General features: G+C 66.0%; 51 protein-coding genes, 3 tRNA genes and 1 pseudogene (1 of these 55 only partly in view). 29 read left to right on the top strand and 26 right to left on the bottom strand.

The features are described from left to right. Window positions 1-1,628 carry the 3' portion of a fibronectin type III domain-containing protein gene (locus tag BMX17_RS05210; protein WP_092658358.1) on the top strand. The gene continues 610 nt to the left of window position 1, outside the view, so 1,628 of the gene's 2,238 nt are visible here — the last part of the coding sequence; its start codon lies beyond the left edge, outside the window; the stop codon is at window positions 1,626-1,628. 44 nt (window positions 1,629-1,672) lie between these two features. Here the strand turns inward: BMX17_RS05210 and BMX17_RS05215 are convergent, their stop codons facing one another. After that, a complete protein-coding gene (locus BMX17_RS05215; RefSeq protein WP_092658360.1) occupies window positions 1,673-3,034 on the bottom strand; it encodes an ATP-binding protein in 1,362 nt (453 codons plus the stop codon). 273 nt (window positions 3,035-3,307) lie between these two features. Between BMX17_RS05215 and BMX17_RS05220 the strand changes: the two genes are divergently transcribed. Continuing rightward, entirely contained in the window at window positions 3,308-4,462 is a 1,155-nt protein-coding gene (locus tag BMX17_RS05220; protein WP_092658362.1) for a thiolase family protein, read from the top strand. A gap of 148 nt (window positions 4,463-4,610) precedes the next feature. Next, entirely contained in the window at window positions 4,611-5,309 is a 699-nt protein-coding gene (locus BMX17_RS05225) for a DUF47 family protein (protein WP_092658364.1), read from the top strand. Window positions 5,310-5,321: 12 nt separating this feature from the next. On the opposite strand, the gene BMX17_RS05230 is transcribed toward BMX17_RS05225, so the two are convergent. Next, entirely contained in the window at window positions 5,322-7,304 is a 1,983-nt protein-coding gene (locus BMX17_RS05230) for an AMP-dependent synthetase/ligase (protein WP_092658366.1), read from the bottom strand. A gap of 496 nt (window positions 7,305-7,800) precedes the next feature. Beyond that, window positions 7,801-9,771, bottom strand: coding sequence for an aconitate hydratase (locus BMX17_RS05235; RefSeq protein WP_092658368.1), 1,971 nt, complete (start codon window positions 9,769-9,771; stop codon window positions 7,801-7,803). 204 nt (window positions 9,772-9,975) lie between these two features. On the opposite strand from BMX17_RS05235, the gene BMX17_RS05240 reads away from it, so the two are divergent. Beyond that, window positions 9,976-10,440, top strand: a complete 465-nt coding sequence (locus BMX17_RS05240) for a deoxyuridine 5'-triphosphate nucleotidohydrolase (protein ID WP_092658370.1) — start codon at window positions 9,976-9,978, stop codon at window positions 10,438-10,440. 3 nt (window positions 10,441-10,443) lie between these two features. On the opposite strand, the gene BMX17_RS05245 is transcribed toward BMX17_RS05240, so the two are convergent. Further along, on the bottom strand, window positions 10,444-11,097 hold the full coding sequence (locus tag BMX17_RS05245; RefSeq protein ID WP_092658372.1) for a PH domain-containing protein: 654 nt from the start codon (window positions 11,095-11,097) through the stop codon (window positions 10,444-10,446). Continuing rightward, window positions 11,081-11,689, bottom strand: a complete 609-nt coding sequence (locus BMX17_RS05250) for a PH domain-containing protein (RefSeq protein ID WP_092658374.1) — start codon at window positions 11,687-11,689, stop codon at window positions 11,081-11,083. Before BMX17_RS05250 ends, BMX17_RS05245 begins: the two co-directional genes overlap by 17 nt. Window positions 11,690-11,851: 162 nt before the next feature. On the opposite strand from BMX17_RS05250, the gene BMX17_RS05255 reads away from it, so the two are divergent. Next, complete coding sequence (locus BMX17_RS05255) at window positions 11,852-13,255, top strand: DUF7282 domain-containing protein (protein WP_092658376.1); 1,404 nt, start codon at window positions 11,852-11,854, stop codon at window positions 13,253-13,255. On the opposite strand, the gene msrA is transcribed toward BMX17_RS05255, so the two are convergent. Together msrA and BMX17_RS05265 are read right to left on the bottom strand one after the other, a co-directional pair. Further along, window positions 13,252-13,788: a peptide-methionine (S)-S-oxide reductase MsrA gene (gene msrA / locus BMX17_RS05260; RefSeq protein WP_092658378.1), complete on the bottom strand. Its 537-nt coding sequence runs from the start codon at window positions 13,786-13,788 to the stop codon at window positions 13,252-13,254. The genes BMX17_RS05255 and msrA overlap by 4 nt on opposite strands. 66 nt (window positions 13,789-13,854) lie before the next feature. Next, entirely contained in the window at window positions 13,855-14,145 is a 291-nt protein-coding gene (locus tag BMX17_RS05265; protein ID WP_092658380.1) for a hypothetical protein, read from the bottom strand. A 291-nt stretch (window positions 14,146-14,436) separates the two neighbouring features. On the opposite strand from BMX17_RS05265, the gene BMX17_RS05270 reads away from it, so the two are divergent. Beyond that, window positions 14,437-14,739, top strand: a complete 303-nt coding sequence (locus BMX17_RS05270) for an amphi-Trp domain-containing protein (RefSeq protein ID WP_092658382.1) — start codon at window positions 14,437-14,439, stop codon at window positions 14,737-14,739. Window positions 14,740-14,771: 32 nt separating this feature from the next. Here BMX17_RS05270 and BMX17_RS05275 read toward each other — a convergent pair whose 3' ends face one another. The 3 genes from BMX17_RS05275 to BMX17_RS05285 all read right to left on the bottom strand — a co-directional run bounded on the left by BMX17_RS05275 (window position 14,772) and on the right by BMX17_RS05285 (window position 17,048). Next, window positions 14,772-15,197, bottom strand: coding sequence for a disulfide bond formation protein B (locus tag BMX17_RS05275; protein ID WP_092658384.1), 426 nt, complete (start codon window positions 15,195-15,197; stop codon window positions 14,772-14,774). Further along, the gene (locus tag BMX17_RS05280; protein WP_092658386.1) at window positions 15,190-16,164 is read right to left on the bottom strand and encodes a DsbA family protein; all 975 of its coding nucleotides are present in this window, start codon (window positions 16,162-16,164) and stop codon (window positions 15,190-15,192) included. Before BMX17_RS05280 ends, BMX17_RS05275 begins: the two co-directional genes overlap by 8 nt. A gap of 134 nt (window positions 16,165-16,298) precedes the next feature. Continuing rightward, entirely contained in the window at window positions 16,299-17,048 is a 750-nt protein-coding gene (locus tag BMX17_RS05285; protein ID WP_092658388.1) for a hypothetical protein, read from the bottom strand. Window positions 17,049-17,164: 116 nt separating this feature from the next. On the opposite strand from BMX17_RS05285, the gene BMX17_RS05290 reads away from it, so the two are divergent. Next, window positions 17,165-17,641, top strand: coding sequence for an Lrp/AsnC family transcriptional regulator (locus BMX17_RS05290; protein WP_092658390.1), 477 nt, complete (start codon window positions 17,165-17,167; stop codon window positions 17,639-17,641). Here BMX17_RS05290 and BMX17_RS05295 read toward each other — a convergent pair. Beyond that, window positions 17,636-18,652 (bottom strand): amidohydrolase family protein, encoded by a 1,017-nt coding sequence (locus BMX17_RS05295; protein WP_092658392.1) that lies wholly within the window; start codon window positions 18,650-18,652, stop codon window positions 17,636-17,638. The genes BMX17_RS05290 and BMX17_RS05295 overlap by 6 nt on opposite strands. Window positions 18,653-19,082: 430 nt before the next feature. Between BMX17_RS05295 and BMX17_RS05300 the strand changes: the two genes are divergently transcribed. From BMX17_RS05300 to BMX17_RS05340, 9 genes are all read left to right on the top strand, one after another. Then, the gene (locus BMX17_RS05300; RefSeq protein WP_092658474.1) at window positions 19,083-20,567 is read left to right on the top strand and encodes a proton-conducting transporter transmembrane domain-containing protein; all 1,485 of its coding nucleotides are present in this window, start codon (window positions 19,083-19,085) and stop codon (window positions 20,565-20,567) included. After that, a complete protein-coding gene (locus BMX17_RS05305) occupies window positions 20,557-22,992 on the top strand; it encodes a DUF2309 domain-containing protein (RefSeq protein WP_092658394.1) in 2,436 nt (811 codons plus the stop codon). Before BMX17_RS05300 ends, BMX17_RS05305 begins: the two co-directional genes overlap by 11 nt. A gap of 104 nt (window positions 22,993-23,096) precedes the next feature. After that, on the top strand, window positions 23,097-23,642 hold the full coding sequence (locus BMX17_RS05310; protein ID WP_092658396.1) for a ribbon-helix-helix protein, CopG family: 546 nt from the start codon (window positions 23,097-23,099) through the stop codon (window positions 23,640-23,642). 108 nt (window positions 23,643-23,750) lie between these two features. Next, window positions 23,751-24,959, top strand: coding sequence for an Nramp family divalent metal transporter (locus BMX17_RS05315; protein ID WP_092658398.1), 1,209 nt, complete (start codon window positions 23,751-23,753; stop codon window positions 24,957-24,959). Beyond that, a complete protein-coding gene (locus BMX17_RS05320) occupies window positions 24,960-26,963 on the top strand; it encodes a hydantoinase/oxoprolinase family protein (RefSeq protein ID WP_092658400.1) in 2,004 nt (667 codons plus the stop codon). Next, complete coding sequence (locus BMX17_RS05325) at window positions 26,960-28,555, top strand: hydantoinase B/oxoprolinase family protein (protein WP_092658402.1); 1,596 nt, start codon at window positions 26,960-26,962, stop codon at window positions 28,553-28,555. The genes BMX17_RS05320 and BMX17_RS05325 overlap by 4 nt, the downstream gene beginning before the upstream one ends. Then, window positions 28,552-29,253, top strand: a complete 702-nt coding sequence (locus tag BMX17_RS05330) for a maleate cis-trans isomerase family protein (protein WP_092658404.1) — start codon at window positions 28,552-28,554, stop codon at window positions 29,251-29,253. Before BMX17_RS05325 ends, BMX17_RS05330 begins: the two co-directional genes overlap by 4 nt. 211 nt (window positions 29,254-29,464) lie before the next feature. Then, window positions 29,465-29,734, top strand: a complete 270-nt coding sequence (locus BMX17_RS05335) for a ribbon-helix-helix domain-containing protein (protein ID WP_170845331.1) — start codon at window positions 29,465-29,467, stop codon at window positions 29,732-29,734. After that, the gene (locus tag BMX17_RS05340; RefSeq protein ID WP_092658408.1) at window positions 29,731-30,015 is read left to right on the top strand and encodes a type II toxin-antitoxin system RelE family toxin; all 285 of its coding nucleotides are present in this window, start codon (window positions 29,731-29,733) and stop codon (window positions 30,013-30,015) included. Before BMX17_RS05335 ends, BMX17_RS05340 begins: the two co-directional genes overlap by 4 nt. 545 nt (window positions 30,016-30,560) lie before the next feature. Here BMX17_RS05340 and BMX17_RS25025 read toward each other — a convergent pair. The 3 genes from BMX17_RS25025 to BMX17_RS05355 all read right to left on the bottom strand — a co-directional run bounded on the left by BMX17_RS25025 (window position 30,561) and on the right by BMX17_RS05355 (window position 32,999). After that, window positions 30,561-31,271 carry a hypothetical protein gene (locus tag BMX17_RS25025; RefSeq protein WP_139203431.1) on the bottom strand — a complete coding sequence of 237 codons (711 nt, stop codon included), beginning with the start codon at window positions 31,269-31,271 and terminating at the stop codon, window positions 30,561-30,563. A gap of 25 nt (window positions 31,272-31,296) precedes the next feature. Then, window positions 31,297-32,190: an alpha/beta fold hydrolase gene (locus tag BMX17_RS05350; protein ID WP_092658412.1), complete on the bottom strand. Its 894-nt coding sequence runs from the start codon at window positions 32,188-32,190 to the stop codon at window positions 31,297-31,299. 152 nt (window positions 32,191-32,342) lie between these two features. Next, on the bottom strand, window positions 32,343-32,999 hold the full coding sequence (locus tag BMX17_RS05355; protein ID WP_092658414.1) for a helix-turn-helix domain-containing protein: 657 nt from the start codon (window positions 32,997-32,999) through the stop codon (window positions 32,343-32,345). A gap of 115 nt (window positions 33,000-33,114) precedes the next feature. Between BMX17_RS05355 and BMX17_RS05360 the strand changes: the two genes are divergently transcribed. The 4 genes from BMX17_RS05360 to BMX17_RS05375 are packed head-to-tail and all read left to right on the top strand — an operon-like array spanning window position 33,115 to window position 36,068. Beyond that, on the top strand, window positions 33,115-34,761 hold the full coding sequence (locus BMX17_RS05360) for an NADH-quinone oxidoreductase subunit D (protein ID WP_092658416.1): 1,647 nt from the start codon (window positions 33,115-33,117) through the stop codon (window positions 34,759-34,761). Continuing rightward, the gene (locus tag BMX17_RS05365) at window positions 34,758-35,057 is read left to right on the top strand and encodes a DUF7562 family protein (protein ID WP_394327893.1); all 300 of its coding nucleotides are present in this window, start codon (window positions 34,758-34,760) and stop codon (window positions 35,055-35,057) included. Before BMX17_RS05360 ends, BMX17_RS05365 begins: the two co-directional genes overlap by 4 nt. Before the next feature lie 13 nt (window positions 35,058-35,070). Then, window positions 35,071-35,751, top strand: a complete 681-nt coding sequence (locus BMX17_RS05370) for a class I SAM-dependent methyltransferase (RefSeq protein ID WP_244514935.1) — start codon at window positions 35,071-35,073, stop codon at window positions 35,749-35,751. Continuing rightward, a complete protein-coding gene (locus tag BMX17_RS05375) occupies window positions 35,748-36,068 on the top strand; it encodes a DUF3784 domain-containing protein (protein ID WP_092658421.1) in 321 nt (106 codons plus the stop codon). Before BMX17_RS05370 ends, BMX17_RS05375 begins: the two co-directional genes overlap by 4 nt. 601 nt (window positions 36,069-36,669) lie before the next feature. On the opposite strand, the gene BMX17_RS05380 is transcribed toward BMX17_RS05375, so the two are convergent. Together BMX17_RS05380 and BMX17_RS05385 are read right to left on the bottom strand one after the other, a co-directional pair. Beyond that, window positions 36,670-36,777, bottom strand: a tRNA-Ile gene (locus tag BMX17_RS05380). 108 nt (window positions 36,778-36,885) lie between these two features. Then, window positions 36,886-36,990: transfer RNA gene (locus tag BMX17_RS05385), tRNA-Asn, on the bottom strand. 100 nt (window positions 36,991-37,090) lie between these two features. On the opposite strand from BMX17_RS05385, the gene cca reads away from it, so the two are divergent. Continuing rightward, complete coding sequence (gene cca / locus BMX17_RS05390; RefSeq protein WP_092658423.1) at window positions 37,091-38,527, top strand: CCA tRNA nucleotidyltransferase; 1,437 nt, start codon at window positions 37,091-37,093, stop codon at window positions 38,525-38,527. Here the strand turns inward: cca and BMX17_RS05395 are convergent. The 5 genes from BMX17_RS05395 to BMX17_RS05415 all read right to left on the bottom strand — a co-directional run bounded on the left by BMX17_RS05395 (window position 38,506) and on the right by BMX17_RS05415 (window position 42,931). Continuing rightward, complete coding sequence (locus BMX17_RS05395; RefSeq protein ID WP_092658425.1) at window positions 38,506-39,516, bottom strand: histone deacetylase family protein; 1,011 nt, start codon at window positions 39,514-39,516, stop codon at window positions 38,506-38,508. The two genes, cca and BMX17_RS05395, sit on opposite strands and share 22 nt — an antisense overlap. Then, window positions 39,513-39,953 (bottom strand): histone family protein, encoded by a 441-nt coding sequence (locus tag BMX17_RS27245; protein WP_092658427.1) that lies wholly within the window; start codon window positions 39,951-39,953, stop codon window positions 39,513-39,515. The genes BMX17_RS05395 and BMX17_RS27245 overlap by 4 nt, the downstream gene beginning before the upstream one ends. 64 nt (window positions 39,954-40,017) lie before the next feature. Then, window positions 40,018-41,472: a single-stranded DNA binding protein gene (locus BMX17_RS05405; protein WP_092658429.1), complete on the bottom strand. Its 1,455-nt coding sequence runs from the start codon at window positions 41,470-41,472 to the stop codon at window positions 40,018-40,020. Between the two features lie 161 nt (window positions 41,473-41,633). Continuing rightward, window positions 41,634-42,260 carry a hypothetical protein gene (locus tag BMX17_RS05410; protein WP_092658431.1) on the bottom strand — a complete coding sequence of 209 codons (627 nt, stop codon included), beginning with the start codon at window positions 42,258-42,260 and terminating at the stop codon, window positions 41,634-41,636. A gap of 59 nt (window positions 42,261-42,319) precedes the next feature. Next, window positions 42,320-42,931: a DUF7504 family protein gene (locus tag BMX17_RS05415; protein WP_092658433.1), complete on the bottom strand. Its 612-nt coding sequence runs from the start codon at window positions 42,929-42,931 to the stop codon at window positions 42,320-42,322. A gap of 149 nt (window positions 42,932-43,080) precedes the next feature. Between BMX17_RS05415 and BMX17_RS05420 the strand changes: the two genes are divergently transcribed. From BMX17_RS05420 to BMX17_RS05430, 3 genes are all read left to right on the top strand, one after another. Next, a tRNA-Arg gene (locus BMX17_RS05420) sits at window positions 43,081-43,153 on the top strand. 205 nt (window positions 43,154-43,358) lie between these two features. Beyond that, window positions 43,359-44,309 carry a metallophosphoesterase family protein gene (locus BMX17_RS05425; RefSeq protein ID WP_092658435.1) on the top strand — a complete coding sequence of 317 codons (951 nt, stop codon included), beginning with the start codon at window positions 43,359-43,361 and terminating at the stop codon, window positions 44,307-44,309. A gap of 1 nt (window position 44,310) precedes the next feature. After that, window positions 44,311-45,009 carry a DUF7260 family protein gene (locus tag BMX17_RS05430; RefSeq protein WP_092658437.1) on the top strand — a complete coding sequence of 233 codons (699 nt, stop codon included), beginning with the start codon at window positions 44,311-44,313 and terminating at the stop codon, window positions 45,007-45,009. Window positions 45,010-45,051: 42 nt separating this feature from the next. Here BMX17_RS05430 and BMX17_RS05435 read toward each other — a convergent pair whose 3' ends face one another. After that, window positions 45,052-45,780: a DUF726 domain-containing protein gene (locus BMX17_RS05435; RefSeq protein ID WP_139203432.1), complete on the bottom strand. Its 729-nt coding sequence runs from the start codon at window positions 45,778-45,780 to the stop codon at window positions 45,052-45,054. Window positions 45,781-45,883: 103 nt separating this feature from the next. Further along, window positions 45,884-46,834, bottom strand: coding sequence for an alpha/beta hydrolase (locus BMX17_RS05440; RefSeq protein ID WP_139203433.1), 951 nt, complete (start codon window positions 46,832-46,834; stop codon window positions 45,884-45,886). A gap of 367 nt (window positions 46,835-47,201) precedes the next feature. Here BMX17_RS05440 and BMX17_RS05445 point away from each other — a divergent pair, with 367 nt between their 5' ends. Continuing rightward, window positions 47,202-47,816 (top strand): DUF309 domain-containing protein, encoded by a 615-nt coding sequence (locus BMX17_RS05445; protein ID WP_092658443.1) that lies wholly within the window; start codon window positions 47,202-47,204, stop codon window positions 47,814-47,816. On the opposite strand, the pseudogene BMX17_RS27250 reads toward BMX17_RS05445, so the two are convergent. Then, a pseudogene (locus BMX17_RS27250) lies at window positions 47,813-47,938 on the bottom strand (NAD(P)-dependent oxidoreductase); the annotation flags it as partial. The gene BMX17_RS05445 and the pseudogene BMX17_RS27250 overlap by 4 nt on opposite strands. A gap of 60 nt (window positions 47,939-47,998) precedes the next feature. Between BMX17_RS27250 and BMX17_RS05450 the strand changes: the two are divergent. The 3 genes from BMX17_RS05450 to BMX17_RS05455 are packed head-to-tail and all read left to right on the top strand — an operon-like array spanning window position 47,999 to window position 49,441. Continuing rightward, window positions 47,999-49,036: a tyrosine-type recombinase/integrase gene (locus BMX17_RS05450; RefSeq protein ID WP_092658445.1), complete on the top strand. Its 1,038-nt coding sequence runs from the start codon at window positions 47,999-48,001 to the stop codon at window positions 49,034-49,036. Between the two features lie 5 nt (window positions 49,037-49,041). Next, window positions 49,042-49,194 (top strand): hypothetical protein, encoded by a 153-nt coding sequence (locus tag BMX17_RS25925; RefSeq protein WP_170845332.1) that lies wholly within the window; start codon window positions 49,042-49,044, stop codon window positions 49,192-49,194. Between the two features lie 25 nt (window positions 49,195-49,219). After that, the gene (locus tag BMX17_RS05455) at window positions 49,220-49,441 is read left to right on the top strand and encodes a DUF8139 family protein (protein WP_092658447.1); all 222 of its coding nucleotides are present in this window, start codon (window positions 49,220-49,222) and stop codon (window positions 49,439-49,441) included. 7 nt (window positions 49,442-49,448) lie between these two features. Here BMX17_RS05455 and BMX17_RS05460 read toward each other — a convergent pair whose 3' ends face one another. Beyond that, window positions 49,449-50,195: a DUF429 domain-containing protein gene (locus BMX17_RS05460; RefSeq protein WP_092658449.1), complete on the bottom strand. Its 747-nt coding sequence runs from the start codon at window positions 50,193-50,195 to the stop codon at window positions 49,449-49,451. A 110-nt stretch (window positions 50,196-50,305) separates the two neighbouring features. On the opposite strand from BMX17_RS05460, the gene BMX17_RS25930 reads away from it, so the two are divergent. Next, window positions 50,306-50,446 carry a hypothetical protein gene (locus BMX17_RS25930; RefSeq protein ID WP_170845333.1) on the top strand — a complete coding sequence of 47 codons (141 nt, stop codon included), beginning with the start codon at window positions 50,306-50,308 and terminating at the stop codon, window positions 50,444-50,446. A gap of 16 nt (window positions 50,447-50,462) precedes the next feature. Here the strand turns inward: BMX17_RS25930 and BMX17_RS26640 are convergent. Beyond that, a partial coding sequence (locus BMX17_RS26640; RefSeq protein WP_211611296.1) for a hypothetical protein occupies window positions 50,463-50,837 on the bottom strand: 375 nt, incomplete at its 5' end.

Raw genomic sequence — 50,837 nt, forward strand, 5'->3', positions numbered from 1 at the left:
ACGTCTCCGAGACCGTCTGGCTGGAACCGAACACCACCTACGAGTATCGGGTCGACGCCTCGAACGGGAACGGCGAGTGGGCCGACGGGGCCTATCGGACGGTCACGACCGATCCCGCGTTCGACCTCGACACGCGTCCGGCGACGAACGTCACCGCCACGTCGGCCACGCTCAACGGCGTCGTGGCCGAGTTCGGCGACGCCGCGAGTGCGAACGTCTCCTTCGAGTACCGGAAGCCGGGGACCGGCCTGATCGGCTGGACCGACGTGGACGCGACGCTCTCGGCCGACGGCCGCGTCACCGGCTCGGTCGGCGGACTCGATCCGGACACGACCTACGAGTTCCGGGTGGTCGGCCGGGCGACCGACGGTGACGTGGACACCGCGAGTGCGGTCACGATCACGACCGGCGGTCGCCTCGCCGTGGCGACGCTCCCGGCGAGTAACGTGACCGACAGCGCCGCCACGCTCCGGGGGAACCTCACTGACCTGGGTGGTGCCGAGAACGCGACCGTCCGGTTCACCGTCGACGGTCCCGACGATGTCTGGACGACCGCCGAACAGCACGTCACCGAAACCGGCCAGTTCAGCCAGCGGCTCACCGACCTCGCCGAGAACCGGACCTACGAGTTCTCCGCGTTCGTCGCGGCCGCCGACGGCGGGCAGGCCGAGGGACAGCGCCGCTCGTTCACGACTGCCGACGCAGACCCCGCGGTGACCACCGGCGCGGCAACGAGTGTCAACGAGACGACCGCGACGTTGACCGGTTCGGTCACCGACTTCGGCGGTGCCGACGGCGTGAAACCCGCCATCGAGTACCGGACACAGGGAGCGACGACGTGGTCGACCGCCGGGGCACGGCTCGCGTCCGACGGGTCGGTCACCGCGTCGGTCGCCGGTCTCCGCGCGGACACGGCCTACGAGTTCCGGGCCGTCGCGACCGCGAGCGACGGTGACAGCGCGACCGGTGCGATCCGGACGTTCCGGACCGAGGCGTTCCCCGCCGTCAAGACGGGGCCCGCGACCGACCTGAACGCGTCGGCCGCCACGCTCACGGCGACCGTGACCGACCTCGGCGATGCCACCGACGGGACCGTCCGGTTCGAGTACCGGCCCACGGACGCGAACACCTGGGTCGAAACCGGCGGCCAGTCGATCACCGAGGCCGGGTCGGTCACGACGACCGTGACCGGACTTGCAGCCAACACGAGCTACGAGTTCCGTGCCGTCCTCGACGCGGACGGTGACCGTGTGAGCGGCGATGCAGCGTCGTTCACGACCGACACCGCGAGCCGGCCGCCAGCCGTCGCGTCGCTTTCGGTCCAGGATACCAGCGGCTCCAACCCGCACGTGAACCTGGCCGTCGACTGGCGCGTCACCGACGCCGACGGCGACCTCGCGACGGTCCGGGTCACGGTTCGGGACGGCGCCGGACAGGTCGCCGCCGACACGTGGTCGGTCTCCGGGTCGTCGGCCACTGACTCACTTGCGGAGCGGATCAAACACGGAGACGGAGCTAACTACACCGTGACGGTGACGGTGACCGACGCCGCCGGCAACACCGCGACCGACGACGAGTCACTCGATACGTCGGAGTCGGACCGTGGCTGGTCCTGGTGGTGGTGGTAACGCGAGACGGTAGAATGCTGCTCCCGGCGGACTGACTTGGGTGCTCAGTCGTCCGTGTGATCGTGATCGTGGCCGTGCCCGTCGGCGGCGGTCTCTTCCTCGTCGGTGCCCGAGATGTCGCCCCCGGCGACCAGCGCGTCGGCGTCGCCGTCGATCATGTCGAGGTTCTTGAGATTGTCCCGCTCCTCGAAGTCGGCCACGGCGTCTTCGAGGTCCTGCTGGGTCAGGGTGGTGCGCTCCTCTGTCAGGGCGCTCAACACCGCCTCACGGAGGACCAGCCGGAGGTCACTGCCGGTCAATCCTTCGGTCATCTCCGCCAGCGTCTGGGGGTCGAAGTCGTCGATCTCCATCTCGCGGGTGACGACCCGGAGGATGTCCGAGCGCATCCCCGAATCCGGTTTGGGGAAGTTGACGATCTCGTCGAAGCGCCGCCAGGCCGCGGCGTCGAGCTGGTCGGGGTGGTTGGTCGCCCCGATCAGCAACACGTCGTCCTCGATGAGGCTGATGTCGTCGATGCTCTTGAGGAGGGTGTTGACCGCGCGCTTGATCGCGGCGTGTTCGTCCGACGAGCGCGTCTTGGCCACGAAGTCGAACTCGTCCATGAAGAAGATACACGGGGAGAGTCTACGGGCGACCTCGAAGGACTTCTCGACGTTCTTGGCCGTCTCGCCGAGGTACTGGCTGGTGATCATCGACAGCTTCACCTCGACGAACGGCAGGTCGAGTTCGCGGGCCAGCGCCCGGGCCACGGAGGTCTTCCCGGTGCCCGGCGGACCGACGAACAGGAGTTTCCCGATCTCGCGCAGGCCGATCTGGGCGAGGTAATCGCGGTGCTCGATGGCCTTGACGATCTTGTGGATCTCGCCTTCCTGGTCCTCGGTGAGGACCAGGTCGTCCATCGTCATCTCGACTTCCTCGGGGGCGCGGATGTCCACGAGGTCGAGCATCTCCTCTTCTTCCTCGTCGTCGAAGTACTCATCGAGCAGGCTGTCGATCCAGGCCCGATCCGCCCGTGCGGGCCGGTTCAGCTCGTGGGCCTCGTCGTAGTCGACGTCGAACTCGTCGTCGTACCTGGCGGCCAGCGTGGGGTTGTCGCGGATCCGCTCCTCGTCGGCGCGGTCGAGGAACCACTCTTCGGCCATGTCCTCGTCGGTGAACTCGATATCTCCCGAGAAGTCGTCGCGGTCGGTGAACATCAGTCCGGACACGGCGTCCCAGGGTCGTTCGACGCCGGTCGCGTCTGCGGCCGCCGTCGCGGTCGCAGAGAGCGGTCGCTCGATACGGCCGTCACTCCAGAACACAGTCCGGAAGGTCGGCGGGAGATCGTCCGGCTCTAACTCGCGGTCGTCGTTGTACGCTGTCGCTGTCAACAGGAACTCGACGACGTCCAGCTCCGGGTCACTCATTCCCACCGAGATTCGACCGCGACGGACATAAGCCCCCCGGACTCCGTCCGCGAACGCCCCGGCTCACTCCTGGCACACCCACCCGATTCTCACCGAATCCCCGCAACTGCCGTGTGAGCTGTTCACCGAATATTCGGACAGTAGTTCAACTGTAAGCCATCTATGCGAGGTGGTTAACATAGGAACGACGAAGGCGGGCCACCGCCGACAACTGGTAGTGCCAGCGGTGGGAGTTCGACGGGATTTAACACGAACGACCCTGATGGGCTACACATGGCAGATAACACGCCAGTCGTTGTCAAAGCGTACCGTACACCGCAGGGGAAAGAGGACGGCGTCTACTCGGAAGTCCGCAGCGAGGACCTCTCGATCCCGCTGATCAACAAGATGCTGGACGAGACGGGCCTCGAGGGCGAGGACGTCGACGACCTGATCTGGGGCTGTGCCCAGCAGCGTGGCGAGCAGGGCAACAACATGGCTCGGGTCATCTCGCTGCTCTCCGACCTCGGTGAGAGCGTGCCCGCGACGACCGTCAACCGCTGGTGTGCCTCCTCGGCGCAGGCGATCATCTCCGCGGCCGACGCCATCCGCGCCGGCCAGCGCGACGTGCTCATCGCCGGCGGTGTCGAGAGTATGTCCCGCGTCGAGATGGGTGAGAACACCGCCAACGTCCACCCCGCACTCAACGACGACTACAACGTCATGAACCTCCAGATGGGGATGACCGCGGAGAAGGTCGCCGAGGAGTACGACATCTCCCGGGAGACCCAGGACGAGTACGCCGCCCGCTCCCAGCAGCGCGCCGTCGAGGCCACCGAAGACGGCCGCTTCGACGACGAGATCGTCCCCATCGAGGGGACCGACGACGAGGGCAACGAGATCACCGTCGAGAAAGACGAGGGTATTCGCCCGGGCACCACCAAGGAGAAGCTCGAAGGCCTCCCGACCGTGTTCAAGGCCGACGGGACCGTCACGCCCGGCAACTCCAGCCAGATCTCCGACGGCGCGGCCGCCACGATGATCACCAGCAAGGAATTCGCCGAGGAGCAGGGCCTGGACATCCTCGCCGAGATCGGCGGCAACAACGTCGCTGGCGTCGACCCCACCGTGATGGGTATCGGCCCGATCCCCGCCGTCGAGGGCCTGTGTGAGCGCACCGGTCGCGACCCCGAGGACTACGACCTGGTCGAACTCAACGAGGCCTTCGCCTCCCAGTGTTACTACTGCCAGCAGGAGCTCGGCTTCGACGACGACATCTACAACGTCAACGGCGGTGCGATCGCCATCGGCCACCCGCTCGGTGCCTCCGGTGCCCGCCTGCCCGTGACGCTCATCCACGAGATGAACAAGCGCGACGCCGAACTCGGCCTCGCGACCGAGTGTGTCGGCTTCGGGCAGGGCGCTGCGATCGAGTTCGAGCTGCCCTAGATTTGTCGATCGGACGCGACCCAGGGTTCGTTCGGCTTAATTCAACTACTTCGACCCTTCTTTCAACTGCAGTCGCACAATACCCCTTCCCGCCACTGTAGACCCCTCATAGCAACCGCTTACCTGTCGAATCCGGAAGTCGGTCGTGATGCAGGAGACTCCTACCAGCGCGTTCCGGACCGAATTCGTCGAGGTTACCGACCGCTACTTCGACGCACTCGCCGATTGTGTCGAGAGCGTGCGACCCGGCGTCGAGTACTACGGACGCGACGAGGCGGCCTTCTGTCGCGAACTCGCACGTGCCCGGCGGCTCGAATCGGACTGTGACGACCTGCTCGCCACGATTCGGACGACGGTGGGGCAGTCGATGGGCCCCAACTTCACCCGCGTCTACTTCCAGCCCGGGGGCGTCCTCGAACTGTTCGCCTGCGCAGACGAGACCGCCAATCACGCCGAGACGTTCCTCGGCGAACTGGCCGCGATGGAGCCGACGCTCTCGGCGGCCGCCACCGCGGATTTCGCTCGAATGGGTGACCTCGTCGTCGAAGCGGTGGGCGTGCTGTCCGCGGCCGTCGACGACCTGTCCGCCGCCCCCGCTCACCGGGCCGTCGACGCCGTTCACGATGCCAGGGACACCATCGCGGATCTGGAGTCACGCTGTGACACGGTGGGGCGGAAACTGGTCTCGGAGGCGTTCGCGACCGACGACACCGCCGCCGCGCTGGTCGTCCGGGAACTCGCGCTGTGGCTCGACCGGGCGATGGACGCCGTCGAGGACGCCGCCGAACAGGCGGTCTACCTCGACAGCACGGCCGTCGCGACGAGCGAAACCGCCGGGCCGGACTGATCCCCTCGACCGCTAGTCCGCTAGCTGCGCTTCTGTATCGCCGTAGATCCGGTCGACCTTCTCGGCGTGCTCGGTCAGGATGTTCCGCCGTTTCTTCTTCAGCGACGGGGTGAGCAGGTCGTTTTCCGGCGTCCACTCCTCGGGAACGAGTTCGACCTCTTTGATCGTCTCGTGTTTCTCCAGGGTCCGGTTGACGAGGTTCACGTCCTGGACGACCCACTCCTTGACGCGTTCGTCCTCGCAGATGGCGTTGCGCCCGGTCGGCAGGTCGAGGTTCCGGTTGTCGGCCCACCGCCTGATGGCGTCGAAGTTCGGGACGATCAGGGCGGACACGAACTTCTCGTCGTCGCCCATCACCATGATCTGTTCGACCCGCGAAGAAGTCGAGAACTCGTCCTCGATGGGTTCGGGCGCGACGTTTTTCCCCGTGTCAAGCACGAGGAGGTTCTTCAGCCGGTCGTGGTAGATCAGGTAGTCGCCGTCGACGCGCTCGACGATGTCGCCGGTCTGGAACCAGCCGTCGGCGGTGAAGGCGTCGTCGGTCTTCTCGGGCATCTCCCAGTAGCCCTCCGTGACGTTCGGTCCCTTGACCAGGAGCTCGCCGACGTATCCCTCGGCGTCGGCGAACTGTTCGTCGGACACCTTCGAGGGGTCGATCCGGATGTCCATGTCGACCAGCGGTCGCCCGAGCGTGCCAGTCCGGTGATCCTCCGGGGTGTTCGCCGTGACGACCGGCGCGGCCTCGGTCAGGCCGTACCCCTCGAAGATGGGGATGCCCATGCCGTCGAACAACTCGGCGAGGCGGTCGCTCAGGCTCCCGCCGCCGCTGACCATCAGGATGATGTTCCCGCCGAGTTCCTCCTTGACCTTGCTGTAGACCAGCCGTTCGGAGATACCGCGTTTGAGCTTGAGGCCGATTCCCGGGCTTTCGGCGCGGCTGTACTGGCGGGCGACGTCGACGGCCCACTCGAAGACCCGCTCTTTGACCTCCGACCCGCTGGCCTGCTCGCGGGCCTGCGCGAAGATGCGCTCGTACACCCGCGGCACGCTCGCGCCGCCGTGGGGCTGGATCTTCTTCAGATCCTCGTCGACCGTGTCGGTGCTCTGGGCGTAGCCGACGGTCGCCCCGGCCGCGAACATCAGGAAGTGGCCGACCGTCCGCTCGAAGACGTGGGCCAGCGGCAGGAGTGAGATCGTGCGCTTGTCCGAATCCAGCACGGGCATATCCTCGTCCTTGTCGGGTCGCGGGCCGACGCGTTTCCAGAGTTGGTTGATGTTCGACCGGAAATTGTGATGGGTCAGCTTCACGCCCTTGGGTTTGCCAGTCGTTCCGGAGGTGTAGACGAGACTCGCCAGGTCGTGACTGTCCAGGTCGTCGAGCCACCCACGGTAGGCGTCCTCGTCGTAGTGGTCGACGCCCATGTCGTAGACCTCTTTGAGCGTCCGGATCTGGTCGACGTGGTCGTACCGGTCGAGTTCGTCGATGACGACCACGAAGTCCAGACTCAGGTCGTCTTGCACCCTGACGAGTCGGTCGAGCAGTCGCTCGTTCTCCACGACGACACCGGTCGCACTGGGATCGTTGAGCAGGTACTTGATCTGTTTGGGCGAGGACTCCGTGTAGATCGTCGTGACCACGCCACCGCCGGACATGAGCGCGAAATCGGTCAGCGCCCACTCCATCCGGGAGTCGGACATGATCCCGACGCGATCACCCGACGTGACACCCAGCTCGCGAAACCCTGCCGCCAGATACCGGACCACTTCTCCCATCTTCTCGTAGGTGATCGACGTGTACGCCCCCGGCTCGGGTTCGTCGACGACTTCCGGCGTCAGCGACCGTGGATAGATGCCCCCTTTGTACCGCTGTGCCTCGCCGTCGCCGTTGCGTTCGACACTCGCCGCGAACAGTTCGGGTATCGTGTCGTCCCCGACCACCTCGTCGGTGTACTCCCGTTCGGACTCGAGCCACCCCGGATCCCCAGATTCCGTCATAACATTAATTCTCGACTGGCGGAAATATAAATCTTCAGTTGCGACAGAGCAGCCGCCATGCAGGCGCGCTCGGGACGGAGGCGAGGTGATCGCGACGGATCTCCGAGCCGATGGCGGACGCCGACCGTCGACCGACCACCCACAGCCGTCGACGCGACGGTCCGGTTTCCCGCCTCCCGCGCACGGACTCGCGGTCGAGTAAGGACCACATAGCCCGCTCCGCTCGCTCACAGCCGCCGCGACAGGGACGCCTTACGACGAGACCTGCCCCCGATTACTGGTAAAAACTGCCGGATAACTACGGTCCCACACGTCGTCGTTCCGGGTGGGGCCGTCGCTGGCGGCGGCACCGCTCGGTGGCCACGCGACGCCTCCCGGCGGGACCGACGACCCCGGCCCGTCCCCGGTCTCTCCCCCTCTCTCGGTTCCGGACGGCGAGCGCTGTGGCTGTCGGAGTTGGCGACCGCGAAAAAACGTGTTCGAGTAGCTGGTCCGACTAGTCGTCGGCGGGTGCGCCGGAACCGCTGTCGGCCTTCTTCTTCGTGTGCGAGAGCTTCCCGCCGTCGGCGAGGATCTCGCGCTCACGTTCGGAGGCGTCCAGCGTGGCCGTGAGTTCCCAGTCGTCGTTGACGCGGACGGTGAACTCTTCCTGGCCCGAGCGGACGGCCTCGGCGACGTCGTCGACGACCTCGATGTCGTCGCCCTGCTCGATCTGCTCGTAGTCCTCGGCGTCGATCTCCAGGGGCAGGAGACCGAAGTTGAACAGGTTCGCCTTGTGGATGCGGGCGAAGCTCTGTGCGAGGACGCCCTCGATACCGAGGTACATCGGACAGAGGGCCGCGTGTTCACGCGAGGAGCCCTGCCCGTAGTTCTCGCCGGCGACGAGGAAGCCGCCGTCGCTGTCGAGTGCGCGCTGGGCGAAGGAGTCGTCGACACGCGAGAGCGTGAACTCGGAGAGCTTGGGGATGTTCGACCGGTACATCAGGATGTCCTGGGTCGCAGGGATGATGTGGTCGGTCGTGATGTTGTCCTCCATCTTCAGGAGGGCTTCCCCTTCGAGGTCGGCGTCGAGTTCGTCCTTCAGCGGGACGTCGCCGATGTTCGGCCCCTTGACGAGGTCGTCGTCGACGGGGTCGTCCGGCGTGATGATGTCGTTCTCGGCACCCTCGTAGGCGTCGGGCAGCTCGAAGCCGGGCGCCTCCATGTCGCCGAGTTCCTCCGCGAGGTTGCGCGGGTCGACGATCTCGCCCTTGATGGCCGCCGCGGTGGCGACTTCCGGCGAACAGAGGTAGACGTTGTCGTCCTCGATGCCCGAGCGGCCCTCGAAGTTGCGGTTGAAGGTCCGCAGGCTCACGGAGTCACTACCGGGGACGTGGCCGATGCCGATACAGGCACCACACGTCGCCTCGGAGTAGTTGACGCCGGCCGCCATCATCTCGGCGGTCCAGCCCTCACGGGCGAGCATCTCGCTTGCCTTCTTGGAACCGGGCGCGACGATCATCTCGGTGTCGGGCTGGATGGAACGACCCTCCAGCATCTTCGCGGCCGGGAGGATGTCCTCGTAGCCACCGTTCGTACAGGAGCCGATCATGACCTGATCGACGTCGACGCCCTCGACCTCGCTGACCGGGACGACGTTGTCCGGCATCGACGGCTCGGCGATGAGCGGTTCCAGATCCGAGAGGTCGATGGTGAGCTGGTCGTCGTACTCGGCGTCCTCGTCGGGCTGGAGCTCGACGTACTTGTCTTCGCGACCCTGACGCGCGAGGTAGTCCTCGGTCTTCTCGTCGGTCGGGAAGATCGAGGAGGTCGCGCCCAGTTCGGTCCCCATGTTGGTGATGGTCGTCCGCTCGGGGACGCTGAGGCTCTCGACACCGGGGCCGGTGTACTCGAAGATCTTGTTGACCCCGCCCTTCACGCTGAGGCGGCGCAGCATCTCGAGGATGACGTCCTTGGCGGTGGCCCACTCGGGCAGTTCGCCTTCGAGTCGGACGTTGACGACCTCGGGCATATCGATGTAGTAGGCACCGCCGCCCATCGCGACGGCCACGTCGAGCCCACCGGAACCGATGGCCAGCTGACCGAGGCCGCCGGGGGTCGGCGTGTGCGAGTCACTGCCCAGGAGCGTCTTGCCGGGCGCGGCGAAGTTCTCCTTGTGGACGTTGTGACAGATACCGTTGCCCGGACGCGAGAAGTACGCGCCGAACGTGCCTGCGGCCGAGCGCAGGAAGCGGTGGTCGTCCGTGTTCTTGAAGTCGAACTGGTAGGTCTGGTGGTCACAGTACTGCGCGGCCAGTTCCGTCTGGACCTCGTCGAGGCCCAGCGCCTCGAACTGCAGCCACACCAGCGTCCCAGTCGTGTCCTGTGTCAGGACCTGATCGATCTCGATCCCGATCTCCTCGCCTGTCTCCAACTCGCCTTCGACGAGGTGATCGTCGAGAATTTTTTCCGTAAGCGTCTGTCCCATAACGTCTGTCTGTCGACTGTCCGTAGACATAAATCATGCGAGTTTCCGATATCAGGTCTCCTGCATCCCTAGTACCCCTTGGATGTCATCCAGTGTCGTACGGCGTCGCGTACGTGCGAGGTGGTATCGAACTCCCTGTGAACGCCGTGTGGGCGGTCGTCGCGGACCGTCAGCGTTTTGCGCGCGCTCGCCGGCCACTCGCCCATGTTCAGAAGCGGAGCCGTCCTGGCCGATCATCTCGGTGACCTGCGTGAGTCCCAGGTCCAGCCCAACGGCGTCGACCTCACGCTCGGCGCGGTCCTCGAACAGGAGAGTCCCGGACGGATCGAGCGCGGCGGCAAGACCGTCGGCGACCGTCGGGAACTGGAGTCCGACGACGACGGGATCTACCACCTCGAACCCGGCGGATACATCGTCCGCTACGCCGAACGCATCACGATTCCGGCGGACCACGTCGGCTTCCTCTACCCCCGCTCGTCCCTGCTGCGCAACTCCTGTATGCTCGACACGGCGGTCTGGGACGCCGGCTACGAGGGCCGCGGCGAGGGACTGCTGGAGGTGCACCACGAAATCGAACTCCAGCAGGGGGCCCGCATCGCCCAGTTGACGCTCGCGGCGGCCGACCACGAGGGGACCTACGACGGGTCCTACCAGCGCGAGAACCTCTGACCCCTACCCTCGACGACGCTCGACCGCTCGCCGGAGTGCGACCACTTCTTCACGGACGGCGGCCCACTGTTCGGTCGTGCCGGGGACCGACCCGTCGCCGCTGGCTCCGGTCGCGCCACCGAAGCCGTCCCCGCCGCCGTATCGGGTGCGCCGTCGCTCGACCAACTGCTGGACGGTGCTGGGATCGTCGACGTTGCTGAACGCCAGTTCCGTCCCGGTGCCGCCGGCGGTGTCGAACGCCACCGTCCCGTGGTCGAACAGCGTCCCGGTGATCCCCTGGGAGTACGAGACGTTCTGGACCGTCCCGTACCCGACGGTGGTGACCCGCCGCCCGAGGACGCCGGATTTCCGGTAGAGGTGCCGGTCGGTCACGACGTACTCGGTGTGCTTGACCCGGAGGAGCGACCAGATGGGGAGCACGACGCCACCGAGGATCGCCAGTACGCCAAGCGCCGCCAGCACGGCGCTGCCTGTCTCGGTCGCCGTGTACCACAGCGCTCCCAGCCCGCCAAGCACCAAGGTTAGTCCGACGACGACGGACGGGATGATCGTCTGGATCCGCGGCCCGCCCTGCCACTCGACGCTCTCCTCGCTCGCCAGCGGGAGCCACGCCGGCGGTCCGTCCGCGCTGGTCCCGCCGTCAGCTGCGCTCGTCATCGTCGCCCTCCGGATCGGTCGGTCGGGTGGCCTGGCCGTCGGCTTCGACGGCGCTCCGGATCGCGCGCAACTCGGTGCGGATGTCGTCGAGTATCTGCTCGGGATCCTCGCTCGCGTCGTCGTCTTCGCCGCCGCCCGTCCCTCGCGCCCGGCGGCTCTGCTCGTTGATGCGCTGTTGGACCGCCTTCGGATCGGGGACGGCCCGGAACTGCATCTCGACCCCGGTGCCGCCGGCCGTGGAGATGTCGACGGTGCCGTAGCCGAAGTAGTTCCCCAGCGCCCCCTGGGAGTAGGAGATGTTCTGGACCTTCCCGAACTCGATCTTCTGGACGTCCCGCGACAGGATGCCGCTCTTGCGATAGAGTGCGTCGTTCGTCAGCAGGTACACCGTGTTCTCGCGGTTCAGGTACGCCCCGACGACGATGGGTATCCCGATCAACAGGAGTGAGAGCGGGAGCCCGACGATCAGCGCGGGGACGATGCTGTAGACGTGGGGGTTGCTAGACCACTGTACGTGTTCGCCATCGTCGAGCGTGAGCCAGTCGAACTCGCTCGCCGCGGCGTCGGAGGACTCGGGCGGTTCGGTCGCCATACGCGCCGTTTGTTCGTGGACCTACATAATCGGTGCTGTCGACGCGCTGATCGCTGGCGGACTGGGCTGCAGCGTGCGCCGCTGTGGCCGTCGATATCGCGTTCCACAGTCCTCGACCCGTCCACCAAGCTGATATGCCCGCTCGTGGAACGGGTCTGCTAGATGCGCCCACGTCGGACAGCCCTGACGACGGTGTTGGTTCTCCTCGCGCTCGCCGCGGGCGCTGGCGTCGCGAACGCGTCGTCGACCGCCGACGCGACACAGACGACCGACGCCAACCTGACGACGTTCGTCGCGCCGGGCGACACGCTCGAAGCGCTCCGGGACGGGACGGTATCCGACGTGCTCACGCGCCGCCAGCGCGTGGCGCTCTCGGACACGCTCGTCGTGCGCGTGTCGACCCCGAATCTGGGGGCGGCGGTGGCCGATCAGCCCGGCAACACCACGACCGAGCGCTTCCGGGCGCTGCTGTCGGGCCCCGACACGAAACTGACCGCCGTCGAGATCACGTCCGGCGACGGCCCGCCGCGAGCTATCGACCTGACCGTCGAGCAACTCGTGGTGCATCGCGTCGGCGCGGACACGTTCGATCTGATCTACGACACCGGCCGGTTGCGCGCGACCGACGACACGAACGGCAACGGCCTCGCCGACGACGGTCCGGGCACGGCCATCACCCCCGTCAGGGTGTTCGAGTTCGAGTTCACGCACGACGGCGTCGCCGCGCGCTCCTCGCTGGGGATCTTCCCCGCCGCCATCTCCTTCTCGACGCCGCCGAACGACGGCCTGGTGTTGTACCCGCTCCCCGACCAGCGACTGGTCGGGCGGACACCGCTGGCACCCGGGACGACACTCACAATCTCGCTCGACGGCGTGGGTCACCCCTTCGAAGTCGAGCGGGCCACGACCGTCACCGGCCGCCAGCAGTCGTTCGCCAACCTCTCGCTGGACCTGACCGACGCGCCCGAAGGCGTCCCGCTCGCGGTCACGGCCACGTCCGACGGGCAACGCCTCGGCGAGATGCGGGGGCAACTCGCCGAGTTGACCGCCTCGTTCACGCCGGTGCGGGCCGACGCCCCGCGAACCCGGGTCCGACTCCGGAACGTCTCGCTGTCCAGCGGTGGCTTCCTCGTGGTCAGAAACGGGCCCGACGGGTCGATCGTCGCCACCCGGTACGTCGCGGCCGGCGAGTACGACACGCTGACGATCCAGTACCGGCGGGCCGTGACGGCCGACTCGGTGGTCGTGACCGCCTACGTCGACGTCGACGGTGATCGTCTCTTCGAGGCTGACGACCCCGACCGCCCCTTCCGCCGGGACGGCGAGCCCGTCTCGACCGTCGTCGACCTCGAGGAATCGACGCCGACGACCCCCAGCACGCGAACCGAGACGCTGACGACTGCGGCCCCGACGACCGACACGCGGACGACGGCTCCGTCGTCACCGACCGCGACCGGCACGCCGACCCGGACCCGGCTCACCGACGCCAGCGGTGACGGGTTCGGTCCCGGCGTCGCGCTCGCGGCCCTCGTGATCGGCCTCGCCGCGCTCGCGCGTCGCGACTAGTGTGCCTGGTTCGCGAACTTCTCGCGGACCTTCTGGACCTTGGGTCGGACGTTGGCCGCGCAGTAGGGTTTGTTGGGGTTCTTCTCGAAGTAGTCCTGGTGGTGTTCCTCGGCCTCCCAGAACCGCTCAAGTGGTTCGACCTCGGTCACGATGGGGTCGTCGTAGACGCCCTCGGCTTCGAGTTCGTCGACGAACCGCTCGACGGTCTCGCGCTGGGCGTCGTCGTGGTAGTAGACGGCCGACCGGTACTGCGTGCCAACGTCCGGTCCCTCGCGGTCCTTCGTCGTCGGGTTGTGGATACTGAAAAACACCTCCAGCAGGTCCTCGTAGGTCAGGGCGTCGGGGTCGTAGGTCACCTGTACCGCTTCGGCGTGGCCGGTCTCGCCGCGACAGACCGCCTCGTAGGTCGGATCGTCGACGTGGCCGCCCGCGTACCCGGAGACGGCCGACTCGACGCCGTCGAGTTCCGCGAACGCCGCCTCGATACACCAGAAACACCCGCCCGCCAGGGTCGCCCGTGCACTCTCGCTCATCACCCGCGATAGGGGTCCCAGCGCCGTAAGTGCCTCGCCACCCGGGACCGTCGATCCGCGACTCCGTCAGGGCTCGTTCCGGTCGACCGCCGGGTCCGTGTGGTCGCTCTCGCCCTCGATGATCTCGGCTTTCCGCTCGATGTCCTGGAGGGCCCGTTCCTGCTCGCCGCGGGCGATCCCGCCCGACTCGGCGTGCCGGCCGCCGTACTGGCGGCCGGGGATGAAGTCCCAGATCGAATCGGTACCCCCGTCGCCCGATTCCGCGTCGTCCGGGCCCGTCGCATCCGCCTCGTCGCCCGCCGACTGCTCGCGACCGAGGCCGATCCGTCCGAGGGCGGCTCGCAGATACCCGAGCATACCCCCGTCTTTCTCACCGAACGACAAGTCTCTTCGGCTTGCCGGACCGTGCTCGAGTCGACTCCGATATAAAACACCTCGTATTGGCAGGAGTGGCTACTTGTGTCTCTGAGTTGCACGAAAACCCGTCACGGGAACCCGCCTTCCTCTGGCTGCACGATGCGTGCCTGCACGGTCCCCGTGACGAGGGGTCGATTCCCTCTGGAATCGGTTGCCCCCCTCCGCTGCTCGGGGCCCGAAACGGACAGACCACAAGCCACGTGTCTGCCGGCGTGGTTAGGTCGACACACGATGTCAGCGGACGATCCCACACCCGATACTGACGACGAGCGCACGCGCATCCGTCCCGGCCGCGACTTCGAACAGGAGTACCGTCTCGACGCGGACGAGGCCGGTCGGTTCCTGATCGACCTCGGCGAACAGCTCCGCGAGGGTGACGAGGTGACCATCACGACCGACGAGTGGAAACTCCCCTTCGCGTTCGGCGAACCGGTCGAACTGGAGGTCGACTTCGAGGGGGTCGGCGACCCGGAACTGGAGATCGAACTGGCGTTGCCGGGCCGTCCCGACGAGCGCGCGCCCGACGTGGAGTGAGGGCGATCCGGCGTCGCGACCCCTGGGGCGAATCAGACGCTGGTGTCGCCACCGACCAGTCCCGATCCGGCGACGACGGTGATGGTCACCAGCGCGAACCCGATCAGCGAGAGGTTCGGGATCGTGAGCCCGACCAGGGGGCTCCGCCACTGGATCGCGGCGCACGCGCCGCCGAACGCACAGCTACTCGACGTGACCTGCAACACGGAGTGATAGCTCGCGAGCACCAGCCCCAGCACCGAGAGGGGGAGGGCGGTCTTCCAGACCGCCGGTCGCAACTCGACCGTCGCCACGCCGAGGACGACGACCAGCGGGTACATCAGAATTCGCTGGTACCAGCACAGGTCACAGGGGACGAGGCCGAGTCCGAGGCTGAAAAACAGGCTCCCAGCCGTCGCGACGGCGGCGAACAGCGTCCCGGCGGTGAGCCAGGTTGCCGGGTCGGGCAGGTCAGGCATTCTCGATCGCGGTCTCGATGCGGTTTCTCGTCTGCTGTTGGTTCCCCGGGTTCACGAGGCTGTTGCCGATGCGGAGCGTCGGCGTCCCGCTGACGCCCAGTTGCTGGGCTCGCTGACTCGTCGCCCGGAGCGCGTCGTCGTACTCGTCGTTCTGGACGGCGCTCCGGATCGCACCCGGGTCTGAGACGCCCGCGGCCGCCGCGAACGCTTCGAGTTTGTCCGGCGTGGCCCAGTGCTGGGCCTCCGGTGGCTGGTTCCGGAAGACGACCTCGTGGAAGCGCCAGTACGACGATGGGTCCGTGTTCCAGACGGCCAGTCCGGCCTGGCCCGCGTTCGGCGCGTCGGGCCCGAGGAACGGGTCGCCGCCGAAGTAGGCGAGGTTCCGGAACTCGATCCGCAGATCACCGGGGGCGACGTAGTCGGCGACCAGCGTCGGCAGGAACCCCTCGCCGAACCGCGCACAGACCGGACACTTCCAGCTCCCGAAGTAGGTGACGGTCGCGGCCGCGTCGGCACTGCCCATCACGGCGTAGCGGTAGTCGCCGGGCGCGTCCGGGATTGACGCATTCCCGACCGGGCCGGCCTCCTCCGTCTCGATCTCCTCGGTCCTGCCCAGCACGTTGCTGAGTGCGATCCCGCCGGCCGCGACCCCGCCGATGGCGAGGACGCCGCCACCGACCAGGAAGGCGCGCCGCGGGAGGCCGCGGACGGCCGCTCCGACCCCGCCGTTCGAGAGGCGGTCCCCGAACGTGATCGAATCGACCTCGTTCTCGGCCCGGTTGGCGTCGCGACGGGACAGGTCCTCGGGATGGGCGACCAGCCAGTGCCGGTACAGCGCCGCCGTCTCGTCCCCCGCGACCTGCTCCCCACAGTAGTGACAGGCGCTGTGTGCCTCCCAGGCGTGACGCCGTACGCCCCCCGCCGAATCGAACCCCTCGTCACAGACCGGACAGTCGTTCGCGGACATCGCTCGTGTACTAGCGAAAAATTTCCTGACACGGTATAACAAGCCTGTCGATCCCGTCCCGCCGGCCGACGGCCGTCGGATCGGGTCGGGGCACCGATTGCTGGTCGGGGTGATACCCCGTGTGTGGGCCCGGTTCAGTCCCCGTCGAGCCCCCGCTCGTCGACGGTTTCGAGGAACGCCAGGATCGGGCTCCCGTCGGTCTCGACGTACTCGTAGTCGACGGCGTCGAGCCCCTCCAGAATCTCCACGCGGACGTGGGCGCGGATGCGCTCCGGCTCGGTCGTGTCGGCGTCGATGTCGCCGACAAGCGCGGTGTCGTGGGTCAGGAAGCCGAACCGCTCGATGTCGATGTCCGGCAGGCTCTCCGAGAGCCGGAGCGCGTTTTCCACGTCCTGTTCGGAGTACTCGGCGGTCGTCCGGTAGGCGTAGCCCTCGGTCACGGGGTTGTCGACCGCCAGCACGACCACGCTGTCGCCGTCCCGGGCGCGCACGTCGAGGTACGGCTGATCGAGGCTCGTCCCGCTCGGATCGACGCTCACGGTGTACGGTGCGTCCGCGGCGAGCGTGGTGAACACGTCGCGGTGAAAGTCAGCGAGCCGCTCCCGCGCGGTCCGCTGGTCGTCTGCCAGTTCGCGGTAGGCATCTTCCCACTCCGGGAGGAGTCTGACCGGGCCCGCCGTCTCCCGCCTGACCGCGCGCTTTTCCGGCCTGCTGAGGGGGTACTCCCGCTGGTCGGCGTCGTGGAGCGTGTCGGCGTTGGCCCGCCTGAACGCCGCCGTCAACTCCGTTCGGAGTTCCGTCCGCTGGTCGTGGAGTGACCGCTCGACGGCCCGCAACTCCCGTTCGAGCTCGAACACCTCCTCGAAGTCCAGTTCGGAGTCCATCGGTCGACGCCGGAGAGTCGGCTAGGCGTCACTACCAGTCGCCACGACTTGTGCGTTCGGGCGAGTTCGTAGCGTGTGGCGAAGTTACTTTGTCGGAGACGGGTCAACACCGTGGCATGGCCGACGAGGAGATCGACGACGTGGACAGGGCGATCCTCCGGGCGCTCCAGGAGGACGCACGGAATATGTCCTCGGGGGACATCGCGGAGCGAACGGGGACCTCTGACAGCACGGTTCGCAAGCGCATCCAGCGCCTGGAGTCCGAGGGGATCGTCAAGGGGTACAGCGCCGACGTGGACTACGGGAAGTCGGGGTATCCGCTCCGGATGCTGCTGTTCTGTACGGCCTCGATCCCCGAGCGCGGGGAACAGATCCCCGAGATCCTCGACATCGACGGCGTCGTGTCGGTCCAGGAACTGGTCACCGGCGAACAGAACCTGCTCGTCACCGTCGTGGGGGAGTCCGACGACGACATCACGCCGGTCGCACAGGAACTGCTGGAGATGGGGCTGACCGTCGCCGACGAGGTCCTCGTTCGGAGCCACGAGACGACGCCGTTCGGCGGGTTCGAACCCGACGCGGAGTCCTCATAGGACGACCCGTTTCACGTCGAGCGGCGTCGCACGGCGGACCACAGCCCGGATCGGGTCCGCGGTGCCGGCCAGGTTGTCCGACTCGCCGTCGAGTACCAGCAGTGCCGCGTCCCGGCCCGGTTCGACGACGCCACAGTTCAGCCCGACGGCCTCGGCACCGGCCGCCGTCGCCATCCGGAGGACCTCCCGGGCGGTCACGTCGAAGGACTTCGCGGTGACGGCCATCTCGCGGAACATCGACGGCGGATTGAGCATGACGTTGTCCGTCCCGAGCGCGACCGTCGTGTGGTCCAGCAGGTCGCGGACTGGCGGGCGACCGACGCCCAGCACCTGGTTCGCACGCGGACACACGGCGACCGGCACGTCCTGGTTGGCGACCCGTTCGAGGTGTTCGTCCTCGGCGTGGACCATGTGGACGAGCAGGTCCGGGTCGAGGTCGAGTGCGGGGTGGATGTCGGTCGCGTCCGGTTCGCCGGCGTGGATGGCGAACGGAACGTCCGCGTCCCGGGCGGCCGCCCGTTCGGTCTCGAAGTCGTCGTCGTTCGCACCGCTGGCGCCGTACCCGTCCGCCACGTCGAGGACGCTCGTCGGTCCGCTCCCGAAGACGAACGGCGTGACAGCGGTCCCGGCCGCGGCTGCCCGAAGCGCGCGAGCGCCCGCCGGCCCGGACTCGCGGAAGTCGAGACACGCCGCCGTCCCCGTCTGTGCCATGAACCGGAGCGTGCGGCGCATCTCGGTGACGAGGGTGTCCCGGTCGGCGGCCGCCAGCCGCCGGTGTTTCAGGCTGTCCGGCGGTGCGACGGCCGCTTCGAGGCCGAGGTCGACGGCCGCTTCCTTCGCCACCGAATCGCCGAGGTGGGTGTGTGCGTTGACGAACGCCGGCACGACGATGTCCGTCGCGTCGACGCTGGCCCGTTCGACGGCCGTTATCCGGCCGTCCTCGACGACGACACGCCCCTCGACGGGCTCGAACGACGATCCAGCGACGACCGTCCCCTCGAACTGTTGCATACGCTTCACTCGTTCGGATGAACAATATCGCTTTCTAAACCACGACACCGAACGGAACGAGAGAAAAATGCTGGTTCACGACCAGTTCGTCCGCACTGCCTCCCCGGGCGGTCGGGGCCACGCCGACGAGCGTCACGGCGGTGACGGCCACCGGAGCTGGACCGGCAGTCGCCGCATTCCGCCTCCTTGCCGCCGTCGCGAGGCCGCTCGTGGATTTCCGCGGGCACCACGGGCGGCCCACGATGCCGTGTGATGGCGTACCACCATTTAGACCATAATGTTCTATAATGGGGCTTTGAGAGAACAGTCTGGTCGCATAGAAGGATTTAATACACAGTTTGTTCGTACTATGGGTGAAGGCGGCGACATCAGTTCGCCGGGGTTGCGGTGATCCCGGTGGAGTGGTGTGATGCCGCTCACAGAGCAAACGATGACAGAACAGACCGGGCCGAAAACGGTGGGACAGCTCCCGAACACGTCCACGTCGACGCCGCTCGCACCGGCGGTGTTCACGCGACTCGTGTGGACACTGTTCGTCGCGAGTCTCGGTGCGCTCGTCGCGCGACAGCTGACCGGTGGGCACTGGGAGATCCCTGGACTGGCCGCCGTCGACGGACTGACGGTCCTGCTGTGGGTCGTGGTGACTTTCTTCAGTGGCATCGTCCACAGTTACTCGCGGCGCTACATGGCCGGGAGCGAACACATCACGCGCTTTTTCACGCGCCTGTTCGCGTTCACGATCTCGGTGATGGTGCTGGTCGCCGCCGACCACGTCGCCCTGTTCGGGGCCGCGTGGCTGGCGATGGGACTGGTGATGGCCGACCTGATCGGGACCGTCCGTGGCTGGCCACAGGCCCGGGCCGCCGCCGCCCTCGCCCGCCGGTACTTTCTGGCCAGCAGTCTGTTCCTCGGTGCCGCCCTCGCGACGCTGGCCTGGGCGACGGGCGCGACGACGATCTCGGGCATCCTGACGGCCGTCGGCACGGTCCCGGACGCGACCCTGCTCGTGGCCGCGGGCCTGCTCCTGCTGGCCGCGATGGTCCAGTCCGCGCTCGTCCCCTTCCACTCCTGGTTGCTCTCCTCGATGACCGCGCCGACGCCGGCCTCGGCGCTGATGCACGCCGGCTTCGTCAACGCGGGTGGGATCCTCCTGCTCCGGTTCGCCCCTGTGGTCACCGCTGACGCGACGTTCATGCTCCTGGTCGTGGTCGCCGGCGCGACCAGCGCACTGCTGGGCAAACTCCTGAAAGCCGTCCAGACCGACGTGAAGCGCAAACTCGGCTGTTCGACGACCGGCCAGATGGGCTTCATGATCGCCCAGGCCGGCCTCGGCTTCTTCGGGGCCGCTATCGCCCACCTGATCCTCCACGGGTTCTACAAGGCCTACCTGTTCCTCTCGGCCGGCGAACAGGTCGAACACACCAGCCCGGCCACGTCCGAGCCCGGGACGGTAACCCTCGTCGGCGGTGCCGTGACGGTCCTCACGGCCGTCGCCGGCGGTGCCCTGTTCGCCCTCCTCACCGGGAAGGGCACGCACTTCGACAGCGGGCTCTTGCTGACGGGCCTGATCTCGCTGACGACGTTGCACGCCACCTGGACCGCGGTCCGGCACACCGACGTTCCGGCCGCGATCCGGTACGGTGTCGTTCCGCTGGTCTTCCTGCCCGCCATCGCCGTCTACGCCGGGGTTTACACCGCGGTCTCCGCGGTCCTGGCCGGCGTCCCGCTCGTGACGGCACCGGCCGAGCTGACCCTCGTTCACGGCCTCGTCGCAGTCGCCTTCCTCGCGGCCTACGTCGCCATAGAGACGGGCCTCTACCAGCGGAGCCGTCGGCTCTACGTGGCGCTGGTCAACGCCTCACAGCCGTCGACCGGAACCCTGCTGACCGCCACGGAGGAGTACAATGAATACTGACACAGCGATATCCGAGAGCATCGAACAGGCAACAGACAGCGTCGGCTCGGTCTGGCCGCTCCACTCGTTCGTGACGGCCAACCCCCTCGCCGGGTTCGAGGACCGTCCGTTCCACGAGGCCGTCGAGCGGGCCGAAGACCTGCTCGGCGGCGACGGCTACCCGAGTCCCCACGTGTTCCGCCAGGCCTGGGAGACGGGGCGGATCGACCCCGACGTGCTGGCCGAGAAACTCGCCGAACGCGGGTACGAGGCCGACCCCGAAGCGTCGCTCGACCGGCTGGAATCCCGTGCCGACAGGACACCGGATGTCGAGACGGCCGAGACGCCCGCGGATCGCGTCGACGCCGTCCTGACGAAGTGGCTCGCGGCCTTCCTCGACCAGGGGACGGCCACCTGGTCGATGCCCGACCGCGAGCAGGGGTTCTACGCCGCCGTCCGGTCGGTCGCCCCCCACGACGGCGACATTCCCGACGGGTCCGCCGACGCGTGGCCCGCGGCCCCCGCCGACGCCATCGAGCGCGTCCTCGACGACCAGCCGAGAGACGCGTGGCCGGCCATCTTCGAGCACCACCTCACCGCGCTCCCGGGCTGGACCGGGTTCATCAAGCAACGCGCCGCCGCCGACGGTGCCTGGCAGTCGACGTACCCGATCACGCTGGCCGGGTATCTCGCGGTCCGCCTCACGCTTTCCGACCTGTTCGACGCGCAGGTTCTGCCCGCCGAGCCAGTGACCGACGCCGAGGTGACCGACGACGATGGCGTCCCGCTGGAAGAAGTCTGGCTCTCCGCGTGGGAAGCCAGCTATCGCTCGGAACTGGTCGAGGCCGTGGCCGACCGCAGTGCCACGGCCGCCGAAGCCGACGGCGGCCGGCCCGACGCGCAGTTCGTGTTCTGTATCGACACGCGCTCGGAGATCGTCCGCCGCCACATCGAGGCCGCGGGCGACTACGAGACCCACGGCTACGCCGGCTTCTTCGGTATCCCGATGCGGTACGAGGGATACGACGCCGACGTGAGCGTCGACGCCTGTCCGCCCATCGTCGACGCCCAGCACCGCATCACCGACCGCCCGACGGCCGACGCCGGCGACCGGACGGCCTACGACCGCTGGTCGAACGTTCGCGACGCGGGCGCCAAACTGGTCAAATCGCTCAAGGCGAACGCCGCGACCGCGTTCAGCTACGTCGAGAGCGCGGGCAGTGGCTACGGACTGGCGCTGGCCGCCCGGACGCTCCTGCCCGGTCGCGTCTACGACGCCCGCGACGCGGCCGACGAGCGCGTGCCCGACGACCACGAGATCTGTGAGCCCTCGGTCGACTACAACCCCGACGCCGTGACCGAACTCCGGGAGGGGCTCACGCTGGAGGAGCAGGTCGAGTACGCCGCGACGGCCTTCGAGTTAATGGGCTGGGAGGAGTTCGCCCGTCTCGTCGTCTTCGCCGGCCACGCCAGCCAGACCGCGAACAACCCGTTCGATTCGAGCCTGGACTGTGGGGCCTGTGCCGGCAACCCCGGCGGCCCGAACGCCCGCGTCCTCGCGGCAATCTGTAACGACGACGATGTCAGAGCCGAACTCCGCGAGCGCGGGATCGAGATCCCCGAGGACACCGTCTTCGTCGCCGGCGAACACAACACGACGACCGACGAGATCGACCTGTTCGACGAGTCGGTCCCGGAGAGCCACGCCGACGACCTCGAACAACTCCGTGCCGACCTGGAGACCGCTCGCGCCGGGGCGGCCGCCGAGCGCGCCGCGGACATGGGCGCTGACGAGGACCACGGCGTCCGCGAGACCGAGCGCCGCGCCGCCGATTGGGCCGAGACCCGTCCCGAGTGGGGCCTGGCCGGCAACGCTGGCTTCGTCGTCGGCCCGCGCGAACTCACCGAGAACCTGGATCTGGACGGCCGGTCGTTCCTCCACTCCTACGACTGGTCGACCGACGACGACGGCGACGCGCTCGAAGCCATCGTGACCGGCCCCCTGGTCGTCACGCAGTGGATCAACACCCAGTATTACTTCGCGACCGTCGACAACGGCGTCTACGGCAGCGGCTCGAAGGTCACGCACAATCCCGTCGGCAACGTCGGCGTCTACCAGGGCAACGGCGGCGACCTGATGACCGGCCTCCCACTCCAGTCGCTCATGGCCGCCGACGACGAACCCTACCACCAGCCACTCCGCCTCTCGACCGTGATCCACGCCCCGGTCGAGCGCATCACCGAGGTCCTCGCCGACCACGAGGCCGTGACCGAACTGCTCGACAACGGCTGGCTCTCCCTGACCGTCGTCGACCCCCAGCAGGACCACCGCGCGTTCCACTACGACGGCGAGTTGACCTGGACCGGCCACGAATCGATCGAGGCGACGGCGGCGACCGAGCCCTCGACCGCCGAGGCGTCCACCGAAGCGACCGCCGACGACTGACTCGAGTTCGGGCACGCTCGTCGTCGGTCGTCCGGTCGGTTCGGCAACAGAACGCTCGCCGACGGTCTGCAACGTTTATGTCGCTCTCGGGACTGAGTACCAGCATGACTGGCGATCGTGTCACGGTATCACTCACGGAGGAGGCACAGTCGGCGCTCGAAGATCTCACCGAACGGACGGAGGAGAACCGGAGTGAGGTCATCCGCGAGGCGATCTCCTTCTACGCGGCGAACTTCGAGTCGGCGCGAGCGAGCGACAGCGACGACCTCCAGACGTACTATCGAATGTTGAACACGGGCGAACACGTGTTGCTCGACGTCGACCTGCTCCACGCCTTTCTGGACAACGTCGAGGGCGAGGACGGGCCGGACCCGGCGTTTCTGGAGACCGTCGACCGGGTCGCCGAGTACCACACACAGGAGTACGCCCAGCGGTTCGATTCGCTCGGGGAGATCCTCGAGTGGCTCTCGTTCTGTGGGTTCCTGACGGTCCGGGAGACCGAGGGGGACAGCTATCAGGTCGTCTTCCCCTCCGAGTCGGTCCGCTGGTTCATGACGCGGTTCATCCAGGGGAGCATCGGCGACCTTCCCTTCGAGGTCGAGATCGAGGAGAGCCTCTCCAAAGTATTACTGAAAGAGTGTGAATCCTGACGCTGTTTTCTCACGTATTCATACAGCCGATGTGCAGGATGCACATACATCTCAACAACGCTTTTCTCTGCTTGTAGGTATCATGCCAACAGATCTCAATACGAAACCATGAACGTTATTCAGCGGCTCAAGGCGATCGGCCCCGGGGCGATGGTGGCGGCGGCCTTCATCGGTCCGGGGACGGTAACGGCGGCGAGCGTGACCGGTGCCCGACTGGGGTACGCCCTGCTGTGGACGATCGCGTTCTCGATCGTCGCGACGATCGTCCTCCAGGAGATGTCGGCCCGGCTGGGGCTGGTCTCGGGCGAGGGGCTCGGCGAGGCGCTCCGGAACCGGTTCGACAACCAGATCGTCGAATCCGTCGCGATCTTTCTCGTCGTCGGCGCGATCGGCGTCGGGACCGCGGCCTACGAGTCCGGGAACATCCTGGGCGGTGCCGCGGGGCTGGCGACGATCACCGGCGTGAGTTCGACGATCTGGGGCGTCGTCATGGGGCTGGTCGCCGGGGCCCTGCTGTTCACCGGGAAGTACAAGCTGATCGAGCGGGCGCTGGTCGGTCTCGTCGCCGTCATGGCGCTGTCCTTCGTCGCGTCGGCGATCCTGATCGGCCCCGACCTGGGGGCGATCGCCGGCGGGTTCGTCCCGAGTATCCCCGAGGGGTCGCTCTACCTCATCACCGGCCTGATCGGGACGACGGTCGTCGGCTACAACCTCTTCCTGCACGCGAGCAACGTCCAGGAGCGGTGGTCCGGACCGGGTGATCTCGCCGAGTCCCGCACCGACACGATCCTCTCCATCGCCGTCGGCGGGTTCATCACGATCACGATCATGGTCACCGCGGCGGCCGCGTTCCCGCTGGGGACCGAACTCGACGACGTCGGACAGATGGCCCAGCAACTCGAACCGCTGGCGGGCTCTTACGCGAAGATCTTCTTCAGTATCGGGCTGTTCGCCGCGGGCTTTACGAGCGCGACGACCGCGCCGCTGGCCGGCGCGTGGGCGACGACGGGTGCCCTCGGCTGGGATTCGGACCTCAAGAGTCCGAAGTTCCGCGCGGTCTGGGGGACGATCCTGGCGGTCGGCGTCGGGTCGGTCCTGCTGGGCGGGAGTCCGGTCGAGATCATCGTCTTCGCGCAGGTCGTCAACGGCATCCTGCTCCCGATCGTCGCGATCTTCCTCATCTACGCCATGAACCAGTCCGACCTCCTCGGCGAGTACACGAACGGCCCGATCGCGAACGCACTCGGGGCGATCGTGACGCTCATCGTGGTGGGGTTGGGCCTCCGAACGCTCCTGAACGTGGCGGGGGTCCTCTAGATGAGCGATAGAGTCGTCGGTGTCGACGTCGGCGGGACCTTCACCGACGTGACGCTGCTGGTCGACGGCGACCTCGTCACGGCCAAAGTGCCGAGTACGGACGACCAGAGCGACGGCGTCATGGCCGGTATCGAGAAGGCCTGTGCCGAAGCGGGCGTCGACCCCGAGGAGATCGAGGGGTTCTCACACGCGATGACGGTGTCGCTGAACGCCCTCCTCGAAGAGTCGGGGGCGGAGACCGCCCTCGTGACGACCGCCGGGTTTCGGGACGTGCTGGAGATCGGTCGGCAGGACCGCCCCTCGCTGTACGATCTCGACGCGGAGAAGCCCGCGCCGCTGGTCCCCCGGCGACGGCGGTACGAGGTCGACGAGCGGACGACGACCGAGGGCGTCGAACGGAGCGTCGACGAGGCCGAGGTCCGGGACGTGGCGGACGCGATCCGCGAAGACGACGCCGAGGCCGTCGCCGTCTCCCTCCTGCACGCGTACGCCACCCCCGAGAACGAGCGGACGGTCGCGCGGGTCCTCCGCGAGGAACTGGACGTGCCCGTCTCGGCCTCCAACGAGGTGCTGGCGGAGTTCCGGGAGTACGAACGGACCTCGACGACCGTCGTCGACGCGTACCTGCGACCCGCGATCGACCGGTACGTCGGCCACCTCTCCGAGCGAGCCACCGACGCCAGCCTGCCCGAACCCCGGATCATGCAGGCCAACGGCGGCATCACCGACGCCGAGACGGTCCGGCACAACGCCGTCCTGACGGCGCTGTCGGGCCCGGCCGCGGGCGTCGTCGGCGCGAACGAGATGGCGTCGACCGACGGCGACGACCCGGCGCGACTCGTCACGTTCGACATGGGCGGCACGTCCAGCGACGTGAGCCTCGTGCGCGACGGCGAGGTCGAGCGGACGACCGACGGCGAGATCAACGACCGCCCGATCCGGACGCCGCTGGTCGACATCGAGACGGTCGGGGCCGGCGGCGGTTCGATCGCGTGGGTCGACTCGGGCGGTGCGCTCCGCATCGGCCCCCAGTCTGCCGGCGCGGAGCCGGGGCCGGCCTGTTACGGTCGCGGCGGAACCGAACCGACCGTGACGGACGCCAACCTCGTCCTCGGGTACATCGGATCGAGTACCAGCCTCGGCGGGGAACTCTCCCTCGACGAGCAAGCGGCCCACGACGCGATGGCCGACCTCGCCGAGCAAGCGGGAATGGACGACCCAGTCGAGGCGGCCCGGGGCGTCTACCGCGTCGCCAACGCCAACATGACGCGTGCGATCCGGTCGGTCACAGTCGAGCGGGGTTTCGACCCCCGGAAGTTCGGCCTCGTCGCCTTCGGCGGTGCCGGCCCGATGCACGCCGTCTCGATCGCGAGCAACCTCGACATGGAGCGGGTGGTCATCCCACGTGCGTCGGGCGTCCTCTCGGCGTACGGACTGCTGGCGGCCGACGAGAAACAGGACGCGGTCCGAACCTACCAGCGCCCGCTCGAATCCGTCGATCCCGATACCGTCGAAGGGATCTACGACGACCTGGCCGACGAGGTGCTGGCCGAGACCAGCGAGCCCGAGCGAGCGACGGTCACGCACACGGCTGATCTGCGCTACGCCGGCCAGAGTTTCGAGCTCTCCGTGGAGGTCGGCGACGCCTTCGACCGCGAGGACGCCCGCGACCGGTTCGAGGACGCACACGAGGTCGCGTACGGCTACCGGATGGACGAACCGGTCCACCTGGTCAACTGCCGCGTGACGGCGACGGTCGACCGCGACGTGCCGCCCATCGACTACACCGCGACCGGCGACCCGCTCAAGGGGGCGCGTGACGCGACCTTCGAGGACGGCGTCTACGAGACGCCGGTGTACGATCGTGCGCGCCTCCGGCCCGGACAGTCGCTGGGTGGCCCGACGATCGTCGAACAGGACGAGAGTACGGTCGTCGTCCCCCCACACTGGGACGTGCGGGTCCGTGACGACGGCGCGTTAGTTTCCGAGGTGACCGAACAATGACCGACGACATCGACCCAGTCACGCTGGAGATCCTGCGGAACCAGCTCGAAAGTATCGCCGAGGAGATGGGGCACGTCCTCATCACCGGTTCGTACTCGCCGAACATCAAGGAGCGACAGGACTGTTCGACCGCCCTCTTCGACGCCGACGGGAAGATGATCGCACAGGCCGAACACATCCCGGTCCACCTCGGCGCGATGCCCGACGCCGTCGACGCGATCATCGACGACGACCCGAAGCCGGGCGACGTGTTCATCGTCAACGACCCCTTCGCGGGCGGGACCCACCTCCCCGACATCACGCTCGTGTCGACCATCGCGCCCGAGGACGAGGTGATCGGGTTCGCGGTCTCGCGAGCCCACCACGCCGACGTGGGCGGGAGCGCGCCCGGCAGTATGCCCCCGGGAGCCCAGGAGATCTACGAGGAAGGCTTGCGCCTGCCGGCTGTGCGCCTCGTCGACGGCGGCGAGTTGAACGAGGCGGTGCTGGACGTGTTGCTGGCCAACGTCAGGACGCCCGACGAGCGCCGGGCGGACCTGCGGGCCCAGCGCGCCGCCAACGAACGGGCCGAAGAGCGGATCGGCGAACTGCTCGACGACCACGGCTCGCTGTTGCTGGACGCGTTCGACGCCGTCGTCGACTACTCGCGAGCGCGTATCGAGTCCGAAATCGCCGACCTCCCCGACGGCGAGTATCATGCACACGACGTGCTCGAAGGGGACGGCGTGACCGACGAGGACATCCCCATCGAGGTGACGGTCACCGTCGACGGCTCCGAGATCGCGGTCGACTTCGCGGGCACCGCCGCGCAGGTGACTGGCAACCTCAACGCGCCGCTCTCGGTCGCCAAGAGCGCGGTCTACTTCGTCGTCCGGGCGGTCACCGACCCGGAGATACCGTCGAACCACGGCTGTTACGAACCGGTCAGCGTCGCTGCGCCCGAGGGGACGGTCCTCAACCCCAGGCCTCCGGCCGCAGTGGTCGGCGGGAACGTCGAGACCAGCCAGCGCGTGACCGACGTGACCCTCGCGGCGCTGGCCGAGGCGATCCCCGAACGCGTCCCGGCCGGCGGACAGGGGACGATGAACAACCTCATCATCGGCGATCGCGAGGGCGAGTTCACCTACTACGAGACGATCGCGGGCGGGTTCGGTGCCCGCCCCGACAAGGACGGCATGGACGGCGTGCAGGTCGGGATGACCAACACCCTGAACACACCGGTCGAGTCGATGGAGAGCGAGTACCCGCTCCGCGTCGAGACCTACGCCCTCCGCCCGGACAGCGGCGGCGACGGGAAACACCGGGGCGGCCTTGGACTCGAACGCTCGGTCACGGTCGAGACCGACGCGACCGTCTCCCTGCTCACAGAGCGCCGCCGCACCGCGCCCGCCGGCGTCGACGGCGGCGCGGACGGCGCGATGGGCGAGAATCTGATCGACGGCGACCCCGTACCTTCGAAGGCATCTGTCGACGTGAGCGCCGGCGCGACCGTGACGATCCGCACGCCCGGTGGCGGTGGCCACGGCGACCCGACCGACCGGTCCGACGAGGCACGGGAGGCCGACCGCCGTGACGAGAAGGTGACCGAATGACTGCCCGTCTCGGCCTCGTCGTCCCCTCCTCGAACACCACGGCCGAACCCGAGTTCCGGGCGATGGCTCCCGAGGCCACGACCGTTCACGCCGCCCGGATGCCGCTGGAGGACGTGACCGTCGACGGTCTCGACGAGATGGCCAGCGGTGCCGAGCACGCCGCGGAACTGCTCGCCCACGCCGCCGTCGACGGCCTCGCGTACGCGTGTACGACGGGGAGTCTCCTGCACGGGCCCGGCTTCGACGAGGAGCTTGAGTCACGGCTGTCCGACGCGGCCGGCGCGCCGGCCGTCGCGACGGCCCTGTCGGTGAAACGCGCTCTCGCCGCGCTCGACGCCGAGACGGTCGCCGTCGTCACACCCTACGCCGCCGAACTGAACGAACGCGAGCGGGCGTACCTGGCCGACTCGGGCTTCGCGGTCGCCACCCTCGACGGCCGGGGACTCGTCGACAACACCGAGATCGGCGAGTTGACCGCCGCGGACGCGAAACGGCAGGTCAGGTCCGCCGTTCCCGACGATACTGCTGTGGACGCGGTATTCGTCTCCTGTACGAACTACCGGACTGTGCCGGTCCTATCCGATCTGGAGGACACGCTCGGCGTCCCCGTGATCTCCAGCAACGCCGCGACGATGTGGGACCTCGCCGACCGGCTGGGTGTCGAGTCGACTCTCGACACGGCGCTCACCGCGGTCTAAGGGCCTGGTACGATATTTTGGTTCGACCAGAAACCGGGTGGTACGCTGATGGGCCCTGGCGGGGAACATCCAGAGCTTTCACGGTTGCCAGCCAGTTGTTCACCGACGTGTTCGGCATTGAGACGGCCGGGTAGTGAGACACTGTTCTACCGCTATCTTGTCGGAAATATTAACAAAAACACTCTTTGCCACAAGTCTGTAACACATTAGTATGTCGAATACGGATACAGCAAGCGGCGACCCGGAGAAGACGAACATCAACATCCGTCTGACGGAGATGTTTCTCGAAGACATCGACGCGACGTGGCAGGACGAAGGCTACAACAGCCGTAGTGAGTTCATCCGGGAGGCGCTGCGCGACGCAGTGCGACATCCGGACCTGACCCGCGAGAGCTGGAAGGAGATCGCTGCCGTCGAGCACGCGCGCCGGACAGGCGAGAGCGAGACGTTCTCCCGCGAGGAGATCCTCGACGACGAATGAGTGACGACGAGTGGACCTGGCAGTTCCGCAAGCCCGCCAAGCAGACCTACGACGATCTCGACGACCACGCCCAGGACCGGATCACTGACAAACTCGACGAGATCGTGACCGATCAGTGGCGAGACCCCGACGACTATCTCGAACCGCTGACCGGCGCACCGTATTCGAAACTGCGCGTCGGTCAATTCCGTCTGGCTGCCGACTGTAATCACGCCGAGCAGATGCTGGACATCTACAGCATCGAGCATCGGAGTGGTGCGTACAAAGCTGACGACGACTGACGGGGAACCAGCAACGATCGGTGATTGATTTCATACCTGCGTTGTATCGGTTAGCAATGACGGCACGACGACAGCGACTCGCACCCATACACTGGATGAATTCTGGACAAGCCAGAATAATATAAAGGGATAGAAAAGAACTGTGGTGACAGCACCGCTAGCATATCATTAAGAAGAATATGAATATTGCTATGATATCTGGAGTGGAAAGATTAGGGATTCCATAGTTGCCAGACAGCCGTTTAGCGACGTAAACGGGGCTGAAACACGCATTTAGCGAACTCACTATATTTGGAACTGCAACGCTCGCAGTACGATGTCCGACCCACCCTGTACCATACGCACTCCTGATGGGTTGAATATACACGATTTCGGCTCACCCGGCTCAGTAGTAATCTTGCAGATTGTCAAGAAGACTTGCTGCATACAGAGGTCGTATTCAGTTACGGCAGAGTGAGTTTCGCAAAAGCGGCTCTGGATCATTTTGTCAGTGGATGTGCGTATTGTCTGGATGCCTCCGGTCCGTGCCGCCGTCTTGGGAGTGCCTACTTCTCGAAACAGGCCACCGGGTCCCCGTCTACCCAGGGGTCGGGATCTAGCGCATCGGTCCCGACGAAATCGTTCTGCGTCGTTCTAGCCCGGACGACCCGTGTCGAATCGATATAGTACGTGACGTATTGTGTGATGTAATCAAACTCAATACCCGGGTGAATCGTCCCGGAGCCGACGTATTGTAGTCGGACGACGGACGAATCAGCGGGGCCCGCGGCGACCCACGAGTTCTGGACGGAGATGTCGAAACGAGTTAGATACTTGTCGCGTTCATCGCCGGTCGCCACGTCGGTGTTCGAAATCATCTCGTCGTTGTGCCTGTAGGCCAGTTCAAATCTGGTGACGTACTCCACTGCGGCCTTCCCCGCTGCTTCAGATGGTGGCCGGCCGGGATAGTCGCGGGGTGCGAGCGCCCCCTCGCGATCAACCGGCTCGGCCATCGGTCGCGATACGGCCTTACAGGACACGCTCGGCGGCGTCTCCGGAATTTCGGTGGCCCATCCGGCGGTTGTCGTCGGCGTCTCTGTCCGCGTGTCTGTGCTGTCTGTTGTCTCGTGTGAAGAAGTCTCATCGAGGGCGAAACACCCGGCTGAGGAAAGCACCGTGCCAGTGATGCCGAGTGCCTTCACGAGACGACGACGTGGTATCGGCATAGCACACATGGAACTACCGTTTCTGGTAATAAACAGCCCTAGGATGGTCAAGCACGTATTTGAGTTACCTCGTTGATTAGGACAGATGACGGAGCAACATTTCAGTCACTTCCTCACGTTCGTTATGAACCCAGTGTGACGCGTCGGGAAACTTCCGTAACTGCCCGTTGTCACAGTAGTCGACGCTCTTCTCGGCCATCGAAGGGACGAGTGCGATGTCATCTTCGCCCCAACAGACCAGCGTCGGTTGTGGAATAGTAGTACGTGAGGGACTTTCCGACTCCCAAAATCCACGATACCAGTTGATCCGCGGCTTGATTCCCGTGTGCTGCCAGGCAGTCTTATAGTGGGCAATCGTTTCGTCGTCGAAGGTGCCGGGATTGGACGTGATCTCGAGCGAATCGACCATATTGGCCATGTCGTTCCGCCGCAGGAGCCACTCGGGGAGCCTCGGGACCTGGTAGAACCAGACGTACCAGCTCCGGGCGATCTGCTGGGGACTCGAACGGAGGGTCTCGCGATACACTGTCGGATGTGGGACGTTGCAGATTCCGAGTCGATCGACCATCGACGGGTGCCGGAGGGCGACGTTCCAGGCGACGAAGCCGCCGAAGTCGTGCCCGACGACGTGGGCCGACTCCCGGCCCTCACTCTCGATCAGTTCGCAAACGTCTGCGGCGAGCTCTGACTGCCGATACGCATCGATACCCTCGGGCGCATCGCTCAGATTACAGCCCCGCTGATCCGGGACGACGACACGGTATCCGGCGTCGACGAGCGCGGTGATCTGGTCACGCCAGCCGTACCAGAAATCGGGATGGCCGTGCAGCAAAACGACCAGTGGCGCGTCGGGGTCACCAGCGGTCACGACGTGTAGCTGGACACCGTTGGTGTCGCGATAGGTGGATTCAACACCGTGGTTGGCGAGTAGCGATGCATCCGTTTTCGGACGGGTTTTTGTGACAGACATCGGTATCGGATCGGTGACTGAGTTCGGTATCTGTACCAGATGCGGGGGGTGCGGTGAGTGAAAATACGCCGTGTAATCGCGTCTGCTGACTGCCACACTGGTGAGGGTTCTTTTAACTCATCTGCCGATCCGGAGCACGTCGGTTGAGGACGTTAGGCGACGATTTCGCTAAACACGCGTTCCTCGGCTTTTCGGAGGTGTTCGCCGACCGTTCCGGGTGCGATTCCGACGACCTCACTGATGTCTTCGAGCGATGCCTGGCGCGGTTCACTGTAATATCCCAGATCGACTGCGGTCTCGATGACTTCCTCCTGTCGAGACGTGATCACCCTGCTGAACGACGTGCCGTCGGTCTCGTACTCTCCGGTTTCGAGGACGTCGACCGTCATGTAGTCGGCTTCCTCGGCGTATTCGTAGAGTGTGCTGAATATCTCGTCGGTCCCCAGATACGTGACCTTGAGATGGTCCTCGGACGTGAAGCGGATCGGTGTGTCGACCACCAGTAGTGACTCTCGCTGAAGTTCCAACGCCCAGTGAATCTCCGCGGTCGGTTCGAATTGACTGACAGCCATCCAGCGGTCCTCACCGGCAGTAAGATACTCGAGGACGTGTGGCGATTCCGCCATAATCTCTCTGTACCGTTCCTGACTGCCACTCGCCTCGGCGAACAGCAACACAGTGTCGTCTTCGAGGAGTTCGACGTGATGAATCGCGCGGCGCTCGATGGAGGGATCGGCCGTCAACTCCCCGCCGAGCGGGTGGAAGGCACCGTCCCCGTCCGGTTTGACCAGCAGCGTGAGATACCGCATACTGTGACTTCGAGCCCCTCGAAATAAATCGCCGTGGATACTCGCTACTTATATTGCAACACTGGTGAGGCAGGTCGCCTACCGTTCGACGCCGGGAACTGACAGTCAGTAGACGATGCAACAGCAACGACGTTCGACCGCCGACCAGTTCGTGGACACGGCGGTCACAGCCCTCCCTGACGACGCCATCGTCGGCCGTGAATCACACGAGAACGCCCCCGCGATCGTCATCCGGGCCGACCGAGTCCAGACAGTCCTCTCGACGCTTCGCTCGGAGGGAAGTCTCGACCACTGCTCGTGTGTGACTGCTCAGGAGTACGACGACCGTTTCGAGACGGTGTATCATCTCACGAGCTACGACGACCGGACGCGTGAACTCTCGGTCGTCGTCCCCACTCCTCGGGACGATCCAGTCAGCGAGTCGGCCGCGCCAGTCTACCGGACGGCCGAGTGGCACGAACGTGAAGCCTACGACCTCCTCGGAATCGAGTACGAGGACCACCCGGATCTGCGCCGGCTGCTCTTGCCAGAAACCTGGCAAGGCCACCCGCTGCGGGAGGATTACGACCAGACCGCTCCGCAGATCGTGCCGCTGCGCGAACACGCCAACCCGTTAGAGGCGGACGATCACCACGAGGACTCGGATACGATGTTCATCAACATCGGACCCCACCATCCCTCGACCCACGGTGTCCTCCACCTGGAGACGACGCTGGACGGCGAGCAAGTGGCAGACGTGGAGCCCGACATCGGGTACATCCACCGATGTGAGGAACAGATGTGCCAGCAGGGAACCTACCGGCACCAGATCATGCCCTACCCCGACCGCTGGGACTGGGGTGGCGCAGGTCTGCTGAACGAGTGGGCCTATGCCCGCGTCATCGAAGACTTGGCCGATATCGACGTTCCCGAGTACGCCCAGGTCGTCCGAACGATGAGCGCAGAACTGTCTCGCATCCTCTCGCATCTGCTGGCGACTGCCATGTACGCGCTGGACGTCAGCGGCGAGTTCACAGCCACCTTCATGTATGGCTTCCGGGATCGGGAGATCGTTCAGGACATCCTCGAGAATCTGACCGGCCAGCGGCTCATGTTCAACTACTTCCGGGTTGGGGGCGTCGCCTGGGACGTTCCGGAACCGCGCCAGGCGTTCTTCGAGAAGGTGCGTTCGTTCACAGACGACTTGCCCCGGAAACTCGAAGAGTATCACACCCTACTGACTGGCAACGAGGCCTTCCAATCTCGCTGTGTCGACACCGGCGAGTTGCCGCCGGCGGTCGCAAAGCAGTACGGGGTCACCGGCCCGGTCGCTCGCGGCTCCGGCATCGACTACGACCTCCGACGGGACGATCCGTACGGCTACTACGACCGCCTCGAGTGGGACGTCATCACTGACGACGGTTGTGACAACTTCTCCCGGGTACTCGTCCGACTGGCAGAGATCGAGGAGTCCGCAGCGATCGTGAACCAGTGCGTCGACCTGCTGGAGGACTGGCCCGCGGACGACCGTACGATCCAGGCCGACGTGCCCCGGACGCTGAGACCGTCCGGCGAGTGCTACCGGGCCGTCGAGGGTGCCAAGGGTGAACTCGGGATCTACATCCGTGCTGACGGCACCGAGACGCCCGCCCGGTTCAAAATCCGCGGGCCGTCGTTCTCGAACCTATCGGCGCTCCCGGCGATGGCGAGAGGCGAGTACGTCGCCGACCTCGTCGCCACCATCGGGAGTCTGGACGCCATCATGGGGGAAGTTGACCGATGACGATGACTCCCACCACGCTTTGGGGGAACGTCTCAGACCAGCAGGTGACGTGTATCGCCTGTGGGGAGACGCTCAGTCGCGAAGAGGCCCGCGAATACGACAAATACGGCGATCGGTGGAATCGCGAGGGCAAGGAGTTCGAGTCCCTCTGCAAGCCCTGTCACCGCGGGTGTTGTCAACAGAACCGCGACGGACTCGAGCAGACGCTCTTGGCCGCCAACGCCGGGCGAACCGATCGCGAGACGTTCCTCGAACGCTTCTGCGAACTGGTAGCCAACGACAACGACCACGACTGAGAATCCGAAACACATGAACTCCAATCACGAACACCACCGATCCGAGACCGCATCGCCACCGAACCGACCGATGTCGGTGTCAGATATCGCGGACTCGTACGCCGAGTACGCTGACTGTATGCATCGCCTCGAATGGCTCGACCGGGCCATCATCGGCCGCTATCGGCAAGCCCGATTTGGAGATGTCGACGGCCGGGTGTTGGATGTCGCCTGCGGGACTGGAACGAATTTCCAGTATCTGCCCGACGGGGTCGACCTCGTCGGGATCGACATCAGCCCGGAAATGCTGGCCAACGCCGGGAAACAACTCGCCGAACAGGGTATGGACGGCACGCTCCGGGAGATGGACGCCCAGGACCTCGAATTCCCCGACGACAGCTTCGACGCAGTGATTTCGGCGCTTTCGACCTGTACGTTCCCGGACCCGGTCGCGGCACTGCGGGAGATGAATCGGGTCTGCAAGCCCGAGGGAACGATACGCCTGGTCGAACATGGGCGCAGTGACGTTGGACCGATCGCCCGGTTCCAGGAGTGGCGCGCCGAAGCGCACTACGCGAAGATGGGGTGTCGCTGGACCCAGGAGCCAAGCGATGTCGTCGCGGAGGCAGGCCTCGGGGTACTGGAGACCAGGACCGGACTGTTCGGTACGATTACCACCTTCGAGCTATCTCCGGGTCGAGGTGGGGACCGATGATCGAACTGTCTGCCGATGCTCTGGAATGGCTCGCCGTCGGTACTCTCCTGACGATCGCGGGCGCACTGATCAAGTTCCGCGGGTGGACATTTCTCCTCGCTGGCTACGACGAGACTGCCACAGTTCCGGACGATGTGGTGCAGAACATCGCGGGGAATACCATCCTCCGTATCGGCCTCGCTGTCTTCGCTTTCGGTATCCTCGTGTCCGTCACGAGTCCCCCGTCGTATTTCGGCCTCCTGTTCGGTGCTGCGATCGTCCTGGCCGTGCTCTGGATGATCTATCGAGTAAACACGTGGTCGTCACGGGCAGCTTGACGTGGTCGGCTTGTCGCTCGAGTCGTAGTCGTCAGTGGCCTTATTGGTTGGTCTGATGAACTTCCCGATTCGATGCTCTCGGGGGAGCAAATCGTTTCCTGACCGACTCGCGCGCTGTAGGCAGCACACGTCTCTCTACATCTATCGTAGCTGAAAGATGTTTGCGGACGAACCGCACACACCACACTCTGTACCGACGGACGGCCGACTCGAATCAATCGGTGATTGATTACCTGCCTACCAAGCGTCGTTGATCAGCGCAGGCACGAAGACGGTGGCCCACCCCGCACGCTGGAGGTACGCTGACGAGCCCGTGTCAATCAACTCACGTATGAGAAACGCACTGGTACCCTTGCTAGCCCTGACTCAAAAAACTTAGAAAGACTGTCATGAACTCTGGCGGATTCGAACCCCGGTCGCGGCGACGCCGCTCCCTGCTTCGAATCCGCGGGTGGCACGTAACTGGCGCTCACGAACTGTTCGCGCCAGCGAGTGGGCCCTGGCGGATTCGAACCGCGAGGACTCGCTGTCGCTCGTCCTCTGGGCTCCAATCCGCCAGCGACACGATTTGCTGCTCGCGGATTGCTCGCAGCAAAATCGATGGGCCCTGGCGGATTCGAACCACCGACCGCCCGGTTACCCACAATCACTGACCGCTGTCAGTGATTGGTATGAGCCGGGTGCTCTAACCAGACTAAGCTAAGGGCCCGTGTGCGAGCGTTCTGCGTGACTCGTCTTTAGCCTGTCGGGATATTGCCCGATATCGGCCCGTCACAACGCGGAGCCGCGACTCGGGAGGCTAGTGTCGGGAGAAAAGCGCCACCGCCAGGGTTCGAACCTGGGACAACCTCGTCTCTGCGGTGAACAGGCGTGACCTCTTCACCGTAACAGCGAGGTGCTCTACCAGCTGAGCTACGGCGGCACGTTCGCAGGCATTCCTGAGTAGCCGGAGTTATTTGATAGGGCTTTCGCTTTCGGGCGGCATCGACACGCTTTCACGGGGTCGTCGGATACGGCTCTCCATGACCGAGGAGTTCGACGCCGTCGTCGCGGCCGTGCGCGACCGCGTCACGCCCGACGACGAGGAACGCGAGCGCCTCCGGGCGGTCACCGAGCGCCTCACCGCGCGTACCGAGGCCGCCGCCGCCGAGTTGCCCGTCGAGACAGACGTGGCACTCGTCGGTTCCACCGCCCGGGACACCTGGCTGGCCGGCGACCGTGACGTTGACCTGTTCGTCCAGTTCCCCGCCGACCTCGACCGCGAGGACCTCGAAGCGTACGGCCTCCAGATCGGCCGCGAGGTCCTCCCCGACGGCCGTGAGGAGTACGCCGAACACCCCTACACCGTCGGCGAGTTCGAGGGTTTCTCCGTCGACCTGGTGCCTTGCTACGACGTGGCCGACGCCACCGCCATCCAGTCGGCCGTCGACCGCACGCCCTTCCACACCACCTACCTCGAAGCGCGACTGGACGACGACACCGCCGCCGACGTGCGCGTCGCCAAGGCCTTCCTGAAAGGCATCGGCGTCTACGGTGCGGATCTGAAGACTCGCGGGTTCTCGGGCTTTCTGACCGAGTTGCTCGTCCTGGAATACGGCGGCTTCCGCCCGTTCCTCGAGGCGGTCGCGGACTGGCAGCCCCCGGTCGAACTCGACCCCGAGGACCACGCCGCCGAGCGCGAGACGGCTTCGCCGTCTCGGAACGACGAGGTCGGCACTGCCGACCTCGCTTTCGACGACCCGCTGGTGGTCATCGACCCTACCGACCCCGAGCGCAACGTCGCCGCCGCACTCTCGCCCGCGAACGTCGCCCGCCTCCAGCACTACGCCCGCGAGTTGCTCGACGACCCCCGCGAGGATCCCTTCGAACCCGACGACCCAGACCCGCTCGACGCCGCGGCCGTCCGCGCGGCCGTCGCCGCCCGCGGGACGACGCCGGTCGCAGTTACCTTCGACGCGCCGGATCTCGTTGACGACCAGCTGTGGCCCCAGCTCCGGAAATCACGGCGCGGCGTCGTCGCCGAACTCGACCGCCGCGGGTTCGACGTGTTCCGGAGCGCCGCCTTCGCCGCCGACCGCGCCGTCCTCTTTCTCGAACTCGCCGTCGCCGACCGCCCCGCCGTCGAGCGCCACGACGGCCCGCCGGTCCACGTCCGCAACCACGCTCGCGGGTTCTACGAGAAATACGCCGACGCCGGAACTGAAGACGACTCCCCGGACCCCACGAGCCCGCCCTACGGCCCGTTCGTCGCCGACGACCGTTACGTCGTCGAGCGAGCGCGCGAGTTCACGACCGCTCGTGACTTTCTGGAGAGCGATGCGCTCTTCGAGGTCGCGCTCGGGGCCCACGTCGAGAGCACGCTCGAAGACAGCTACGACGTGCTGGTCGGTGACGATGTCGCGGCGCTGGCCGACGACTTCGGTCTGGAACTCGCCCGCTACTTCTCGCCGAAGCCCTGATCACGCAGGTCGGCGAACACCTTCGTCGCGCGGTCTTTGACCTCCTCGTCGGGTTCGACCGGCTCGCGCCCGTCGAACACCTCGTGGACCATCGTGACGCTCTCCGCGAGCGTGTCGAGGCCGTACCCACCCTCGAGCACGAACCCGAGGCCGGCGTCGGCCTCCTCGGCGATGTCTCGCATCCGCGTCGTGAGCGCGCCGTATCCCTCCGTCGAGACGCGCATCCGGGAGATGGGGTCGTGGCGGTGGGCGTCGAAGCCGGCGCTGACGAGGATCACGTCCGGGTCGAACGCGACGAACTCCGGGCCGACGAAGTCGTCGATGGCGGCGCAGTAGTCGGCGTCGCCACAGCCCGGCAACAGCGGGACGTTCAACGTCGTCCCCTCCCCCTCGCCCTCGCCGGTCTCGTCCACGTCGCCGCTGCCGGGGTAGAGACCGTCCTCGTGGATCGAGGCGTAGTACACGTCCCCGACGTCGTAGAAGATGTCGTGGATGCCGTTACCGTGGTGGACGTCCCAGTCGAGGATGGCCACCCGGTCGGCGTCGCCCTCGTCGATGACCGATCGCGCGGCGACGGCGGCGTTGTTGACGAAACAAAAGCCCATGGCGTCGTCCGCGACGGCGTGGTGGCCCGGCGGGCGGCCCAGCGCGAATGGCGTGTCACGCCCGTCGTCGCCGGCCAGCGCGCGCTCGGCGGCCCACATGGCCTGTCCGGCCGCGGCCAGCGCGGCGTCCCAGGTCGCCTCGACGGCGACCGTGTCGTCGTCCCAGTCGCCGCCGCCATCATCGCAGAACTCCTTGATGGCGCTGACGTAGCCGGCGTCGTGGACGGCGGTGACGGCCGACTCCGGCGCGGGGTCGGCGGCGACGTACTCGACGCCGTGCTGGCGCGAGAGCGACCGACGGATCGCCCGGAGACGGTCGGGACTCTCCGGGTGGCGGTACCCGGTCTGATGGTCGAGACAATCCTCGTGGTAGCCGAAGTTCATCCGAAGTACTGGGCGAGTTCGAAGTACGCTTCCACGTCCTCGGCCTTGACGGTGCGGCGTTCGGCGTGGCGGGCCAGTGCGGTCGCGGCGGCGGCCACGTCGTCGGCGAACGACTCCAGTCGATCGGCCAGCGCGATCCGGGCGTCCATCGACACCCGATAGGAGTCGTCGATGTCGAGCCGTGCGATCCGGTCGACCGGTGCGATCGGGAGTTCGAGCGTGTCCTTGTCCGGCACCGACGAGACGCCGAAATCCGACGCCATCAGTGTCTTTCGTCCGTCGGCAGTCGCCCGCTCGGCGGCGTCGACGGCGAGGCGTGCGCCCCGCTGCTGGATCCGCCGCGCCAGTTCCTCGGCCGCCTCGGCGCTGACCCGAAGCGTCCCTGCGTTCCGTCGAATGACCGTGTCGACCGGCGCGAACGGCAGCTCGACGCTCATACGGCATACCGGGACTGTCGCGGTCTTAAGGCTTTCCGTGAGTCAGTTCGCGCCCGCTCAGCCCCTAGAATACGTCCTCTGCGTCCAGCCGCCCGTCAGACAGGCGGCCACGAGCCGTCACTTCCTGTCCGAGCTGGAGCGTCGCACCCGTTTCGACGCTCATCGTCTCCTCTCCGTCGTCCAGCACGACCGGCTCGCCCGTCTGGACGACCGTCCCCGTGAACTCGACGACCTCACCGTCCTCGCTCGCGTCGTCGCTGCCATCGCCAGCCGCCGTCTCGACTGCGGCCGTCGCCGTCCCACCGTCGCTCTCTGCCGGCTCGCCGTCGGCGAAGTCGTCCAGCCCCGTCTCGGCGGCGTCCTGTTCGGCCGCGCTAGCGCCACCAGTGCCGGTCGGCTGAGTCGTCGCCCCGTCTTCGAGGACGACGACCGTCGACCGCCAGTTCGCGGAGGCCTCCAGATCGTCCTGCCAGCCGTCGTCGATCTCCACGTCCGCGAGGAAGATCTCGTCGCCCGGCTGGATCTCCTTGTCCGCCTTGTCGCCCCACAGCGCCACGCGAATGTCGCCGGTCTCGTCTTGCACGCGGACGTTGCGAACCTGTCCCTCCGACCCGTCGTCGCGGTCGAAGGTGCGCTTGGGGTCGGCCGACCGGATCACGCCGCCGATGTCGACCGTCTGGCCGATCTCGATGCCGTCGATGGGCGCGGTCTCGGGCGTGAACTCGACGGTCTCCTCGACTGTCTCGACCGCGCCACGCTCGCCGACGTGGAGTTCGAGGTCGCCGTCGCGCTCGCGGACGTAGCCGTCCACGACTTCGACGGCCGTCCCCGCGGACAGCTCCTCGGCGCGGTCGGCCCGTTCGTCCCACAGCGTCACGCGAATCCGGCCGGTCTCGTCGCCGATCGACAGGTTCGCGACCCGGCCCTCCGAGCCGTCGTCGCGGTCGAAGGTCCGGACCGATTCGGTGTCGAGCACGAGCCCGCGGACGTTCACGTCCGACTGGCCCAGCGTCAGCGCCTCGATGCTCGTCGTCCCGCCCGGTTGCACGTCGATCTCCTCCTCGTCGTCGGGTTCGGCCTTGTCGACGCTCACTTCGAGGCCGTTGTAGCCGTCCTTGGGGCGGCCCTTGATCCGGAGCACGTCACCGATATCGAGTTGGCCCTCGTCGATGGAGACGGCCTGCTCGTCCCAGAAGGAGAGGGTGACCGAACCGGTCTCGTCCGCGACCTCGACGTTGATGACGCGGCCGTCCTCGTCCTCGCCGTCGCGCTCGAAGGTTCGGAGGTCGCCGACAGCCATCACCTTCGCGATGAACTTCACCTCGTCCATCCCGGGTTCGATGTCCGCGATCCCGTTGACCTCCCCGTCTTTGAGTTCGTGGGCGATGAGCATGGCCGCAGTCTCCTCGTCCGCGAGGCCACCCATCTGCTCGATTTTCTGCTCGACGGCCTCCCGGAACTCCTCCTCGGAGACCTCGTCGGTCTCCAGATCCGCGTAGATATCTGCTATCGCGCCCATCTGTCTGTCCCAGTGCAGGGCTGGACTCCGTTTAAGCGTTGCCGTCGCTCGCTCGCCCCCGCGCTGTCGGGTGATTTCCGCCGTGGCCCTCTCGTCGCGTCGTCGTCCATACCGGGACCTGCTTCGTTCCCGATGTTAAACCTACGCCGGCCCTCGCGCGCTTACTCTGCTGTGGTGGTCGGCGGGACCGCCGTCGCACTCGCACTCCCGTAGGCCGCGCTCGCGACGCCCTGACCGTCGTGGGTGACCGTCACGTCCGAGGGGAGGTCGCCGTCGAACTCGAAGGTCCCCTCGTAGTCGACGCCGACGAGCGCCATCGACCCGGCCTCGCAGTCCTCGATGTTCGTGGTCTCGACGCCGACGGTGAGCGTCCCCGCCGCCTCGTCGTAGTCGAGCGACCCGAGGGTGCCCCGCTCGCACCCGTCGTTCCCGCTTATCGTCCCGTCGACGAGTACCTCCCCCGCGTCGGTGTCGAAGCGGATGTCGGCCACGTCGCGCTCCTCGCCGGTCTCCGGACTCTGGGAACTGAAGGAGTACGGGATCCCGTCGATCCGGCCGCCGCTTTCCCAGGCCTGGTCGCTCGCACCGTTGGTGCCGTCACCCCCTCTTTCCGGCGTGTCGGTCTCGGTCGTGCCGGCCGCCCCCTCGGGCTGGCCCCCGGGACCGCCGTCGCCGGGACTCGTCTGCGTGTCGTCGTTCCCATCGCGTTCGCCGGGCTCTTGCGTACAGCCGGCCAGGCCGAGTGCGGTTGCGGCTGCGCTCGCTGCGAGAAATCTGCGTCGGTGCATACTCGGCCCGTCACCTCCTATTAAAAAGCCAGTTGCGGTGACACAAAGGCCCGTTTGAGTCACCGGCTGGTGATCGTCCACTCGCCGCGCTCGTCGACCTCGACGACGGCGTCGAACAGCCCGCGGATCGTCGCCAGCGTCTGCTCGTCGTGGGCCTGGGGGTCGAGGTGGTAGTGCCCGACGGCACCGGCGGCACTCACTCGCCCAGTGACGACGTGGAGGAACTGGAACGCGCGTTGCAACTCGACGAACTGCAGGAGGGCAGTCAGCGAGTCGAAACAGAGGCGCTGGCGGCCCGACGCGTCCGGCGCGAGATGCTCGCTGAGTGTGACACCCAGCGCGGTCAGATCACCGGCGTGTTCGACGGCTTCCAGCGTCCACTCACTCGTCCCGGTCCCGACATCGGCACCCCAATCGCCGACGCTGATGACCGTCCCGTCGGCTGGCGGTCCACCGGTCTCACGCTCGTAGTCGGCGCCCCACTTGCCCGGCGACTGTGTGTAGGTCACCCCGAGTACCGACGCTTCCGACGGGTCGTCACTGCCCAGCAGGTCGACACAGACGCCGGCCGCACCGTCCGGGAACGACGGCGCTAACACCAGGATATTCGAGGCGTCGGTCAGCTGGTTCGCGACCGACGTCGCCTCCTGTCCCGCGACCTGTTTGGCCATACCACAATCCCAACTCCCGTTCGCATAAGAATGCGGATTTCCACAAGAAATGCACCTTCTTCCGGCAACTGAACGAACCCGACCCGCAACCATCCGGACGGCGGCCGAACCGTAACCCCTTTATCTGGCACCCCGCTACCGAAGAGTGAGTCCTGATAGGGTAGTGGACTATCCTCTTGGCTTGCGGAGCCAGGGACCGGAGTTCAAATCTCCGTCAGGACGTTCACTCTTTACGAGTGCTTCACTTCGTTCAGCACTCGCTGCATCGTTCACGTCCTGACGGGCCCCCGCTCGCTGCGCTCGCGGGGACTCCGTCAGGACGCTGTGCTGCGGTCTATATACCGCTCCCGACCGCTCAGTGCCAAACGTAGCCGAAGGTATAAAAATTACAATATGTTTATCTGCCGCTGGAATTCAGGATACGGTGATGCTCTACCGGAGCGCTCCGGGGCCGACCCTGGCACGACTCGACGCGCCGACGGCTGTGAGGCCGACGCGTCTCGCGGTGGTGGCGGACCCACACGTCACGCCGTGGGCGACGGGGACGTGGAAAGTCTTCCACCGGACCGTCGAGCGGTTCAGGATGGCTCTCACGGAGGCCAACCGGCTGGATGTCGACGCGGTCGCTATCGCGGGCGATCTGACCAAAGACGGGGTACCGCAGGAGTTCGACCGAGCCGCGGCGTTGCTCGAGGACGCGAACGCACCGGTGCTGGCAGTCCCGGGCGACCACGACCTGCCACAGCCCGCCGACGGCCACCGAACGCCGCCGGTCGGAACCTTCGCCGATCGCTTCGCCGGCGGTCGCTACCCGTTCGTCGAGCGCGTCGCCGGGATCGACCTCGTCGGCGTCGACACCGCGACGGCCGGCGACGGCCCGCCCGCCGTCTCCCCGACGCAACTGGACTGGCTCGAATCTATCCTCCCTGGACTCGAACGGCCGGTCCTCCTCTGTCACCACTCCCTGACCCCCGCTGACGGCGACGGCCCACCTTCGACCGACCGCATCGAGAACGCCCGGGAACTCGCTCGTGTCCTCGACGCGGGTGGCGTGGAACTCGTCGTCTCGGGCGCTCGCCACTGGCCCGGGACCGGCGCGCTCTCGGGCGTCCGCGAGGTGACCGCGCCCGCGACCTGTTCGCTCCCGCAGGCGTTCCTCCACGTCCGGATCGACGCCAGTGGCACGACGGTGGATCTGATCCCGCTGGCCGACCGCACCGGGTTCGAGGAAGCCTACGCCTACGCCAGCGACGGCGACGCTCACGGGCAGTGGGTCGCCAATCGTGCCGATCAGGGCGCGTTGCACCGCTATCCGCTCGTCGACGACCGACCCAACACGGCCGCCGCCACCGGTGAACGGGCGTCCTCGGGCCAGTGAGATGCCGGGGACCACCCACCCGCTCGAACCCCTCGACGCGGCGCGGACCCGGCTCCGGGTCCGTCGCCGTCGGCTCGTCGACGAGCGCGACGCCTTCGATCGGTTCTGTCGCCGCGTCGAGACGCTGCCGACCGCCGAAGCCGTCGACGTGCCCGACGCCGTGCTGGCGGTGACGACGCGAACCGAACGCGGCCCGCAAGCACTCCGTGCGACCTACGACGAGACCGTCCTGACGGTCCCCCATATCGACGAAGACGATGCGTCGATCCCCCCTTTCGACGACCTGCTCTCTCAGTCGACCCGGGCCGAACTGCGCTGGGCGGCCCGGCTCACGCCGGCGTTGCGGGCGGCGGTCCTCGACGACGCGACCGCGGCCCACGAGCGCCGCGTCGACCGGATCGGTGCCGTCGACGCTGAACTGGCGACGCTGGACCGGACCGAAGCCGTCGCTCGCGACCTGCTCGCGGTCGAGTCGAGCACCGACCCGGCGACCGACGACGAGGCCCGTCTCGCCTCACTCGACCGGCGCTGTCGCCGTCACGCCGCTCGACGACGAGCGAGGCTGGCACGTCGCGCCGATGCCGATACGCCCCCGCTCCCGCCCGACTTCTACGGTGACCTCGACGTCGCGGACCCGGTGTTGTCGGTCCTCGACGCCGTCCGCGACCTGCTTCCCCGCGTCACCGAGCGGTCCGACTGACGCTGTTTTCCGGCGGACACGGTCCGACCTGTCGACCCCGGCTCAGGTGAAATCCCCGATAACACGGCCGAGGCAACCACCCTCCCGCTGGAGGAAGGTGTAGTGGTTCGTGACCTGCTCGCTCACGTCGTGGTCGGTGTAGCTGTCGGGGGTCGGGCCGCACGCGCCGTCGACGCCGAGGGCCTCGTCGCCGAACTCGGCCGATCGGTAGAGGACGGCCAGCGTCGTGTCGTCTGCCATGTGGTAGTTGCGGACGGTCTCGGCCCCGTCACGGACCGCCTCGCCCCATCGGCTGCCGTCGGTGACGCTGTCACAGTCGACGGCGGCACCCAGTAACGAGCACGACCGGACACGGGCGTCGTGGTCCCGGAGTTCGTCGAGACAGGAGAGCGCGGGCCGCGCCCCCAGCGAGTGGGCGACGATCCGGACGGGTGCGCCGGGACACTCCGCGGCGAAGGCCTGCACCCAGGCGGCGAGTTCCCGGCCCTTCCGGGTGGCGATGGCCTTGCTGGAGTGCCACAGCGGGAGGTTCGCGGGATAGCTGAACCCGACGACGGTGGCGTCGTAGTCCAGGGCCTCGACGGCACCGGCGACGGCGTTGGCCTGATCGGCCGCGTCGCCGGCGATCCGTTCGAGCCAGCCGTGGACGTAGACCACGAGTTCCGTTGGATCTGGCGGGAACGAGCCCCGAAGCTCGCCGTTGCGGATCATCGGGAACGCCCGCGGTGCCGCCTGTCCCATCGACAGCGCGTCGAGCGGTAGCCATGCCATGCTCGTGCTCTCCCCGCCCGGTCGCCGGGCAGTGGGTCTATCCAACCGTGGACGACTCGACGTATAGCCCTATCGCCGCAAAAATGGGGTCGTGGATGCCGCGTCAGAACCAGTCGTCGAAGAACCCGCCGGAGTCACCGCCGCCCTGGAATCCCGCCGGGAAGTTCTCGACCACCGTCTCCATACACCCTTCTTCGGGGTCGTAATAGAGGCAGTGGCCGTCGACGATCCCGGTGACGTCGATGTCGTTGTAGTTCTCGGGCGTCTCGGCGTCTTCCGGGGCTCCTTTCGCACCGACGGCTTCGGTGCCGAACTCGCCGATCTGGAAGATCTCGTCGAGGATGTTGTCCGCACTGCTCCAGTAGTTGTTGACCTCCTCGGCCCCGTTGGCGAGCGCGTCGCCGAACTCGCCGTCGACGGTGACGGCTTTCCGGGAGATTGCACCCCCGAGGATGTCGAGCGACCGCACAGGAGCTTCGCCCATCACGTTGACGAGCTCGTCCAGCAGGCCCGCGCCGGCACGGGCACCCAGCGAGTGGACGATCAGGCGAACGTCCGTCTCCGGATTCTCCGCCCGGTAGTCCTGGAGCCACGAGGCGAACTCGCGACCGGACTTCTCGGCACCGCCCTTCTGGCCCCACCAGTTGGGGCTACTGCTCGGGTAGTTGTACGCCAGGGTCGCGACGTCGGACCCCGCGTTACGGAGTGCCTGCTGGACCGTCGCACCCTGTGCCTTGGCACCGCCGGTGAACAACTCCAGCCAACCGTGGATGTAGACGACGACTTCCTCTTCCCCCTGCGGGATGGCCCCCGATTCGGACAGGCCGCCAGCACCGATCCCCAACACCCCAGGATCACGCTCGACGACCGGGTAGTCCTCGGCCGGTTCGACGAGGTTGAGACCGGCGACACACTGCTCTTCGGCCGCCGACGCGGTCCCGCTCATGGCACCGACACCGACCGCTGCCGTGCCACCCGCGGCGATCCCCTGCAGCACCGACCGCCTGTTGATCTGTGATCTGCTCCCCCTCTCCATGTCTGAGTGTTCAGACATCACCCGCTCCCAGCCACTAGCTTCGATTAATTATTTCCACGCGAATATACGGCGGTTTTTATGACGTTCTTTCCTGCTTATAAACGTCTCGTCGTATAAAGACGACGCCGAAGACGGCCGGCTTTATAACAGACGGCCGCTCCGCGGTCGCGAGAGTTGGGTGACCACCGATATTCTTCCGTACTCACAGGTTGTGTCGGCCGACGACGGCCGCCTGGAGAACACCGGCATATTTGTTCCGCATCCGATGTGAATGTATTTTTATCGCTCGCGCCGGCCGGTAATAAAAAGGCGAACATGGCCCCAGAAAGATTTATATGTGTGCTTCGGGCCAAACCCTTTCCCGCGACGAAACCGACGGAGCGGTATGGAGACGGCGCTCCGTGCGGGAATCGCGATCTACAACGCCGGCGACTATCACGAGGCCCACGACGCCTGGGAGGACCACTGGCTTGCCCTCCCGGAGGGGACCGACGACGAGCGGTTCCTCCACGGCCTGATCCAGTTCACCGCGGCCGTCCACCACGCGACGGCGCGCAACTGGGCGGGTGCGACGGGACTGGCCGACAGCGCCAGTGACTACCTCGACGACCTGCCCAGCGAGTACCGCGGCGTCGACGTGGCCGCCGTTCGCGAGTCCCTCGCCGCGCTCGCCGCCGACCCCGAGCGGATCGAGCGCGCGCCGCCACTCGAACTCACCCACGAAGGTGAGCCCGTCACTCCCGACGACCTCGACTTCGAGGCGTGCGCGACCGCCGCGGCGGTCTACGCCGACGACGGGCCGTTCGACGAGGCGGTCGTCGAACGGGGCATCGAGTACGCCCGCGACGACCTCGCCGACGGCGAGGCCACCAGTCCGTTCGTCACCTTCGTCATGGACTTCGCCCGGGACGGGGCTACCCGGGGCATCGTGTACCAGCGGCTCTCGGAACGGGTCGACCGCCGACAGCGGCGAGAATCGGACGTGGACGGGCTCTTCTAGACGATCCGCTCGTAGTCGGCGACGTGTTGGTCGCCGTCCCACTCGGCACTGTTGTCCTGTGGCTCGTAGCCCAGGGCCTCCTTGGCCCGCTCCAGTGAGTAGTACTTCCGGTCGTTGTCGGAGAAGAATACGACGGGTCTGCCGGGTCTGAACCTGCTGTACGGCTGGTTCGGAGAAACACAATGAACGCCCGAAGCGACGCCTCGAACTCGCGTGGACAGCCACTCGAACCACTCAAACCGTCCCGTGCAAAAGCGCTCTACCTGAAGTCACGCAAGGATGAACTCGCGGAACGGTCACTTGAACTCCATGACAAGCACGTCGGGTCGTTTGTCGAGTTCTGTGACGAGAACGGTATCGACAACATGAACGACGTGTCCGCCCGAACGGTCAACGAATATCGCCTCGAAATCGGGGAAGATTACCAGCAGTCCACCATGAGTATCTACCTTTCGACTGTCCGCCAATTCGTTCGGTTCTGCGAGGGTATGAACGCGGTCGCACCAAACGTCTCCGAGCGAATCGTGTTGCCCGACCGCGACCGGAACGCCTGCACGGAAGCCCTCGAAGCCGACGACGCGAGACCAATCCTCTCGTACCTTCGGAAGTACCACTACGCGAGCCGAACTCACGCGCTCATGGCTCTACTCTGGCATACCGGAATCAGGACGGGAACCGCTCGTGGACTTGATGTAGAAGACCTTGAAGCCGAGCGTGACCGGCTCCGGATTCGACACCGACCAGAAACGGATACGCCGCTCAAAAACGGTCAGAACGCGGAACGGTACATTGCGCTCTCCGAAGAGGTATCGGATGTACTGGCGGCTTACATCGAGGAACACCGGCACAACGTAACGGACGAATACGGGCGAAAACCCCTGTTCACGACGAACAGAGGACGACCAGCAAAGAACTCCATCCGGCGGAATATCTATGCCGCCACGCGTCCGTGTGCGGTCGGTCAGGACTGTCCCCACGGTCGGGAACCGGAGACTTGTGAAGCGGCACAGCGGACTAACGACGCGTGTAAATGTCCCTCGACTGTCTCCGGCCATCCTGTTCGTCGTGGGGCTATCACTCACCACCTGCGAAGAGATATTCCGCAACAGGCAGTCAGTGACCGGATGGATGTATCAGAGAAAGTGCTGTCAGAACACTATGACATTCGGACAGAGGACGAAAAAGCGGAACAGCGTCGGAAGTTCCTAACGAATCTATAGACACTATGCCCATTGCCCATCGCGTAGACGCAATCTGCCCGGACTGCGGCGACGACAGCGATGTGTGGATGTTCGACAAGGACGAACCAACCATCACCAAGGAACACTACACCTGCGAGTCCTGCGGGTACGAGTGGACTGAAGTGAGACAGGACTAACTCACTCCCGTCACTTTTCTACGGTATGCAACGGTTCTCCGAGGGCGACCGCGTTCGCGTGGACATCCCCGACGAGACGGACCCCGACCACGAGCGTTACCACGGAGTTCGCGGGACGGTCGTTGCCGTACTCGAAGACGAAGCTGGTCGGGCTACTGGTGACGAGCGGGATTCACTGCTGTTCCGTGTCGAACTCGAAGATGATGGTGTCGAAGACTTTCGGTGGCGAGACTTGAGGCCACCTTGATTATTTCCTACCGAGACGGATAGACAATCTCGATAGGTAGCGGTTTCTCCTTCGTAGAGTCGCGTTCTGGTTCCTCCGGAAGTGTACGTAAGTTTGCTTCGTCCATCCGGGCTGTGTGAGCCAACACGAGAGCGTCCAGAATATCGTCTTTCGCATTCTCGCTCATTCGCCTTGCCCACGAGGGATGGTCGATGAACGTCTCTACAGCGTTCTCATAGACTGTTTCCAGTGATTCGTCTTCATCGAAAAGTATCCGCTTTCGGCTTGCAAGACCATCTTCTGAACTCTTCCCGTGTTCCATCGGCGTGCCGTTATTGAGAGCGGCAAAGCAAACTTCCGGGTGAGATTCACGGAGAACGCCAATCGCCTCCGGGTTCTGGTCGAGGAACTCGTCTACTTCACGAATACGGAGCGCAATTGACCACGCTTGATTGGTGATACTGAACCCGTACTGCTCGTTGATTTCTTTTGCCTCTTCCAAGGTCTTGGCGTAGACGGCGTTCCTCACTGGCGTTGGGAAAACGCTGTTTTGTCGCTGGGGTTTCAGCCGTCCTTCAGCCTTCACATCACAGGTACGCTTGCCAGCGTCTTTCAGCCCAATGGGTATGTCCATAAGAATCCGTTTTGCGTTTTCATGGTTCTTCCAGACGCTCTGGACCGATGGATACAAATCCGTCTCCGGGGTGCCGTTGTCCCGAAGCGTTACTCCGAACCACCCCTTCTTTGCCCAGTCAAGACCCACGTATTCTGTCATAGGTAGTATTTCTCATATGTCTCATAAATATTCACTGCCACACCTTCTACCGTGCCCATGGTCGTACCAACCAGCGAAAGAGGTTCACGTCATGCGGCGATAGTACGGGTATGAGCAACGAACAGGACAAGTCCCCCGAAATCAATCTGCCCGAGGACGAAGAAGACGTAATCAAGATGGCCGGAGCCGAAACCGAAGAGGAACAGAACCTCGCGGTTGCACAGGCACGCCTGATTGGCGATATTGACTGACGAGTAGCCTACCTGCCTACTCCGGTATCTCGTATCGACTGAACTCGGTTCCCCCACAGTCCGGACATTCCTCTGTCCCCGGCGACACGTTCGTTCCGCAGTTGCGACACTCGACCACGACTTTCGACCCACCACCGGGCAGTAGTCGAGTGAGGACTGTGCGAACACCCATTGTCTTTGTCAGTTCGGGTGACTGTGAGTTAACCGTGGCGGACAAGTCATCCACCGGAAACCCGGTGTGTTTCAGCGGGTGAAATACCGCCGAAACCTTACGTTCGAGGACGCCACAAGTACGGATGGAAGGAACACTGTCACACGCTCCTTCCATCCCCTTGGCATGAACACGGACGAATCGTCTCTCGGTCGCTGTCCTGACTGTGGCGAGTCTATA

This window comes from Halorientalis persicus (genome assembly GCF_900110215.1).
Taxonomy (GTDB): domain Archaea; phylum Halobacteriota; class Halobacteria; order Halobacteriales; family Haloarculaceae; genus Halorientalis; species Halorientalis persica.

What these genes read in the sequence shown, in the direction of transcription:
- BMX17_RS05215 (WP_092658360.1), bottom strand. Translation starts at nt 3,034, where the DNA reads ATGAGTGACCCGGAGCTGGACGTCGTCGAGTTCCTGTTGACAGCGACA.
- BMX17_RS05220 (WP_092658362.1), top strand. Translation starts at nt 3,308, where the DNA reads ATGGCAGATAACACGCCAGTCGTTGTCAAAGCGTACCGTACACCGCAG.
- BMX17_RS05225 (WP_092658364.1), top strand. Translation starts at nt 4,611, where the DNA reads ATGCAGGAGACTCCTACCAGCGCGTTCCGGACCGAATTCGTCGAGGTT.
- BMX17_RS05230 (WP_092658366.1), bottom strand. Translation starts at nt 7,304, where the DNA reads ATGACGGAATCTGGGGATCCGGGGTGGCTCGAGTCCGAACGGGAGTAC.
- BMX17_RS05235 (WP_092658368.1), bottom strand. Translation starts at nt 9,771, where the DNA reads ATGGGACAGACGCTTACGGAAAAAATTCTCGACGATCACCTCGTCGAA.
- BMX17_RS05240 (WP_092658370.1), top strand. Translation starts at nt 9,976, where the DNA reads ATGTTCAGAAGCGGAGCCGTCCTGGCCGATCATCTCGGTGACCTGCGT.
- BMX17_RS05245 (WP_092658372.1), bottom strand. Translation starts at nt 11,097, where the DNA reads ATGACGAGCGCAGCTGACGGCGGGACCAGCGCGGACGGACCGCCGGCG.
- BMX17_RS05250 (WP_092658374.1), bottom strand. Translation starts at nt 11,689, where the DNA reads ATGGCGACCGAACCGCCCGAGTCCTCCGACGCCGCGGCGAGCGAGTTC.
- BMX17_RS05255 (WP_092658376.1), top strand. Translation starts at nt 11,852, where the DNA reads ATGCGCCCACGTCGGACAGCCCTGACGACGGTGTTGGTTCTCCTCGCG.
- msrA (WP_092658378.1), bottom strand. Translation starts at nt 13,788, where the DNA reads ATGAGCGAGAGTGCACGGGCGACCCTGGCGGGCGGGTGTTTCTGGTGT.
- BMX17_RS05265 (WP_092658380.1), bottom strand. Translation starts at nt 14,145, where the DNA reads ATGCTCGGGTATCTGCGAGCCGCCCTCGGACGGATCGGCCTCGGTCGC.
- BMX17_RS05270 (WP_092658382.1), top strand. Translation starts at nt 14,437, where the DNA reads ATGTCAGCGGACGATCCCACACCCGATACTGACGACGAGCGCACGCGC.
- BMX17_RS05275 (WP_092658384.1), bottom strand. Translation starts at nt 15,197, where the DNA reads ATGCCTGACCTGCCCGACCCGGCAACCTGGCTCACCGCCGGGACGCTG.
- BMX17_RS05280 (WP_092658386.1), bottom strand. Translation starts at nt 16,164, where the DNA reads ATGTCCGCGAACGACTGTCCGGTCTGTGACGAGGGGTTCGATTCGGCG.
- BMX17_RS05285 (WP_092658388.1), bottom strand. Translation starts at nt 17,048, where the DNA reads ATGGACTCCGAACTGGACTTCGAGGAGGTGTTCGAGCTCGAACGGGAG.
- BMX17_RS05290 (WP_092658390.1), top strand. Translation starts at nt 17,165, where the DNA reads ATGGCCGACGAGGAGATCGACGACGTGGACAGGGCGATCCTCCGGGCG.
- BMX17_RS05295 (WP_092658392.1), bottom strand. Translation starts at nt 18,652, where the DNA reads ATGCAACAGTTCGAGGGGACGGTCGTCGCTGGATCGTCGTTCGAGCCC.
- BMX17_RS05300 (WP_092658474.1), top strand. Translation starts at nt 19,083, where the DNA reads ATGACAGAACAGACCGGGCCGAAAACGGTGGGACAGCTCCCGAACACG.
- BMX17_RS05305 (WP_092658394.1), top strand. Translation starts at nt 20,557, where the DNA reads ATGAATACTGACACAGCGATATCCGAGAGCATCGAACAGGCAACAGAC.
- BMX17_RS05310 (WP_092658396.1), top strand. Translation starts at nt 23,097, where the DNA reads ATGACTGGCGATCGTGTCACGGTATCACTCACGGAGGAGGCACAGTCG.
- BMX17_RS05315 (WP_092658398.1), top strand. Translation starts at nt 23,751, where the DNA reads ATGAACGTTATTCAGCGGCTCAAGGCGATCGGCCCCGGGGCGATGGTG.
- BMX17_RS05320 (WP_092658400.1), top strand. Translation starts at nt 24,960, where the DNA reads ATGAGCGATAGAGTCGTCGGTGTCGACGTCGGCGGGACCTTCACCGAC.
- BMX17_RS05325 (WP_092658402.1), top strand. Translation starts at nt 26,960, where the DNA reads ATGACCGACGACATCGACCCAGTCACGCTGGAGATCCTGCGGAACCAG.
- BMX17_RS05330 (WP_092658404.1), top strand. Translation starts at nt 28,552, where the DNA reads ATGACTGCCCGTCTCGGCCTCGTCGTCCCCTCCTCGAACACCACGGCC.
- BMX17_RS05335 (WP_170845331.1), top strand. Translation starts at nt 29,465, where the DNA reads ATGTCGAATACGGATACAGCAAGCGGCGACCCGGAGAAGACGAACATC.
- BMX17_RS05340 (WP_092658408.1), top strand. Translation starts at nt 29,731, where the DNA reads ATGAGTGACGACGAGTGGACCTGGCAGTTCCGCAAGCCCGCCAAGCAG.
- BMX17_RS05350 (WP_092658412.1), bottom strand. Translation starts at nt 32,190, where the DNA reads ATGTCTGTCACAAAAACCCGTCCGAAAACGGATGCATCGCTACTCGCC.
- BMX17_RS05355 (WP_092658414.1), bottom strand. Translation starts at nt 32,999, where the DNA reads ATGCGGTATCTCACGCTGCTGGTCAAACCGGACGGGGACGGTGCCTTC.
- BMX17_RS05360 (WP_092658416.1), top strand. Translation starts at nt 33,115, where the DNA reads ATGCAACAGCAACGACGTTCGACCGCCGACCAGTTCGTGGACACGGCG.
- BMX17_RS05365 (WP_394327893.1), top strand. Translation starts at nt 34,758, where the DNA reads ATGACGATGACTCCCACCACGCTTTGGGGGAACGTCTCAGACCAGCAG.
- BMX17_RS05370 (WP_244514935.1), top strand. Translation starts at nt 35,071, where the DNA reads ATGAACTCCAATCACGAACACCACCGATCCGAGACCGCATCGCCACCG.
- BMX17_RS05375 (WP_092658421.1), top strand. Translation starts at nt 35,748, where the DNA reads ATGATCGAACTGTCTGCCGATGCTCTGGAATGGCTCGCCGTCGGTACT.
- cca (WP_092658423.1), top strand. Translation starts at nt 37,091, where the DNA reads ATGACCGAGGAGTTCGACGCCGTCGTCGCGGCCGTGCGCGACCGCGTC.
- BMX17_RS05395 (WP_092658425.1), bottom strand. Translation starts at nt 39,516, where the DNA reads ATGAACTTCGGCTACCACGAGGATTGTCTCGACCATCAGACCGGGTAC.
- BMX17_RS27245 (WP_092658427.1), bottom strand. Translation starts at nt 39,953, where the DNA reads ATGAGCGTCGAGCTGCCGTTCGCGCCGGTCGACACGGTCATTCGACGG.
- BMX17_RS05405 (WP_092658429.1), bottom strand. Translation starts at nt 41,472, where the DNA reads ATGGGCGCGATAGCAGATATCTACGCGGATCTGGAGACCGACGAGGTC.
- BMX17_RS05410 (WP_092658431.1), bottom strand. Translation starts at nt 42,260, where the DNA reads ATGCACCGACGCAGATTTCTCGCAGCGAGCGCAGCCGCAACCGCACTC.
- BMX17_RS05415 (WP_092658433.1), bottom strand. Translation starts at nt 42,931, where the DNA reads ATGGCCAAACAGGTCGCGGGACAGGAGGCGACGTCGGTCGCGAACCAG.
- BMX17_RS05425 (WP_092658435.1), top strand. Translation starts at nt 43,359, where the DNA reads ATGCTCTACCGGAGCGCTCCGGGGCCGACCCTGGCACGACTCGACGCG.
- BMX17_RS05430 (WP_092658437.1), top strand. Translation starts at nt 44,311, where the DNA reads ATGCCGGGGACCACCCACCCGCTCGAACCCCTCGACGCGGCGCGGACC.
- BMX17_RS05435 (WP_139203432.1), bottom strand. Translation starts at nt 45,780, where the DNA reads ATGGCATGGCTACCGCTCGACGCGCTGTCGATGGGACAGGCGGCACCG.
- BMX17_RS05440 (WP_139203433.1), bottom strand. Translation starts at nt 46,834, where the DNA reads ATGTCTGAACACTCAGACATGGAGAGGGGGAGCAGATCACAGATCAAC.
- BMX17_RS05445 (WP_092658443.1), top strand. Translation starts at nt 47,202, where the DNA reads ATGGAGACGGCGCTCCGTGCGGGAATCGCGATCTACAACGCCGGCGAC.
- BMX17_RS05450 (WP_092658445.1), top strand. Translation starts at nt 47,999, where the DNA reads ATGAACGCCCGAAGCGACGCCTCGAACTCGCGTGGACAGCCACTCGAA.
- BMX17_RS25925 (WP_170845332.1), top strand. Translation starts at nt 49,042, where the DNA reads ATGCCCATTGCCCATCGCGTAGACGCAATCTGCCCGGACTGCGGCGAC.
- BMX17_RS05455 (WP_092658447.1), top strand. Translation starts at nt 49,220, where the DNA reads ATGCAACGGTTCTCCGAGGGCGACCGCGTTCGCGTGGACATCCCCGAC.
- BMX17_RS05460 (WP_092658449.1), bottom strand. Translation starts at nt 50,195, where the DNA reads ATGACAGAATACGTGGGTCTTGACTGGGCAAAGAAGGGGTGGTTCGGA.
- BMX17_RS25930 (WP_170845333.1), top strand. Translation starts at nt 50,306, where the DNA reads ATGAGCAACGAACAGGACAAGTCCCCCGAAATCAATCTGCCCGAGGAC.